Annotated in this window: 42 protein-coding genes; 30 read left to right on the top strand and 12 right to left on the bottom strand. The window is 67.2% G+C overall.

What is annotated here, in order from left to right; genetic code table 11:
• From VFP86_15275 to VFP86_15190, 18 genes are all read left to right on the top strand, one after another.
• Positions 1-346: carbohydrate ABC transporter permease (locus VFP86_15275; GenBank protein HET9000999.1), on the top strand; the 346-nt coding region annotated here is incomplete at its 5' end.
• 32 nt (positions 347-378) lie between these two features.
• Entirely contained in the window at positions 379-1257 is an 879-nt protein-coding gene (locus tag VFP86_15270; GenBank protein ID HET9000998.1) for a sugar ABC transporter permease, read from the top strand.
• Positions 1254-2072, top strand: a complete 819-nt coding sequence (locus tag VFP86_15265) for a carbohydrate ABC transporter permease (GenBank protein HET9000997.1) — start codon at positions 1254-1256, stop codon at positions 2070-2072. The genes VFP86_15270 and VFP86_15265 overlap by 4 nt, the downstream gene beginning before the upstream one ends.
• A 234-nt stretch (positions 2073-2306) precedes the next feature.
• Positions 2307-2750, top strand: a complete 444-nt coding sequence (locus tag VFP86_15260) for a hypothetical protein (protein HET9000996.1) — start codon at positions 2307-2309, stop codon at positions 2748-2750.
• A 229-nt stretch (positions 2751-2979) separates the two neighbouring features.
• Positions 2980-4269 carry a PP2C family protein-serine/threonine phosphatase gene (locus VFP86_15255; protein ID HET9000995.1) on the top strand — a complete coding sequence of 430 codons (1290 nt, stop codon included), beginning with the start codon at positions 2980-2982 and terminating at the stop codon, positions 4267-4269.
• Complete coding sequence (locus VFP86_15250; GenBank protein ID HET9000994.1) at positions 4266-4808, top strand: LLM class F420-dependent oxidoreductase; 543 nt, start codon at positions 4266-4268, stop codon at positions 4806-4808. The genes VFP86_15255 and VFP86_15250 overlap by 4 nt, the downstream gene beginning before the upstream one ends.
• Positions 4809-4818: 10 nt before the next feature.
• Positions 4819-5172: a hypothetical protein gene (locus VFP86_15245; protein HET9000993.1), complete on the top strand. Its 354-nt coding sequence runs from the start codon at positions 4819-4821 to the stop codon at positions 5170-5172.
• Between the two features lie 97 nt (positions 5173-5269).
• The gene (locus tag VFP86_15240) at positions 5270-5731 is read left to right on the top strand and encodes a MerR family transcriptional regulator (GenBank protein ID HET9000992.1); all 462 of its coding nucleotides are present in this window, start codon (positions 5270-5272) and stop codon (positions 5729-5731) included.
• Positions 5731-7128, top strand: a complete 1398-nt coding sequence (locus tag VFP86_15235) for an efflux RND transporter periplasmic adaptor subunit (protein HET9000991.1) — start codon at positions 5731-5733, stop codon at positions 7126-7128. The genes VFP86_15240 and VFP86_15235 overlap by 1 nt, the downstream gene beginning before the upstream one ends.
• Positions 7129-7137: 9 nt before the next feature.
• Positions 7138-10302, top strand: coding sequence for an efflux RND transporter permease subunit (locus VFP86_15230; GenBank protein HET9000990.1), 3165 nt, complete (start codon positions 7138-7140; stop codon positions 10300-10302).
• A complete protein-coding gene (locus tag VFP86_15225; protein HET9000989.1) occupies positions 10299-11108 on the top strand; it encodes an ABC transporter ATP-binding protein in 810 nt (269 codons plus the stop codon). Before VFP86_15230 ends, VFP86_15225 begins: the two co-directional genes overlap by 4 nt.
• Positions 11105-12358: an MFS transporter gene (locus VFP86_15220; GenBank protein HET9000988.1), complete on the top strand. Its 1254-nt coding sequence runs from the start codon at positions 11105-11107 to the stop codon at positions 12356-12358. The genes VFP86_15225 and VFP86_15220 overlap by 4 nt, the downstream gene beginning before the upstream one ends.
• A 13-nt stretch (positions 12359-12371) precedes the next feature.
• A complete protein-coding gene (locus VFP86_15215; GenBank protein ID HET9000987.1) occupies positions 12372-13070 on the top strand; it encodes a DUF2848 family protein in 699 nt (232 codons plus the stop codon).
• Between the two features lie 132 nt (positions 13071-13202).
• On the top strand, positions 13203-14543 hold the full coding sequence (locus VFP86_15210) for an extracellular solute-binding protein (protein HET9000986.1): 1341 nt from the start codon (positions 13203-13205) through the stop codon (positions 14541-14543).
• Between the two features lie 90 nt (positions 14544-14633).
• The gene (locus VFP86_15205) at positions 14634-15563 is read left to right on the top strand and encodes a sugar ABC transporter permease (protein HET9000985.1); all 930 of its coding nucleotides are present in this window, start codon (positions 14634-14636) and stop codon (positions 15561-15563) included.
• Positions 15560-16459, top strand: a complete 900-nt coding sequence (locus VFP86_15200; protein HET9000984.1) for a carbohydrate ABC transporter permease — start codon at positions 15560-15562, stop codon at positions 16457-16459. The genes VFP86_15205 and VFP86_15200 overlap by 4 nt, the downstream gene beginning before the upstream one ends.
• A gap of 10 nt (positions 16460-16469) precedes the next feature.
• Complete coding sequence (locus VFP86_15195) at positions 16470-17651, top strand: amidohydrolase family protein (protein ID HET9000983.1); 1182 nt, start codon at positions 16470-16472, stop codon at positions 17649-17651.
• A complete protein-coding gene (locus VFP86_15190; protein HET9000982.1) occupies positions 17648-18568 on the top strand; it encodes an NAD(P)-dependent oxidoreductase in 921 nt (306 codons plus the stop codon). Before VFP86_15195 ends, VFP86_15190 begins: the two co-directional genes overlap by 4 nt.
• Here the strand turns inward: VFP86_15190 and VFP86_15185 are convergent.
• The 5 genes from VFP86_15185 to VFP86_15165 all read right to left on the bottom strand — a co-directional run bounded on the left by VFP86_15185 (position 18474) and on the right by VFP86_15165 (position 23781).
• The gene (locus VFP86_15185; protein HET9000981.1) at positions 18474-19340 is read right to left on the bottom strand and encodes a carbohydrate ABC transporter permease; all 867 of its coding nucleotides are present in this window, start codon (positions 19338-19340) and stop codon (positions 18474-18476) included. The two genes, VFP86_15190 and VFP86_15185, sit on opposite strands and share 95 nt — an antisense overlap.
• Entirely contained in the window at positions 19337-20278 is a 942-nt protein-coding gene (locus VFP86_15180; protein HET9000980.1) for a sugar ABC transporter permease, read from the bottom strand. The genes VFP86_15185 and VFP86_15180 overlap by 4 nt, the downstream gene beginning before the upstream one ends.
• A gap of 42 nt (positions 20279-20320) precedes the next feature.
• Entirely contained in the window at positions 20321-21184 is an 864-nt protein-coding gene (locus tag VFP86_15175; protein ID HET9000979.1) for a carbohydrate ABC transporter permease, read from the bottom strand.
• Entirely contained in the window at positions 21181-22125 is a 945-nt protein-coding gene (locus VFP86_15170; GenBank protein ID HET9000978.1) for a sugar ABC transporter permease, read from the bottom strand. The genes VFP86_15175 and VFP86_15170 overlap by 4 nt, the downstream gene beginning before the upstream one ends.
• A gap of 120 nt (positions 22126-22245) precedes the next feature.
• Positions 22246-23781, bottom strand: coding sequence for an APC family permease (locus VFP86_15165; GenBank protein HET9000977.1), 1536 nt, complete (start codon positions 23779-23781; stop codon positions 22246-22248).
• Between the two features lie 318 nt (positions 23782-24099).
• Between VFP86_15165 and VFP86_15160 the strand changes: the two genes are divergently transcribed.
• The 5 genes from VFP86_15160 to VFP86_15140 all read left to right on the top strand — a co-directional run bounded on the left by VFP86_15160 (position 24100) and on the right by VFP86_15140 (position 28588).
• Positions 24100-24696, top strand: a complete 597-nt coding sequence (locus VFP86_15160; protein HET9000976.1) for a response regulator — start codon at positions 24100-24102, stop codon at positions 24694-24696.
• The gene (locus VFP86_15155) at positions 24693-25478 is read left to right on the top strand and encodes a protein phosphatase 2C domain-containing protein (protein ID HET9000975.1); all 786 of its coding nucleotides are present in this window, start codon (positions 24693-24695) and stop codon (positions 25476-25478) included. The genes VFP86_15160 and VFP86_15155 overlap by 4 nt, the downstream gene beginning before the upstream one ends.
• Before the next feature lie 21 nt (positions 25479-25499).
• Complete coding sequence (locus tag VFP86_15150) at positions 25500-26471, top strand: serine/threonine-protein kinase (GenBank protein HET9000974.1); 972 nt, start codon at positions 25500-25502, stop codon at positions 26469-26471.
• Positions 26472-26882: 411 nt separating this feature from the next.
• The gene (locus VFP86_15145) at positions 26883-28100 is read left to right on the top strand and encodes a CoA transferase (protein HET9000973.1); all 1218 of its coding nucleotides are present in this window, start codon (positions 26883-26885) and stop codon (positions 28098-28100) included.
• 41 nt (positions 28101-28141) lie between these two features.
• The gene (locus tag VFP86_15140) at positions 28142-28588 is read left to right on the top strand and encodes a hypothetical protein (protein ID HET9000972.1); all 447 of its coding nucleotides are present in this window, start codon (positions 28142-28144) and stop codon (positions 28586-28588) included.
• 7 nt (positions 28589-28595) lie between these two features.
• Here the strand turns inward: VFP86_15140 and VFP86_15135 are convergent, their stop codons facing one another.
• From VFP86_15135 to VFP86_15125, 3 genes are all read right to left on the bottom strand, one after another.
• Positions 28596-30146, bottom strand: coding sequence for an ABC transporter substrate-binding protein (locus VFP86_15135; protein HET9000971.1), 1551 nt, complete (start codon positions 30144-30146; stop codon positions 28596-28598).
• Between the two features lie 65 nt (positions 30147-30211).
• Positions 30212-31039 (bottom strand): ABC transporter permease, encoded by an 828-nt coding sequence (locus VFP86_15130; GenBank protein HET9000970.1) that lies wholly within the window; start codon positions 31037-31039, stop codon positions 30212-30214.
• Positions 31040-31064: 25 nt separating this feature from the next.
• On the bottom strand, positions 31065-32003 hold the full coding sequence (locus tag VFP86_15125; protein HET9000969.1) for an ABC transporter permease: 939 nt from the start codon (positions 32001-32003) through the stop codon (positions 31065-31067).
• Positions 32004-32142: 139 nt separating this feature from the next.
• Here VFP86_15125 and VFP86_15120 point away from each other — a divergent pair, with 139 nt between their 5' ends.
• From VFP86_15120 to VFP86_15110, 3 genes are all read left to right on the top strand, one after another.
• Positions 32143-33330 (top strand): acyl-CoA dehydrogenase family protein, encoded by a 1188-nt coding sequence (locus tag VFP86_15120; GenBank protein ID HET9000968.1) that lies wholly within the window; start codon positions 32143-32145, stop codon positions 33328-33330.
• Positions 33327-34643 carry an MFS transporter gene (locus tag VFP86_15115; protein ID HET9000967.1) on the top strand — a complete coding sequence of 439 codons (1317 nt, stop codon included), beginning with the start codon at positions 33327-33329 and terminating at the stop codon, positions 34641-34643. The genes VFP86_15120 and VFP86_15115 overlap by 4 nt, the downstream gene beginning before the upstream one ends.
• A 99-nt stretch (positions 34644-34742) precedes the next feature.
• Entirely contained in the window at positions 34743-35210 is a 468-nt protein-coding gene (locus tag VFP86_15110) for a hypothetical protein (protein HET9000966.1), read from the top strand.
• On the opposite strand, the gene VFP86_15105 is transcribed toward VFP86_15110, so the two are convergent.
• Both VFP86_15105 and VFP86_15100 read right to left on the bottom strand, forming a co-directional pair.
• Positions 35207-35635 (bottom strand): hypothetical protein, encoded by a 429-nt coding sequence (locus VFP86_15105; protein ID HET9000965.1) that lies wholly within the window; start codon positions 35633-35635, stop codon positions 35207-35209. The two genes, VFP86_15110 and VFP86_15105, sit on opposite strands and share 4 nt — an antisense overlap.
• 112 nt (positions 35636-35747) lie before the next feature.
• Positions 35748-36323, bottom strand: coding sequence for a YSC84-related protein (locus tag VFP86_15100; protein HET9000964.1), 576 nt, complete (start codon positions 36321-36323; stop codon positions 35748-35750).
• A gap of 245 nt (positions 36324-36568) precedes the next feature.
• On the opposite strand from VFP86_15100, the gene miaB reads away from it, so the two are divergent.
• Positions 36569-37903, top strand: coding sequence for a tRNA (N6-isopentenyl adenosine(37)-C2)-methylthiotransferase MiaB (gene miaB / locus VFP86_15095; GenBank protein HET9000963.1), 1335 nt, complete (start codon positions 36569-36571; stop codon positions 37901-37903).
• Positions 37904-37913: 10 nt separating this feature from the next.
• On the opposite strand, the gene mutL is transcribed toward miaB, so the two are convergent.
• Both mutL and mutS read right to left on the bottom strand, forming a co-directional pair.
• Positions 37914-39632, bottom strand: a complete 1719-nt coding sequence (gene mutL / locus VFP86_15090; GenBank protein HET9000962.1) for a DNA mismatch repair endonuclease MutL — start codon at positions 39630-39632, stop codon at positions 37914-37916.
• On the bottom strand, positions 39629-42343 hold the full coding sequence (gene mutS / locus VFP86_15085; GenBank protein ID HET9000961.1) for a DNA mismatch repair protein MutS: 2715 nt from the start codon (positions 42341-42343) through the stop codon (positions 39629-39631). Before mutS ends, mutL begins: the two co-directional genes overlap by 4 nt.
• Before the next feature lie 259 nt (positions 42344-42602).
• Between mutS and VFP86_15080 the strand changes: the two genes are divergently transcribed.
• The 3 genes from VFP86_15080 to VFP86_15070 form a co-directional block, all read left to right on the top strand.
• Positions 42603-43190, top strand: a complete 588-nt coding sequence (locus VFP86_15080) for a hypothetical protein (GenBank protein ID HET9000960.1) — start codon at positions 42603-42605, stop codon at positions 43188-43190.
• Positions 43191-43198: 8 nt separating this feature from the next.
• Positions 43199-44113 (top strand): tRNA (adenosine(37)-N6)-dimethylallyltransferase MiaA, encoded by a 915-nt coding sequence (miaA, locus tag VFP86_15075; GenBank protein HET9000959.1) that lies wholly within the window; start codon positions 43199-43201, stop codon positions 44111-44113.
• 81 nt (positions 44114-44194) lie between these two features.
• The coding region (locus VFP86_15070) for an RraA family protein (protein HET9000958.1) at positions 44195-44790 on the top strand (596 nt) is incomplete at its 3' end.

Raw genomic sequence — 44790 nt, 5'->3', positions numbered from 1 at the left:
CATCCCGCGCGAGCTCGAGGAGTCGGCGCTGGTGGACGGCGCGACCCGAGTTCAGACGATGGTGCGGATCGTCATTCCCCTGGCCCTCCCGGGGATCCTCTCCGCCGGCGTGTTCGCGTTCACTCTCTCCTGGAATGAGTTCCTCTACTCGTTGATTTTTATGAACGACACCATCGCCAAGACCATTTCCGTCGGGGTCACCAGCGAGCTGGTCCGCGGCGACGACTTCTTCTGGGGCGAGCTCATGGCGGCGTCGCTGCTCGGCTCGCTCCCGGTGGCGCTCCTCTACTCCTTCTTCGTCGATCGCTTCGTGGCCGGGTTGACAGCCGGTGCCGTGAAGGGCTGAGCGAGCCCCCTTCGGGGCGGGAATGATCGCCGGTGCTGGCAAGGGCTAGGCGACAGGGCTTCTACGTCCGGGCCGTCCTGCCGGCCCCCGCGCTCCTCATCGTGGCGGGGGCGATCGTCTTTCCGCTCGCACTCGAGGCCTGGTACAGCCTGAGCGACGCTCAGGTCGGTCAGCTTGGCCATTTCGTCGGGCTCGCCAACTACGCTTATCTCCTCCACCAGCCGACATACCACGACGCCCTGCTCAACACGTTCGTGTATACCGTGGCGAGCATCGTCATCAAGGCGATTCTGGGGATCGGGGTCGCCCTGGCCGTCGCGCGTCACTTTCCCGGGCGCCGCCTGGTCTACGCCTTGCTGTTCCTGCCCCTGGTCTTCCCCATGACCATGGGGACCATGGCCTGGTACTATCTCTTCAGCAACGTCCACGGCGCGCTCAACTACATCCTGATGCAGTCCAAGCTGCTTCCGAACGGGGTCAACTGGCTGGGCAGCTTCGGTCCCCTGCCGATGGCGAGCCTGATCACGGTGAACGTCTGGCACGAGACCGGTCTGTTCACCGTCCTCTTGCTGGCCGGCCTTCGCTCGATCGGGACCGAGGTGATCGACTCTGCTCGGGTGGACGGCACCACCAGCAGCCAGCGCTTCCTTCACATCGTCCTTCCCCTCCTGCAGCCCGCGCTTGTGTTGGGAGCGGCGATCTCCATCATGGGGTCGTTCGGCGATTTCGCCATCGTCCATGTCTTGACCAATGGCGGTCCCGCCAACCACACGCAGACGATCCCGCACATGGCCTTCATGGTCGCCCTCCGCGACGGCGACGTGGGGGTGGGCGGCGCCGTGGCCTTCTCGCTCCTGCCCGCTTACCTCCTCATGCTTGTCTATCTGCTGAGGACGGCGGTGCGGCCGTGAGCGCTCGCCGGGTGGCGGTGGGTGGATTCCTCGGGATCATGCTGGTCTTTTCGCTCGCCCCGCTCTACTGGATGCTGGTCGCCTCTTTGAAGGGCGGCAAATCCCAGCTGATCAGCGGCAATCCTTGGTGGCCGGGCGCTCAGTTTACCCTGGACAATTACGCGCAGGTGCTCCGGGATCCCGACTTCGGGCGGCTCATTCTCAACACGGCGATGGTAACCCTGGCGACGATCGCCATCAGCCTGGCCGCGAGCGTGCTCGCCGCCCTGGGCCTCGCCTACTACCGCTTGCGCTTCTCCAACGCGATCGCGCTCGCGCTGTTCGCCAGCTACCTCCTTCCCCAGGGAGTGCTCTTCATCCCACTGGCGGTGATGCTATCCCGGCTCCATCTGTATGGAGGCATGCCGGCGCTGATTGTTGTCTATCCGACGCTCGTCATCCCCTTTGGGACCTGGGTGCTCTGGGTCTACTTCCACCGGCTGCCCACGGATCTGTTCGACCATGCCCGGGCCGAGGGTGCAGGCGCGCTCCGCGTGCTGTGGGACGTGGTCCTGCCGCTCTCGTGGCCGGCCGTGGCCGCCGTGGCCCTGTTCGGCGTGGCCGTCGTCTTCAACGACTACCTCTACACGTTCACGCTCGTCTCGAACCACGCGAACATGACGCTCATGGCCGACGTGGGGAGCAACCTGCTCGACATCGACGATCCCGGCCCCACGTTCGCGGAAATCCTTCTCGGCGTGGGGCCGGTGGCTTTCATATGTGCCCTGTTCGCCGACGTCTACGGGAAAGGGCTGGGGGCGGGCGTCATCGAGTAGGCGGGCCGAGAACCCGCGCCCCTTTCGCCCCGCCGGTAGTTCCCTCCCCAGGCCCCGCCTTGTTCCAAAGAAGGATTGAAAGCCTCGCAGAGCAAAGCAGGCCCTGGGAGATCGGGATGCGGGGAACCGGGAGAACCACGCCGTATTCGCATCCGTTATTCCCTGGTGCGAGGGAGCTTGACGGGGCGTCGATCTTCCTCTCGGTGCCCACTCGGTCAAGGGGGGGGACAGGTCGTGCGTATCTCAGTACTAGCGGCTATCGTCGCCAGCATCGCCGTGGCCGTCGGTGTGTTCGGAGGGCTCAGCCCCCGGGTGCAGGGCGCGGAGTATACTGTCGGTGTGCACAAAGTGACTGACAAGGACTCCAACAGTGGGACGGTGCTGGCGAATAGCCAGGGATTGACCCTGTACTACTTCTCGGCGGATACCCCGACCCGGAGCAAGTGCACCGGTGAGTGCGCAAAGACCTGGCTGCCGCTCATTGGCAAGGCCCCCACGAAAGACCCCAGGATTCTCTTTGGCAGCGTCGGGGCCGTCCACACAGTCCATGGCATGCAGATCACGTTTAACGGACATTTGCTCTACACGTTTACCGGCGACAAAGCCCCGGGCGAGGCAAACGGCAACGGGCGGGCCGGGAAGTGGTTCGTTGCCACACCCGCACTGGGCAAGTGGTAACGAGGTGAAGCCGGCTCCACGATAAGAATGGACGATCATTTACCATCGTGATCGGCGAGAGCACGCTGATCGGGTAACTCCGTCTGTATCGCACGAGACGCACCGGCGGGGAGAAGGTCACACCTCCTCACCCCACCGGTGGGTTCAACCCGCCAGACTATTCCCACCTATCTTTGGCCGGCATGCTCGCGGCAGGAGGGAGGAGACGTTTCCGCCGAACGTCGCCCTCGTGACCACAATCCGGGAGACGACAAACATTGGGGAGACGCCGGAGGAAGGGCGGGCCGGATTTGCCGTGCTCTGCGACGCGCAGACCATCATTCGTCATGTCCTCTGCGACGATCTCGGGCTCTACGCACGGATCGAACTCAGGCCGTCTTTCGTGGCGCTCATCGATGGGGAAAGTACGGACAAGGCCCGGAGGTTTCTCGGCGCGATCAGCACCCACGGGGTCGCCTTCGACTGGTGGATGAACGTGATGGGGCCGGAGCGAGTGATGCGCATGCACTTCGCCGGCACCACGACGTCGAGCGGGATCCTCATCGTGGGCGCGCCATCCGGACCCGCGCTCGGCCTCCTCTGTGAGGAGCTGCTCGACTCTGGTGACGACGCGATCCGGGGGATACGATCGGACGTGCGGGCGCTCGTCCTGCAGGCCAAGTCCGCACCCACGGTGGACCCGGACCTCGACACCGAGGTGCGCCGTTTGCGTGAGGAGCTCGCAGAGGTCCGGCACGAGCTGGTTCGCCGCGACGCCGACCTGACCCCGGATCCGGACTTCGAGCAGAGGGCCGCGGAGGCTTTTGCTCTGGCCCTGCTGCCCCGCGATCTCCCGCAGCATGAACGCGTGGTGTTGAGTGCCGTGCATCTCCACGGTTCGGGCGAACGGAGAGAGGGGAGGACATGGTACGATGCGTTCCGTCTCCCAGAGGGGCGGGTGGCTTTGGCGGTGGGAGCCGTCCCCGGCCGTGGGTGGCGCGCGGCCGTCATGATGAGCCAGGTGCGCGCGGCCATTCGGACGCTGGTGTTTGAAGGGCACTCGCCGTTCTCGGTGCTCACGCGCACCAGCCGTGTTGTCCAGCTGTCTTCTGAGACGGCCGGAACCGCGACCGTGGTGTTCGGTCTGCTCGATCCGTCAACGCTGACCTTTGCCTACTCGATCGCCGGCCATCCGCCGCCAATGCTCGGGACGCCCGGCGGTCGCGTCGAGGTGCTTTCGGGAGGGGGATGGCCGCTGGGCGTGCGCAGCTCGGACCTCCGTCCGGCCCGCGTCGCATCGTTGCCGAACCCGTCCCTCCTGGTGCTCTACACTGCGGGCCTCGTCGCGTGCGACGAGGGGCGGCGCGAGGGCTCGGTCGACCTTCGGGCCGCGATCGAGACGGAACTGCGCCAAAGGTCTTCGAATCCCGCCGAGGCGATCTGTCGACGCGTACTCGGTGGCGTCCCTCCACGCGTGGATGCGTCGATGCTGGCTGTTTCCATCGGCCCCGGACATCGCGTCGAAGCGGTGGCCGGATGAGAGTCGGTGTCATCTTCCCCCAGACCGAAATCGGCGCAGATCCGCGTGTGGTGGCCGATTTCGCCCGAGCGGCTGAAGAAACCGGGTACCAGTATCTCGTCGCCTACGATCACGTCCTCGGGGTTGTCCCACGCGCCGAGGGATGGATTGGATATACGCATCGCGACATGTTCCACGAGCCGTTCGTGCTGTTTGGGTACCTGGCGGCCATCACCCACCGCCTCGAACTGGTCAGCGGCATCCTCGTGCTGCCCCAGCGGCAGACGGCGGTGGTCGCCAAACAGGCGGCTGAGGTGGATCTGCTGAGCGGCGGGCGCCTCAGGCTTGGCGTGGGCGTGGGGTGGAACGAGGCGGAGTTCGAGGCGGTGGGGGAGGATTTTCGTACGCGGGGAGCGCGCATCGAAGAGCAGGTGGCGGTGCTGCGGGCCCTGTGGACCCAGGACGTTGTGACGTTTCACGGACGCTGGCATCGGATCGTCCAGGCCGGAATAAACCCGCTGCCCGTGCAGCGCCCAATCCCCATCTGGATGGGGGGGTGAGAGCGATACGGTGCTGCGGCGGATCGCGCGCCTGGCCGATGGATGGATGGCCGGGGGGGCCCTTCGGACGCCGACCTCGCGGCTTCCCCAGGCTCCGGGCGGGTACGCAGCCATGGTTGGCCGTCTGCGGGATTACGCGCGTGACGCCGGGCGTGATCCGGCGACGGTGGGGCTCGAGCGCCGGATCAACTTCGCGGACGGCGCGCCGGAGTGGGCGAACGCGGCCGCCGCGTGGCGCGAGATCGGTGGGAGTCACCTCAGCGTCAACACGATGCGGGCCGGCCTCGATTCCCCGCGGGCCCATCTCGAAGCGATCCGCCGCGTCCACCAGGTGCTGGTCGATGCGGGGGTATCGGGTGCGTGACCTTACGTGCCCGGAAGGATGTTGACATCCACGTAAGGTGCTTCTAAAATCGAAGTACTCGGCCCGGGCCTGGGCCGGATGCGGAGCGAGGAACCATATGTCCACGCTGTACCAGATCGGGGAAGTCTGCCACCGTACCGGGCTCACCCAGCGGGCGCTCCACTATTACGATGAGATTGGGCTGCTGGTACCCAGCGAGCGGCTGAACGGAGGCCAGCGGCTCTACTCGGCCGCCGACCTCGAGCGGATCGAGCGGATTAAGAACCTGAAGCAGCTGCTCGGCCTGTCCCTGAGCGAGATCAAGCGGATGCTGGACGCCGATGAGGCGCGTGCCCACTACCTGGCGGCGGCGGAGACGACGTCGGATCCCGCCCGCCGCAGCAAGGCCGTCGAGAGTGCGCTACGGGTGACCGAGGATCAGCTACAGTCGGTCCGCCAAAAGGTGACGCAACTGGGGCGGCTGCAGCGGCAACTCGAGCGCCAGGTTCGCGACCTCCGGCGCCTGTCCGCGCACCCGAGCCCGCCGCGGGTCCCCGAGGGGATCGGGGGGCATTCATAATGCCGAAATCGTGGGTGTGGATCCCCGCGGTGGTGGTGGCGCTGGGCTTTGGATTGCTGCTCGGCCGGTTCACCGCCCCGGCTCCGGTCGGGAAACCGGCCAGCGCCGATCCTCCATCGACGGGCACGTCCAAGGGCCGCGCGGTGCCGCCTCCGCTGGTGGGTGTGGCCCATCCGAAGCGCGTCACGATTCCGGTCACGCTTTCGCTGACGGCGAACATCGCCTCGCTCAGGAGCGCCGTCCTCTATTCAAAGACCGCGGGCTATCTCGAAGTGGTGACCGTTCGGCCGGGTGACCCCGTGCGCGCCGGCCAGGTCGTCGCCATCGTCGACCACGCTCAACTCGACGCCCAGGTCGCTCAGGCGGAAGCCACGGCGCTGGCCGCGCAGAACGGTATCCTCACGGCCAAGGTTGCGGTCGCCACCGCCCACGCGCAATTGCTCAACGCGATCGCCGGGCGGCAAAATGCGGTAGCCCAGATGGCGAATGCCCAAGCCGGAGTCGCGAAGGCGGCCGCGCAGTTGAAGGATGCTGAGGCGACCCACCAACGGATGGCCACACTGGTGAAGCAGGGGGCGGCCGCACAGCAGACCCTCGACGACATGACCGCGCAGGTGCAATCTGCGCTCGCGACCCTGGACGCCTCGGCGGCGCAGGTGAATGTGGCGGAGGCCCAGATCGCCCAGGCCGACGCCCAGATTGCCGCCGCGCGGCAGCAGGAAGCCTCGGCACAGACGCAGGTCCAGACCCAGCGGTCCCAGGCGGCCAGCCAGCAAGCCGCCCTGCACAATGCCCGGCTGAGCGTGGCCAACGCGACGATCACCGCGCCCTTTAGTGGCATCGTCGTGAGCCGGAGCCTCGACGCGGGAGCGTACGTGACGCCGGGGACATCGACGCCGATCGTGACGATCGCCGACCTCGATCAAACCGATGTGACCGTGAACGTCACCGAGGTGCAAATCGCCGCGATTCAGCGGGGCGCCCCGGTGTCGATCACCGTCGACGCCTATCCCGGCCGGACATTTGAAGGAAAGGTCACGAGGATCGCCGGCGGGGCCGACCAGGCGACCCGGACCGTTCAGGTCGAGATCGACATCGCCAACCCCGGACATCTGCTCCGTCCCGGGATGTACGCCACCGCCCGCTTGTCGGTGGGGGCGGATAAGGACGTCCTGGTCGTGCCGCTCGGCGCGCTCGTCTCTGTCGGCGACCAGCACTTTGTGTGGGTGGTCAAGGACGGCAAAGTGAACCGGCATCCGGTGACCATAGGCAGGGCCACGGGAGAGGTCGTGGAGATAACCGCCGGGCTCACGGAGGATGATCAGATCATCGCCCGGGGCATCGATCTCGTCCGCGAAGGCCAGCCGGTCCGACCGGTTCCGGTGGGGGGGCTCTAGAAGCCACCAATGTTTCTGACGCGCGGCGCGACACGGAACCCGGTTTTCATCCTGATGGTGAGCATCGCCGTGGTGGTGCTGAGCCAGATCGCACTCGCCCGCCTGCCCACGGACCTGTTCCCGAAGATCACGATCCCGGTCATGACGGTGATCACGAACTACTCCGGGGCCAGCCCAGAAGCGGTCGAACGCACCGTCACCTACCCGCTCGAGCAAGCCGTGACCCGAGTGGCCGGGGTGCAGCAGGTCCTCTCGACCACGCGTCAGGGCCTCAGCGACATCGACGTATACTTCAACTGGGGGACGGACCTCAACAACTCCGAGGTCGAGCTGATCCAGAATGTCCAGCGGGTTATGCGAACTCTGCCGGTGGGGGTCAGCCAGCCCTTCGTATCCAAGTTCGACATCTCCAACATCCCGGTCGTGCAGGTGGTCGTGGGCGGGGGAGGGCTCGACGCCCGGCAGTTGTACGATCTCGGCTACAACGTCATTGAGCCACAACTCGAACGGCTGCCGGGGGTCTCCCAGGCCAACGTCAACGGGGGCTTGATCCGGCAGTTCAGCGTCGCCGTGGATCCCAACAAGCTGAACGCGGCGGGCCTGACGCTGCCGGATGTGCAGAACGCGATCGTCAAGTACAACGCGCTCATTCCCTCTGGCAGCCTCCGCAACAACCGCATCGACTATCAGCTGAACGTGCCCTCACTGCTCCAGAGCGTCCCGGCGATTCGAGACGTCGTCGTGACCACACGCGCCGGCGTGCCGGTGCACATTCGGGACATCGCGCAGGTGGCGGACGCCGCGGCCGACCAGACCCAGATCGTCCGCGTCGACGGCAAGCCCGGTGTGGTCCTGTTTGTCAACCGCCAGCCGGACGCCAACACGATTCAGACGGTCAACGCGATTCGGGCCGCCCTGCCCCGTCTCACGGGCATGCCGCCCGGCGTGACGCTGTCGCTGGGCTTCGATCAATCCCGGTACATTCGGGCCGCGATCAACACCCTCGGACACGAGGCGATCATCGGGGCGCTGCTCACGTTCGCCGTTGTCCTCGTGTTTCTGCGGAGCTTCTGGAGCCTGTTCATCGTCGGCCTCGGCATCCCGCTCTCGGTGTCGAGCGCGCTGTTGCTGCTCTATTTTACCGGCCAAACCCTGAACGTCTTCACGCTCGGCGGGCTCACGCTGGCGATGGGCCGGTTGGTGGACGACGCGATCGTGGTGCGGGAGAACATCACCCGCCACCTTGCGGTTCCCGGACGCAACGTGCTCGACGCGGTGATCACGGCCACGCAGGAGGTCGGGCTCCCCGTCTTGGCCTCCACCGCGTCGACGATCGCGGTGTTCTTCCCCGTGGTGTTTCTGAGCGGGATCGCCCAGCGGCTCTTTGTGCCCATGGCGCTCACCATCATCTTCGCGCTGGGCGCGTCCTACGTGGTGTCCATGACGATCGACCCGGTGCTGAGCACCAAACTGCTGCGCGCGGGCATCGCGAACATCGAGGGCAACGGAGTCGTGGCCCGGTTCAACCGCTGGAGCGAGGGGTTGATGGACGCCCTCGATGACGGGTATCAGCGCGCCCTCGGCTGGACGCTCCGGCATCGCGCGGTGGTCCTGACCGCGATCGGCGGGGTCCTGATCATCTCCCTCTTCGCCGCCCGGGGGATCGGGACGGAGTTTTTCCCGGTGACCGACGAGAGCCAGTTCCAGATCAACGTCGAGGCTCCCCAAGGGACGTCCGTGCAGTTGACCGCCGGTCTCGCCGAGCAGGTGGCGGGGGTCATCCGCCAGACCATCCCCTCTCGCGACATCGTCACCATTTACACGAACTCCGGGTTTCCCTCGAAGGGCGGCGGATTCGGCGGGAACGCCGGCACGAACCAGGCGAGCGTCCAGGTCCGGTTGGTGCCGCCGACGCAGCGCCACCGGTCCACAGACGACCTCGCGAGCTCCGTTCGCCGAGCGATTCAAGGCAAGTTCCCGGGCGTTCAATTGTTCGTGCGGACCGGCGGGCTCCAGAATCGGGTCGTCAACTTCGGGTCGGCGGCTCCGATCGACATTCAGCTCCTGGGGTATGATCAGCAGGTGGGCGCGCAGTTCGCCCAGGAGATCGCCGGGATCGTCTCCGCCACGCCCGGCAGCGCCGACGTCCAGATCACGCCGCGAGGCCAGTACCCCGCCTTCACCGTCGCACTGAACAGTGAGAAGGCCGCCACGCTCGGCTTGTCCTCGACCACCGTCGCCAACGCGATCGATATGGCGATCTCCGGAAACGTGGGCACGGCCAGCCAGTTCATCGACCCGGTCTCGGGGAACGAGTACGACATCGTCGTCCGGCTGATGGACCAATACCGGACCCACACCGAGGATCTGGGCAACATTCCGCTGGCGAGCCTGGCCGACCCGGGGCCGGGAACCGCCCCAGCGGCAGGTCCCATGGTCCCGATTCGGGTGCGCGACGTCGCCAAGATCTCGCTGGGCAGCCAGCCCCTCCAGATCGCCCGGAAGAACGAGCAGCGGGTGATCGATATCACGGCAAACGTCGTCGACCGGCCCCTCGGCGGGGTCTCGCAGGAAATCGCCACCCGGCTGGACCGGCTGGCGTTTCCACAGGGGTTTACGTACCACATGGCCGGGCAGACCGAGCAGCAGCAGAACGCCTTCGGCAGCCTCGGGTTCGCGATGGGGCTCGCCCTCATGCTGGTCTACATGATCATGGCGTCGCAGTTCCAGTCGCTCGTGGACCCGTTCGTGATCATGTTCACCGTGCCGCTCGGCATCATCGGCGTCATCTGGATGCTCCTCCTGACGCACACGACCCTGTCGATCATCTCCTTTATGGGCGTGATCACGATGGTCGGCGTTGTCGTGTCGAACGGCATCCTGCTCGTGGACTACTCGAACAAACTCCAGGACCGGGGCCTGGGTGTTCGCGAGGCGGTGCTCAAGGCGGGCCGGATCCGGCTGCGGCCCATCCTCATGACCGCGCTGGCGACGATCCTCGCCATGATCCCGATGGCGGTGGGGCTCGGCGAGGGCGCCGAGACCAATATGCCGCTCGCGCGCGCGGTGATCGGCGGATTGACCGTCTCGACGGGCCTGACCCTGCTCTTGATCCCGACCCTCTACGTCATCTTCGAGGAGCGGTTCCCGCGCCGATCCCATAAGACATCATGACGAACCCGACCGTGACGCCGCGGGGGGAGCTGCGGATCGAGGGGCTCTCGGTCGTCATTCCCAAGACGAGCGGCGACATCCGGGTGCTGGAAGACGTATCCCTGCACGTCCCGGCCGGTGCGGCGGTGGCCCTGGTCGGCGGGTCCGGGGCGGGCAAGTCGATGACGGCCTCAGCCGTCCTAAAGCTCTTTCCTGTGCCCTCGCGCATCACCGCCGGTAGGATCCTGTTGAACGGGACCGACCTCGTCCCGCTGTCCGAGCGCGCGATGCAGGCGTACCGGGGCCGCCGCATCGCAATCATCTTCCAGGAACCCACCTCCGCCCTCGATCCGGTGATGTCCGTGGGCGACCAGGTCATGGAGGGGATCGTGGCCCACCTCGGCCGCCGGGGGGCGCGCGAGCGGGCCGCCGAGGCCCTCAAGCTCGTGGGGCTGGATCCATCGCTGCTCAAGCGCTATCCGCACGAACTCTCGGGGGGCCAGCGGCAGCGGGTCCTCATCGCCGCCGCGATCGGTCCGGGGCCGGAATTGCTAATCGCCGACGAGCCCACGGCCGCCCTCGACGTGACCGTGCAGGCGCAGATCCTGGACCTCCTGGCCCGGTTGAAGCGGGATCTCGGGATGTCGCTGTTCCTGATTACGCATGATCTCGGCGTCGTCGCGCAGACCTGCGACCTGGTGCATGTGATGCGCGCGGGCCGGATCGTGGAATCGGCCGAGACACGGCAGCTCTTTGCGGCGCCCCAGCACCCCTACACTCGGACACTGGTCACCGGCGCGCAGCGGCTGGGACTCTGGGCGGAGTGACCCGATTTCCGGCGGATCGTGGCCGCCTGGCGGTGCTCGCGCCGCTGCGGCATCGCAACCTCCGCCTCTTCTTCACGGGCCAGGGGATCTCGTTGATCGGCAGCTGGATGCAGACCGTGGGGCAGGCGTGGCTCGTCCTGACGATCACCCACTCGCCCTTCCTTCTGGGCGTCATCAACGCGCTCCAATGGTTCCCGGTGCTGCTGTTCTCGCTCCCCGCGGGGGTCATCGTGGATCGCGTGCCCAAGCGCACGCTGATCATGTGCACCCAGGCACTGTTCCTCCTGCTGGCGCTGGCGCTCGGACTGCTCACCACCACCGGCCACGTCCGGTACTGGCACGTCGCGGTATTGGCCGCGCTCCTCGGAACGGTGAACGCCTTCGACGTCCCGGCGCGGCAGGCGTTCGTCGTGGAGATGGTGGGTGGGACGGAAGATCTCACGGGCGCCATCGCGCTCAACTCCTCGGTGTTCAACGGCGCGCGGCTGATCGGGCCGGGGCTCGCCGGCTTGACGATCGCCGCGTGGGGGGTCGGGGTGGCATTTCTGGCGAACGCCGCCAGCTTCCTCGCCGTCCTCGCCGCGCTCGCCGCGATGCGGGTCGTCGTGCCGGCGGTCCGGGTCGTGCCCGGAACCGGATTGCTGATGCATATCGCTGAAGGAGTAGGCTTCGTCCGGTCGACGCCGGCGATCCTGAGAGTGCTGCTGACACTGGGCGTGCTGAGCCTGTTTGCGATGAACTTCAACGTGTTCGTTCCGGTGCTCGCCCGCACCCAGCTCCACCTCGGCCCGAGTGGGTTCGGGTTCCTCATGGCCGCGCAGGGCTCCGGGGCGCTGATCGGTTCGTTGCTCGTGGCCGGCACGAGCGCGCGCGGCCCGCGACCTGCGTACCTCCTCTGGGGCGCCCTGCTGCTCTGCGGGGGGTTGATCGCGCTCAGCCAGGTGGGCCGCCCCGGCGTGGCCGCCCCCGAGCTGTTTTTCGCGGGGATGGGGATGGTGCTATTTACCGCCACGGCAAACAGCACGGTCCAACTGGAGACGCCCGATGCGCTGAGGGGGCGCGTCATGAGCCTCTACGCCCTGGTCTTTAACGGCCTAGCCCCGTTTGGAGCGCTGATGATGGGCGGGATTATCGGGGGATGGGGCCTTCCCGTCGGTCTGCTCGTGGCTGGTGGGGTGGGTCTCGGGGGAACGTGGGTGGCGCGCAGCGTGCTGGGGCGGTTCCCGGCCCCAGCGGTGGTGCTCGGATGAGGCTGGGAGGCTGATGCCTCTCGAGCTCGAGATGTCCGGTGCCGGCGGGGTGTGGCGGTGGACGCCTAGCATCGGGTCGGTGTTGAACGCCGGATGGGCGGGGCGCGACCTCGAGGCGGTGGCCGCGCACGTGGAGGAGATGCGCGGGCTTGGCGTGCCGGCGCCCGACACGGTCCCCATCGTCTTCCCCGTGGCTCAGGCGATGCTGACGCAGGGGGATAGGATCGAGATCTACTCCCCGCAGAGTTCCGGCGAGGTGGAGTACGTGCTGGTCGCGACCCAGCACCGCGTCGCGCTGACCGTTGGGAGCGACCACACGGACCGGAAGGTGGAGGCTACCTCCATCGCGCTCAGCAAGCAGATCTGTCCCAACGTAATGGCCCGTACGGCCTGGGCGTACGCGGACGTCGCCGGCCACGTGGACGATCTGGTGCTCCGGGCCTGGGTCCGCTCGGGCGGGGTCTGGCAGCGGTACCAGGAAGGGCCGATCGGTGCGCTGCTGGCCCCCTCGTATTGGCTGGATCGGCTGGCGGGCAGGCTCACCGAGCGCGCCGCCGTGGTGCTGTTTTCGGGAACCATCCCCACGCTCGCCGGCGCCCTCACCTACGGCGACGGTTTCCGGATGAGCCTCGAAGACGCCAGGTTGGGCCGATCCATTGTACACGAGTACGACGCGTCGCTTGTAGAGAACCCGCTGGCCCAAACGCCGTGATAGAATCGGGGTCCCCCGCCGTGGGAGGGACGGGAACGACCGACATCGTATCTACGTACATTCTCGCGAGGGGCTGCGCTAGCCACCGGAGAACTGTGGCTCCCATTTGGGAGCCGGGGGAGGGATTCGCGAATGGACCGCGCTCTCGAAGTACGCCCACGCAAGAAGCTCAACCGGCGTCAATTCCTCACGGCAGCAGGGACCGGGGTCGCCGCGGCGGCGCTCGGGCGGGTGGCGCCGTGGGACGTCGGAGTGGCCCCCGCGCAGATCAAGGGCACGGCGCTGCGGATCTTGACGTGGAGCCACTTCGTGCCCGCGTACGACAAAGCCTTCGATCAGTATGCCGTCCAGTGGGGAAAGGACAACGGGGTCGAGGTCCGTGTCGACCACATCAGCATCGACGACCTCCCGGCCCGCATCGCCTCCGAGCTCGCCGCGGGCGCGGGGCACGATATCTTCCAGATGAACGGGCAGATCCAGACGACCTTGTACTACAAGCACATGGTGGACGTCTCGGACATCTGCGAGAAGCTCGGCAAGGCCGGCGGCGGCTGGCTCCCGATGGCACCCAACCTCTCCGTGGTCAACGGGCATTGGTACGGGGTGCCAGAGTTCTATATTCCGATCCCGGTGATGTGGCGGGGGGACCTGTGGAAGGAATACAATCTGCCGTCTCCAAGCACCTGGGACAACATGCGTACCGCCGCGCGGATCGGGAAGTCCAAAGGCCATCCGACCGGGTTTGCCATCTCCCACTGCAACGACGCCAACCACAACTGGCGGGCGGTGTTCTATGCGTTCGGGGTGCATGAGACCGACCCGTCCGGCAAGGAAGTCGCCTGGGACTCAAAGGCCCTCCGCGACGCGATGCAGTTCAGCAAGGCCCTGTGGTCGGAGGGCATGACCTCGGAGGTGTTCTCCTGGGACAACGTCTCCGACAACCGGTATCTAGACTCCGGGGTGGCCCTCTACATCCACGACGCGCTCTCGTCTCTCTTTTCGGTCGAGGACAGCAACCCCACGTTGTTCAACTCGATCAACGCCGCCGTCCCCGGCTCGGAGCCGAAGGGGCCGGCGCGGAGCGCGGCCGTCGTCGACGTCACGGTCCTCTCCGTCTGGAACTTCTCGAAGAACCAGGCGGGGGCGAAGGCATTCCTCGAGCAGTATGGCGGCGACGTCAAGTTCTCGCTGGAGGCCAGCAAGGGCTATAACATGCCGTACCTGAAGTCGTGGTACAAGAAGCCGATGCCGGGCATCGAGAAGCATCTGCCCAAGCTCGATCTGATGCAGGACTGGGACAAGGTGGGGCTGGTCTTCGGGTATCCGGGCCCCGCGGCGGCGCCTGCGGCGGAAGTCCTCGCGACATTTGTCCTTCCCGACATGCTGGCGAGATATTGTCACGGGGACAGCCTGGAGGGCTCGATCAAGTGGGGGTTGGGTCAGATCAAGGGCATCTACGCCAAGTACAAGTAAACCGAGACGCAACGGCCCGCCGGTCTCGCCGCGGGATCGTGTGGCAGACCGGCGGACAAGCCCCTACGAGAGGGTAAAGCGGACGCCGGGGTGGCGAACGTCGAATTGACGGCCGGGTCTCGAGTGTACGTGAGGCGGGGCGGGTTCAACCGCGAACGCCTCACGTTTGGCTATACCATGCTGGCGCCCGCCATCATTTACATGGTCGTCCTCGTTGGGGTGCCGTTCTTCTTCTCCCTCTACCTCAGCCTCAGCGACGCGTCCGTGGGGAACCAGGTCGCCCGGTTCGTGGGGTTCCAGAACTTCATTGCGATCTTTCAAGACCCCACGTTCCGTCAAGCCCTACGCAACACGGTGATGTTCACGGTCATCGCCGGGATCGCGAAAGCCCTCCTCGGGGGAATTCTGGGCGTCCTCCTGACACAGGAGGTCCGGGGGAGACGGCTGATTCGGTCGCTCGTCGTCCTTCCCTGGACGCTGCCCGTCGTCATCACCGCTCTCGCCTGGAAGTGGGCGTTCGACCCGCAGTTCAGCACGATCAACTGGGTCGCGAACCACCTCCACCTCATGAGCGGGTGGCCGAACTGGCTTGGGGAGCCCGGGTTGGCGATGTCGGCGGTGATTTCGGTCAACGTCTGGCGCGGAGTTCCGTTTGGCGCGATCGTCTTGATGGCCGGGCTGTCCTCGGTCCCCATGGAACTCCTCGACTCCGCAAAAGTGGACGGGGCGAACTTCTTCCTACGGTGGCATTACATCGTCGTGCCGATCATTGCCCCCATCCTCTTCGTCGGCCTGCTCTTCGATACGGTCTTCACGCTCTCGGACCTCAGCATCATCTACCTGCTGACGATGGGGGGGCCGATGAACTCCACGGAGATCCTTCCCACGCGCGCGTTCGAGATCGGCATCCAAGCGGGTGCGTTGGGCCGCGGCGCGGCCATCTCCCTGGTGCTGTTCCCGATCCTGCTCCCCATCGTGTTTTTCCTGCTGCGGACGCTCCGGAGGCGTGAGGCGCTGTGAGCGGCGTCGAGACCCTGCGCCGCGAACCGTCCATAGTCGCCGCCGCCGTGCGGCGCACGCAGGCGCGGGAGCTCCGCAAGCATGTGCTGGTCTATGCGGGGTTGCTGCCGTTCATCATCATCGCGGTGTTCCCCATCATTTGGATGACCGTGACCGCGTTCAAGACGGACGCCGACCTGGTCAACCCCCTTGCCTCACCGTTCTGGTTTATTCAAAAGCCGACGTTTCATCATTTCACCTACCTGTTTCACGATACCCAATACGGACACTGGTTCTACAACACGATTGTGATCGCGTTCTGGGTGTCGGTGATCACGTTGCTGACCGCGATCCCGGCCGGCTACGCGCTGGCGCGGCTCCGCCTCCCCGGCGCGGAGAACATGGGGATCGCGATCTTCCTCGGGTACTTGATCCCCTCGATCCTCCTGTTTATTCCGCTCTCTCGTATCCTCGGGTTGACCCATCTCCTCGACAGCAAATGGGGGCTCGTGCTCGTCTACCCGACGTTTACGATCCCGTTCTGCACCTGGCTCCTGAGCGGATTCTTCAAGACGGTGCCGCCCGAGATCGAGGAAGCCGCCAGGGTGGACGGCTGCAGCCGCTTCGCGGCCCTCGTCCGGACCGTGATTCCCGTGAGCTGGGCGGGGATCCTCACCGCGGTGATCTTCACGTTTACCTTGACGATGCAGGATTTCCTGTACGCGCTCGTGTTCGTGTCGGTGGGCGATCAAAAACCCGTCCCCCTGGGGGTCGCCACCGACCTGATCCGGGGGGATGTGTACTTTTGGGGATCGCTCATGGCGGGTGCCCTGCTGATCGGGGTGCCGGTGGCCGTGCTCTACAGTCTATTCCTGGACCAGTTCATCTCAGGAATCACGAGCGCTGCGGTGAAGTGATCGGCGTCCGGTGATCCGGATCGAGGCGGACCGGCTGATCGACGGGGCGGGAGACCAACCGCACCGTCCCGGGCGCGTGGATATCGAGGGCGACCGCGTCACCGGGGTCGACGGCCGCCTGGGACCGTCGCCTGACCCGCTCGTCCTGTCTCTTCCCGGCTGCAGCCTGCTCCCCGGCCTGTGGGATTTTCACTCGCACCTCGGCCTGGACACACGCCGAGGCCAGCTCTCCGCGCAGGTCCGGGTGCCGGCGGGCGAGTACGTGGCGAACGGGGTGAGCCGGATCCTCGAAGATCTCCGGGCCGGCGTGACGGGCGTCCGGATGTGCGGGGATCTCCATGGAATCGATCTCGCGGTCCGGCGCGCCGTCGAGGAAGGAGCGATCGTCGGTCCCCGGTTGGTCGCCGCGGGGCGCGCCATTCGATCGCCTCGATGTTCCGGCGGGGCGGTCGCCTCCGTGCTGACCGACGACCCCGAGGAGATCGAGCGGGCCGCGCGCGACAACCTCGAGGCCGGCGTTGACTTCGTCAAGCTCTTCGTCTCCGATGGCGTGGGCAACCCTTCGGTCGACCCGACGACATGCTATTACGGGGAGGCTCACGTCGCCCCCGCCGTCAGACAGGCGCACGAAGCCGGCCGCCCTGTCGCGGCCCACCTTCTCGGCGGACCCGGGGTCGCCGCCGCCATCGGCGGCGGACTGGACGTCATCGAACACGGATGGTTTCTGACCGACGCGGACCTCGACCTGGTCCAGCGCTACGGGACGCTGATCACGCTCACCACCGGCGTGCTCTGCGGACCGCGGGCGCACGCCTTCGAGCGTAACCCCGAGACCGACGCACGGCTCCGGCGGCTGGCCGACCGTGCGCTGGAGACGACGCGAAAGGTGATCGCGCGGCGGATGCGATACGTCGTCGGCACGGACGCGCTCCATGGGTGCCTCGCGGACGAGCTGGCCTGGCTCGTGAGGCTCGGGGAGTCTCCCATGCGCGCGATCCAGGCGGCAACGGCGTGGCCGGCGGCGGCCCTCGGCCTGGCCTCCTCGCTCGGCACGGTCGAAGTGGGCAAGGTCGCCGACGTGATCGCGGTGGAGGGGGATCCGGTCGAAGACATCGCCGCGCTGCGCCGGGTGCGCCTGGTCGTGAGTCGTGGCCGGATCGTCTATCTCGAGCCGCAGGGAGCGCCCGCATGAAGACGGTCGGCGTGATCGGGCTCGGCGAGATGGGCTTGCCCATGGCCGCGAACCTCGCGGCCCGCGGATTTGAGGTGACGGGGTACGACATCCGCGCGGCCGCGGTCGAGGCCCTGGAGACCGTGGGGGGCCGGCGAGTCGGATCCGTCGGCGCCGCGTCGCGCGGTCAGGATGCGATCGTGGTCATGGTGCGGACTCCCGCCCAGGCGGAGCAGGTCGTGTTGGGCCCGGGCGGCGTGCTTGAGGAAGCGCGGGCGGACGTGATCGTGATTGTGATGAGCACGATCGGGGTCGCGTCGATGCGGCGGCTCGGCGCCGCCGCGCGGGAACGTGGCCTCGCGTTCCTCGACGCCCCCGTCAGCGGCGGGCGGGCCCGCGCCGAGGCAGGCACCCTCACCATCATCGTCGGCGGCTCGATCCAGGACCTCGCGACGGCGCGGCCCGTGCTGGGCGCGATGGGGTCGCAGATCGAGCACGTCGGCGATGTCGGCGCCGGGACCGCCGTGAAAATGGCGAACCAGGTGCTCTTGACCACGAGCCTGCTGGCGGCGCGCGAGGTCGCGGACCTCGCCGCCGCGCAGGGTGTTCCGGCCGAGCGGCTGTGGGAGGTGCTGCGGACGTGCACCGGGACGACGTGGGTCGTCGAGAACTGGCCCACGGTCGCCGCCTGGCTCCGCGATTACCGCCCCGGATCCTCCCTCGACATCCTCGTGAAGGATACCGCTCTCGCGCTCGCTCTCGCGCGGGACCTCGGCCTCCCTGCCCGCCTCGTCCCCTTGAGCGCGCGGATGATCCAAGAGCTCACCCGCAGCCTCGGCGGCGTCAGGCGCCTTCGATCATCGCCGCCGTCAACCCGCGCACGTACGAGCCGGCGAAGAGCGCGGCGATCAGGAGGACGGGGAGCCCGCCGAGGCTGATCCCGGAGACCACGGAGAGGTCTTCGAGGCTCACGTCCATCGTCGCCATCCCGGCCGCGATCGTCTGATGCCACTGGTTGGGGAGGAACACACCGGCAAACATGAAGTCGCTGCTGATCACCCCGAGGGCAAAGAGCCCGGCGGCGACGACCACGGGCCAGCTCATCGGGAGGACGATGCGCAAGAACGCGGTGAACCGGCCGGCTCCCTCGATGTACGCGGATTCCTCGATGTCCGGGCTGAGCTTCTGGAAGTAGACGGAGAACAGCCACGCGCAGAAGGGGATCGCCAGCATCGGATACGTCAGCACCAACGCCAGGAGATTGTCGTCGAGGTGGAGGTGGAACACCACCTTATAGAGCGGGAGAAACAGGATCGTCTGGGGGATGAGGAACGTCGCCAACAGCACCCGGCGCCACCCTCGCCACGCCGGCGGGCGTAGGCGGCCGAGGGCGTACCCGGCCATCAGGCTGCTGAGCAGGATGACCGCGAGCGCTGCGCTGAAGACGATCGCGGTGTTCCTGGACCAGACCAGGAACGGGACCGTGCGCGTGACGATTCTGGCGTGGGTCATCCACTCGTGTTCTTCAAAGAGATTTTGGTACCACTCCAAAGAAGGATGGCGGACATAGAAGGGGCTGCCGAAGACATCTTCGTCGACGGTCTTGAGCGACTCGACCGTGACCATGTAGATGGGAAAGATGCTGTATGCGGCCAGAAGGACGAGCAGGACGCCCTGGACGAGCCGGCGAAAGCGCCGGGTCGTCCTCACGCGACGTCCTCCTCGAGCGGCTCGAATACGCGGTAACAGATGAAGAGGATGAGGGTCAGCACGGGCATGAGGATGAGCGACAGCGCCGCCGCCCGCCCCCACTGTCCCCCGAACAGCGCGAGGTGGAACGCCTGCGTCCAGACGATCGGATACACGTTGCGGAACCCGGATATATAATAGACGTTCCCCAGATCGACGGCCGCCCCGGTCAATGAGAGGAACGTCGCCAGCGCCAGGAACGGCCGCAGCAGCGGCACCGTAACCATCCAGAACTTCCGCCAGGCGTTCTTGACTTCGGTGGTGGCATAGTCGAAGAGATCTTCTGGGATCCCGTTGAGCGCGGCAAGCAGGAAGATCCCGACGAACGACCCGCCGCGCCAGACGTTGAACGCGATCAGGCTGATGAACCCCCAGGTTCCCTCCCCCAGCCGGCTGTCGAAGAACAGGTGCAGATCCCCCATGAAGACAGAATACGAGGAGTGGAGGGGGGGGATCAGGAACCAGTACCAGCCGACCGCGCCGAGGCCGCCTGGGTACGCCCACGGCAGGAATGTGGCGACGAACACGAGCGGCCTCCCCGGAAACGGACGTGCGAGCAGGAGCGCGATGCCCACGCCCACCGCCATCTTGAGGATGGCCGTGATCGCGAGGTACCCGAGCGTGTTGGCGGACGCCCGCCAGAACTCCGCGTCGCGAAGGAATCCCGCGTAGTTGCCGAGCCATACAAGCTTGGTGCTCGTGTCCAGGACCGACGAGTTGGTCAGGCTGATCTCGACCAGCCAGCCGAGAGGATACGCGAGAACGCCGAGGACGAGCAACACCGCAGGGGCGAGCAACAGGTACGCGACGACGACGTCGTGTCGCCGGCGCGCCAACTCTCCCCTCCCAAACACCTGCCCGTTCTTCGCGCCGGAGGGCGCCGCGACCATCTGGGCCATACGCGGACCCCTTCCACGGGGCCCGCGGGATTCCCTACGCGCTCAGGCGCCTTCAACCATCGCGGCGGTCAGCCCGCGCACGTAGGCCCCGGCCGAGAGGGCGGCGATCGGCACGACCGTCCCCGCCGCCAGATTGACGGCCGCCACCACCGAGAGATTGTCCATGCTCGGCCCCATGGTGCCGAGACCGGCCGCGAGGGTCTGGTGGAACTGGTTCGGCAGGAACACCGCGGCGAAGATCGAGTCGCTGCTGATCACCCCCAAGGCGAAGACGCCCGCCGCGACCACGGTCGGCCAGCTCATGGGCAGGATGATCCGGAGGAATGCCGTCGTGCGGCTGGCTCCTTCGATGTAAGCAGACTCTTCGACCTCGGGATCGAGCCGCTGGTAGTAGGCAGAGAGGAGCCAGACGCAGAACGGCACGGCGAGCATCGGGTAGATGAGGATCAGGGCGAGCAAGTTGTCGTCCAGATTGAGGCGAAAGACGAGGGTGTACAGGGGGAGAAACAAAAGCGACTGGGGGATCAGGTAGGTCGCGAACAAGGCCCGCCGCCAGGTGCGCCACCCCGGGGGGCGGAGGCGCCCCAGGGCGTAGGCCCCCATCACGCTCGTGACGAGCGTGATGGCGAGCGCGCCGGCAAACACAATCGCCGTATTGGCGAGCCAGACGAGGAACGGGACGCTCTGAACGGCGATCTCGCCGCGCAGCCACACGACCGGGTCGAACAGGCCGAGATACCACTTCAGCGTGGGATGGAGCACGATCAAGGGATTTCCGGTGACGTCCTCGTGGACGGACTTCAGCGATTCAATCGCGATCATGTAGATGGGGAACACGCTCCCGGCGGCGATGAGCGCGAGCCCGCACGCCCGGAGGCACGGGTGGAGCCAGCGGGGCGCCGTCATGGCTGCCCCTCCTCGAGGGGGTCAAACAGCCGGTAGCAGGCAAAGAGGAGGAGCGCCAGCACGGGGACCAGCATGAGCGCGAGCGCGGAGGCCTTTCCCCACTGCCCGGCAATGAGCGCGTAGCGGAAGGAGTCGGTCCAGACGATCGGGTACACGTTGCGCCCGCCCGTCAGGAGCCAGGCGTTCCCCAGGTCGGCGACGGCGGTGGTGAGGGAGAGGAGCGTGGCCAGGGCCAAGAACGGTCGGAGGAGGGGCAGGGTCACCAATCGGAAGCACCGCCACGTGGTCCGAACCTCGAGGGCGGCGTAATCGAAGAGTTCTCGCGGGAGCCCGTTGAGCCCGGCGAGCAGGAAGATCCCAGTGAACGCCGCGCCGCGCCAACTATTGACGAGGACGAGGGTGAGGAACCCCCACGTGCCGTTGCCCAGCCACCGATCGAAGTAGACGCTGAGGTTCCCCATGAGGACGCTGTAGGCGGTGTGCACCGGAGGGCTCATGAACCGATCCCAACCGATCATCGCGGCGCCGGCGGGATAGGCCCAGGGCAGGAACACGGCCAGGAGCACGATCGGCCGGACCCGGAAGGGGCGCCACAACGCCAGGGCCACGGCGGTCCCGAGCGCGAGCTTGAGCGCGGCCGTGAGGGCAAGAAACCCGATCGTGTTGCGGGCCGCAACCCAGAACTCCGGATCGTTGAGAAAGACCAGGTAATTGTACAAGCCGACGTAGCTTGCCGAGACGCGCTGCACGGAGCTGTTGGTCAGGCTGGCCCACACCTCCCAGCCGATCGGGTAGGCGAGGAGGCCCATGACGAACAGCAGGGCCGGGGCGAGCAGGAGGTAGGCCACGACGATCTCGCGCCGCCGTCGGATCACGGCCCGAGGCGAGCCGAGCGGGCGCGTCGTGCCCGGCCGCGGTCCCGCGAGAACGCGCTGGGCCATCGAGGATCTTTCCGGAGTGCGCATGAGAAATCCTGGGGGCGAGGGTAGGGCCCGGACCGAAGATCGACGCTTCGGGGGGAGATGCAGCCCCGCCTGCACCTCCCCCCGAGGTCGTTCGTATCACGCGGTGCCGATTTGTTTCTCGACCCAGATCTCCCGGCTCCGCCCACGGGTGTTCGAGACGAAGTAGAAGAGCCCGGCGGCGAACCACACCCCCGTCGAGATGAGCGAGATCAGCGCGGCGGTGCGCGTGTCGCCGCCGCCCAGGATCCCCAAGTAGATCACCGCCAGCAGCATCGCCAGGTTGGCGAACGCTCCGAGAAGCGGGACCAGCACGTGCTTCACGGTATGAGCCTGGGGCGCCCGGCGGAACGCGACGAAAGCCACCACGTTGGTCAGCCCGTAGAGCAGGAACGTGCCGATGTTCGACAGGAACGTGATGGCGGTAAGGTTCATGACGGAAAGCACCCCGAACCCGCCGATGACCGCGGAGACGGCCGCCATGATCCACACACCAAAGTGTGGGGTGGCGAAGCGGCCGTGCAGGAGACCGAGGATGGCCGGTACTTCTTCGTCCCGTCCCATCGCGTAGGTCAGGCGGACGCCCGTGTTCATGCACGCGAGGGTGGTCCCGAAGACGGCGATCGCAACCGTCAGCGCGATGATGAGCAGGAGGGGGAACCCGATGCCGCCCAGCATCGTATCGCCCAGGTTCCTCACCATATCACCGATCGGGGCCTGCGAGAAGCCGGCCGCGTCAAACCCCGCGAGTACCTTGCCCTTGGCGTCCTTCAAGGTGTAGGCTGTGTTGACCCAGGCGCTTGCCGCAAAGTACTCGAAGAGGTAGGCGATCAGGCCCTGGATGATCAATGAGAGGATCACGCCGCGGCTCACAAAACTGGGGTGGAGGGCCTCGGCGGTCAGCGCCGTGGCCGACTCGAAGCCGACCAGCAGCAGGATCGCGATCGTCGATTGGAAGAGAACGTGGCTCAGGTTGTGCGGGAGCACGACGCTCGACAGCGTCGGGTGGAGGAACGTCACGTGCTGCGGGTTGCCGAACCGGTAGCTGAGCGCCAGGACCGAGATCAGCACGAGTGCCGCGATCTGGATGACATTGATCATCAGGCTGGCCAGGGTGGATCCGGAGATCCCCCGGTAGGCCACGTAGGCCGTGGCGAAGGAGAACACCACCGCGATGGCGACCTGGGCGACCGGCGGGAGAGTCACGTTGAAGAGACCCAGGACGTACACGATCATGGTCGCCATCATCGCCACCATCACGCCCGGGTAGACCCAGTAGTAGAGGTGCGAGATCCATCCGACGACGTACTTGGCGAGGCGGGCCCAGCGGTGAAACGTGCTTTCCTCCTTGTCGAGGAACGCCTTCTCCGCGAAGTAATATGAGGATCCCGTTCCGGCATCCGGGTACAGGTTGCTCAGCATCGAGTACGAGATCGCGGTCAGGAAGGCGAGGACGAGCGCAAGCGCGAGTCCCGGCCAGATGTCCATCGCGGTGGACGCACCGGCGGCGTCGACCTGGGACGCTTGGACCTGGTAGGTGATCCACAAGAAGGCTCCCGGCGCGATGAGCGCCATGGCGTTGACGGTCACGCCGGTGAGCGTCAGGCTCTTACGAAACCCGGTGGTGTTCGACATGCACGACGCCTCCTCGATTCGTCTATTCCGTAGAATGCGAATCCACTGCGCCGGGGCAGTCGGGGCGTCGCGGCCGTCGGCCAAATACAGAAACGCCGACCCCATATCAAAGGATCGGCGTCCAGGCCTCATGCACGTCCGGGTGCTTGCCATGATAGTAGCGACTCTCCGGTTCACTGTCAACCCGGCCTTGAATCGATTCGTGGGGGCATGGTAGCATGGCCATGGGCCGAGACGCCCCCGCCGGATAGGGCGGGGGCGCTTTCGTTTTTGGAGTGACACTCGCGGGCCACTCGGCGCCGCGGCGGGGGCTGACGAATGACTGAGCGGGGAGCCGGGGATGTTTTGTTGGTCGACGACGAGGCGCTGATCCGGATGGGGATGCGGGCGATGCTGCAAGATCTCGGCTATCGGGTCGTCGGCGAGGCCGCCGATGGCGAGGACGCGGTCGAGAAAGTCGCCGCCCTCGATCCGGACGTCGTCATCATGGACATCAAGATGCCCGGGATGGATGGGCTCGAGGCGACCCGCCGGATCATGGCCGAGCACCCGGTGCCGATCATCGTGCTGACCGCCTACAACCAGCGCAGCTTGGTGGAGGAGGCCGCCGACGCCGGCGTGCTGGCGTACTTGATGAAGCCGGTGCGGGAGTCGGACATCGGTCCCGCGATCGAGGTGGCGCGCGCCCGGTTTGCCGAGCTCATATGGCTCCGACGCGCCTCTGCGGATCGCCCCGCGAGGGCTGATCGTGGCACGGTGAACCAGGTCGAGGCGGCCACCCAACTCTTGCGCGATCGATACCGGCTCACGGAAGCGGAGGCGACGTCGCGCCTGCGCCGCCTCGCTCAGAGCTCCCGCAGGTCGATCGTCGAGATCGCTGAGGCGATCATCGCGCTGGAGGGCAAGACGGGGTGAAGCAGGTCCCGCGCGCGCCTGTTCGTCCCACCGAGTCGCTGAGCCTGGAAGTCGGCAGCGCGACTGATCCCGGGCGGGTCCGGCCGAAGAACGAGGACTATGTTCGCTATGAAGTCCCTACAGATCCGCTCCTGCACGCCAGCCGCGGGAGCCTGTTCATCGTCGCCGATGGCGTCGGGGGAGCGGGCGGGGGAGCCGTGGCGAGCGCGGAAGCCGCGCACACGGTCGCTCAGGAATATTACCTCAACCTGCGAGGAGATCCCGGGCGGATCCTCCGCCGGGCGATCGAACAGGCCAACCTTCACGTCTATCACCTTCGCGAGGGGCATCCCGCGCTCTCCGGGATGCAGACCACGCTGACGTCGCTCGTCGTCCGCGGCGGACGGTACTGGCTCGGACACGTCGGGGATTCCAAAGCCTTCCTGGTCCGCGGCGGCGCGGTTCGGCAGCTGACCCGAGACCACACAATCGTCCAGGAGATGCGGCGCCTCGGCCTCGTGGACGCCCCGGGTGCCGATCGCCACCCGCATCGCCACCTGTTGACGAGAACGATCGGCGGGGACATTTTGGTTGCGGTCGATCTCAGGAGCGGCCCGGCGCAGCGCGGCGATTGCTTCATCCTCGCGACCGACGGTGTGCTCGAACACCTGACCCCAGAGGACGTCCGCGCCACCTTCACGAACTTTCCCCCCGACGCAGCGGCGGCGGCCTGCGTTCGAGAAGCCAACCGGCGGGGTGGGTTTGACAATCTGACCGTGCTGGCGATCCGCATCACCGGCTGACCGCCTCACACGAGCCTCCCGATGCCGGGCCCTGGCGATCAGGTCGGTCATTTCGTCGTCGAGCGGCCGCTGGGACATGGCGGCGAAGCCGCCGTGTTCCAGGGGCGAGACCTGCGCAGCGGGGCCGCCGTTGTGCTCAAGTTCCTCGACCCCGCACAACTCGGCGAGGTTGCGGCATACGAGCGATTCCGCCGGGAGGTGGCCATCGGTCGTATCCTGGACCATCCCGGGGTGCCCCGGCTGATCGAAGCGTGCGAAGATGCGCGCCCCCCTTATCTCGTTCTGGATTACACGGAGGGGCGGCCCCTCCGGGACTTCGTGAGTGAGTCGCACCCGCTCCCGGTGCCGCAGGCGATTGAGATCGTCACCAACCTCGCAGAAGTGGTTGCCTATTGCCATCAACACCACGTGTACCACCGCGACCTGAAGCCCGAAAACATTCTTGTCAGGGTCGACGTTCGTGTGACGATCATCGATTTCGGGATCGCGCTGCTCGACGGCGCGCCGCGGGTGACGTGGCGCGGGTTCTCCGGGCTGGTGGGGACGCCGGAGTACATGGCCCCCGAGCAGATCCGCGGAGAGCGGGGTGGCCCCGAGACCGACGTCTACGCGCTCGGCTTGATCTTCTATGAACTAGTGTCGGGACGGCCGCCGTTCCGCAGCGCAAATCCCCTCAGCACGATGTACCAGCACCTCAACATGGACGCGGAACCGCTGGCGACGCTGCGGCCTGAGGTGCCCCCGGCGATCGCGGCGATCATCGCGACGGCGATGCGCCGGCGAAAACAGGAGCGGTTTCCGCACGCGGGAGCCTTCCTTGACGCGCTCCGGCATCCGGACGCAGCCGACATGACGGTGCTCTCGCGGCCCGATCCTCCCTTGGGTGCCCCGCCGGGCGAGAATCTGCTTCGGCACCCCCTCGTCGTTCTCGGGTTGGTCGCGCTCGGGACGGCGGTCGCAGTCCTCATCGCGGAAGTGCTGCTCCGTCACTAATGTTCCGGTGTTGACACGGTCGTGGCGAGGGGTACAATGGAAAGTGACGAACATCGGCACACATGACGACTGCTATCCTCAAGGGAGGAGGCGGGTGATGAGGCGTCGCGTCCGTCTGTCGAAGCGTAATACTGATCCACAGGGGGAGACTCCCCCGAAGCAGTAACGGGGCAGCGGGACTCTCGGCCCGCTACCTCATATGAAACCCTCGACCTCCCGCCGATCAGGGAGATGCGTCTCCCGCGAGGTGGAGCAGCGCTCCACGGGGGCTGAGTCGAGGTAGCGAAGACGATGGAGGCCGGCGGCACCGCCCGGTGCCGCCGGCCGGTATTTTTTCCGGGAGATGAACACCAGCCGTGACGTCGAATGATGGGGCTTGTGCCCGCGATGTCTGGAACCGAGGAGAGGTGTGTGAGCGACGAGCCGGCTGTGCGCAGCCATGGGGCGGGGCCGTTGGAGGGCATCCGCGTCCTCGATCTGACGCGATTTATGGCGGGTCCGTTCGGCACGGCGATGCTGGCCGACTACGGGGCCGATGTCATCAAGGTCGAGCCGCCGGGCGAGGGTGATGGGGCGCGGGCTTGGGGACCCCCGTTCGCGGGGGGGGAGAGCATCTACTTTCTGAGCGTCAACCGGAACAAGCGCAGCGTGACGCTGAACCTTCGCCACCCCGACGGGGTCGCGCTCCTCTTGAAGCTGGCGGATCGGGCGGATGTGTTGGTCGAAAACTTCACCCCCGGGACGATGAGCCGGCTGGGAATCGGCGAGGAGGTGCTCCGCCGGCGGAATCCGCGCCTCATCTACTGCGCGATCTCCGGGTTCGGGCAGACCGGACCCTACCGGGATCGGTCTGCGTTCGACCTCATCCTGCAGGGGATGGGCGGCGTGATGGGGACGACGGGCGAGGAGGGGGGCGCCCCAGTGCGGGTGGGCATCCCGATCGCCGACATCGCCGGCGGCATGTACGCGGCCTATGCGATCACCCTCGCGCTGCTTGCCCGCGGCCGCACAGGCGCAGGCCAGGTCCTCGACGTCTCCATGATGGACGCGCAGATCTCCTGGCTTTCGTACTACGTCGGGATCTACCTGACATCCGGAGAGATTCCTCCCCGGCGAGGCTCTGCGCACGCGACCGTCGTGCCGTACCAGGCGTTTGCCTGCGCCGACGGGCGCTACATCACCCTCGGCACGGGCAACGACCGGCTCTTCCGCCGGTTCTGCGAGGTTGCCGGTGTCGCGCTCGCCGACGATCCACGCTTCCGGACGAACCCCGACCGGATCCGCAGCCGGGCCGAGTTGATCCCGGTGCTCGAAACCCTGCTCCAGACGCGCCCGGCCTCGGCGTGGCTCGAGGCGTTGCAGGCCGCCGGTGTACCGTGCGGGCCGATCTACACGGTCGACGAAATCGTCGAGGACCCGCAGGTCCACGCGCGGGAGATGCTGGTGCAGGTCGACCATCCGTCGGCCGGACGCATCACTATTCCGGGGCTTCCCGTGAAGTGCTCAGGGACACCCGGGTCGATCCGTCGGCCTCCTCCGCGACTGGGGGAACACACGGCCGACGTGCTGACGGATCTGGGGGTGGGCTCCGACGAGATCACCCGGCTGCGATCTCTGGGAGTCATCTAGACCGAGACGTTGGCGTTTCTCACTGTTGGAGGTGAGGGGGCATGAGGGAGATGATGTATGCGCTGCAGTTCAAGGGTAAGGCGGCGCCTGTTCCAGGATCGCCCAACGTCGTCAAGGCGGCCACGACCGCCCCAAGCTGCACGATCACCTCGAATGTCGGGCCCCAGGGCGTGAGCGGATCCCTGCGCCCGACGGCTGAGGGACGGGCGTCGTTCGAGTCGACGGTGACCCGGACCGGGGAGTCGACGTTTCAAGAATCGGGGACCATCTCCTTCGGGTCGGGCCATCGGTTGCGCTTTACCACCGTCGGCCAGGGCTACCTCGGGCCCAGCCCGCAGGCGGGTACCATGCATGGATCGGTGATGTGGCGCGTGGACGGAGGGGAAGGTCAGTTCGACGGCGCGCGGGGCCTGATCACGTCGAACTTTACGTTCACGGAGGCGGCGGATGTCGTCGACAACCACTTCGGCGTCTTGTGGGTCAAATAGGGCGATCCTAACGGCCGGCCATCCACGTCCACCGCAGGCCCAAGTAGGACGTGTTGGGCCAGTGCCGGTATCCGAGGACGTTCTTACGCACCGCCTCGTATTGGGTCGAGTGGAAGAGGAACACCATCGGCACGGTCTCCTGGAGCCGCAGCTGCGCCTGCTCGTAGAGTTGCCGCCGCCGGGACTCGCTCGCGGTCTTCCGGGCGTCTTCGATGAATTTGTCGAACTGCGCGTCTGAGTAATTGTAGTAGTTCCCACCCGCGCCGGTGTGGAAGGGGTTATAGAGGAAGTCGTCCGGATCCGACTGCCCGGAGTTCCCCAAGATCGTGAGGGTGAACTTTTTCTGGAAGACCGTCGGGAGGTAGACGCTCCAGTCCGCGGCGGTGATGCGCAACTTGATCCCGATCTTGGCCAGCTGGGCTTGGACGACCTCCGCGGGGGCCCTGAGGAAATCGTAGGTGCTGGTGACGTAGAGATCCGCGTCGAATCCGTTCGCGAACCCGGCTTCGGCGAGGAGCCGCTTGGCCCGATCGACGTCCACCTTGTCGTACACGTTCTTGGTGAGCGCGTAGTAGTTCCCCGGCGGGATGGTTGTGCCGGTGGCCACGACTCCGCCGACTCCGAACAGGGCGGTGTCCACGATCTCCTTGCGGTTCACCGCCCACGCCATCGCCTGCCGGACCTTCGCGTTGTTGAAGGGGGGGACGGCGTTGTTGATATACAGGCCGCGGAAGTTGGCGGACAGGCCGCCGATCACCTCGACGTTCGGGTCCGCCTTGAGGCTTTGGATCTCAGAGGAGGGGACGTATTCGATCCAATCCGCCGTCCCCGTGCGAAGCGAGGTGGCACGGGCCACGGCGTCCGGGAAGAACATGAATTCGATCCGATCGACATATGGGAGACGATGCCCCGCGCCGTCCACCCCCCAGAAGTCGCCGCTCCGCACGATGACCAGACGCTGCTGCGGCGCATAGCCGACGAATCGGTAGGGGCCCGTTCCCACGGGGTGGGTGTTGAGATCCCCGTCCTGCTCGACGACTTCCTTCGGCACGACCGCGTTGGTCGACCACGCCAGCTTCGCCAAGAGGGGGCTGAACGGCTGCTTGAGCTTGATGGCGACCGATGCCGGACCTGAGGGGGTCATCGAGTCCACCAACTGAAAGTCGGTCGCGCGCGGAGACTTCGTGCGCGGGTCGCGAATGCGGTTGATCGAGTAGACGACGTCGTCCGGCGTCATCGTCCGGCCGTTGTGAAACTTGACGTTTCGACGCAGGGCGAAGGTCCAGGTGAGGCCATCCTCGGACGTCTTCCACGTCTCGGCGAGCCCCGGCGCAATCCTGCCCTCGGCGTTGATCATCACCAGCGTGTCGTACACGTTTTCCATCATGTTCCGCGTGGCGGTCGCGGTGGACAGGTGCGGGTCGAGCCCGACGGGATCGGTCTGCATGCCTGCGCGGAGCGTGCCGCCGTAACGCGGACTCGCAGGCTGGGCGAGTGACGGTTGGATCGTCAGCAGCACGACGAGACCCAACACCATTGCCCACCGGATGTGCTTCATGCCGTCTCCTCCTCGAGCCCACCGCCGCAGCGGGTCATCCCGTGCGATCCTACTACGTTCGAGACTCAGCCCGCGGTGCCCTGGTGCGGGTCCAGCGCGTCGCGGATCGCGTCGCCCAACAGATTGAACCCGAGGACGGTCGCCGTGATCGCCATCCCCGGGCCGATCGCGGGCCACGCGCTGAAGGTCATCACCGTCCGGCCCTCCGCGATCATCTGGCCCCAACTTGGGGCCGGCGGTTGGGTGCCCAGTCCCAGGAAGGAGAGTGCGGCCTCGGCCAGGATCGCAAACGCGAGGCGAAGCGTGCTCTCCACGATCACCGGCGCGGCGGCGTTGGGGAGAAGGTGGCGCCAGAGGATCAGCGCATCCCCCGCGCCCACGGCGCGGGCTGCCTCGACGTACTCCTCGTGCCGCACCATCAGCACCGCTCCTCGGGCGACGCGGGCCATCGGCGCCGAGTACACGATCGCGATCGCCAGTACCACGTTCCAGAATCCGCCGCCGAGGAACGCCAGCAGTCCGATCGCGAGCAGGATCGCCGGAAACGCGAGGACCACGTCGGAGATCCGCATCATGAGCGCATCGGGCCATCGTCCCCAGAACCCGGCGAGCGCGCCGACGGTGCCTCCGACCATGAGCGCCATCCCGACCGACAAGATCCCCACGGCGAGCGAGAGCCGTCCCCCGTACAGCACGCGGGCGAACGTATCCCGTCCGTACATGTCGGTGCCGAGGAGATGCGCGGCGCCGGGGCCCTGGAGGCGGAGCGCAGGCGCGATGCGGATCGGATCGTACCCGGCCAGGACGGGTGCGGCGATCGCCGCGAGCACGATCACGCCGAGGAGAGTTCCGCCGACCCGGGTTCCCGGATGGCGCAGGAGGCGCCGCCCCAACCACGAGCGCGGGGTCCGGACCCGGTTAGTCGTACCGGATGCGGGGATCGAGAAAGCCATAGGCCACGTCGACACAGACGTTGACCAACACGAACGCCAGCGCGATCGCCAGGACCGTCCCCTGGACCACGGGATAGTCGCGCAGGTTGATCCCTTCCAGGGCGTAGCGCCCGATCCCCGGGAGACTGAAGATCTGCTCGATGATCACGGCGCCGCCGAGCAGGGTCCCGAACTGCAGGCCGACGACCGTCACCACCGGGATGAGGGCGTTCCGGAGCGCGTGCCCGATCACCACGCGGCGCTCCCCCAGGCCTTTCGCGCGGGCGGTGCGCGTGAACGGGCGACCCAGCACCTCCAGCAAGCTCGATCTGACGATGCGGGCGATCGCCGCGGCGAGCGCGAGGCCGAGGGCCAGAGCCGGAAGCAGCATGTGCCTCACGTTCTCGCTCAGATCCTCCTGCGGCGCGAGATACCCGGTCGGAGGCAACCACCCCAGACGGAGCGAGAACGCGAGGATGAGCAGTACGGCCAGCCAGAACGACGGGATCGACAGGCCCAGCAGGACGAAGATATTGGCGAGGTAGTCGCCGGCCTGCCCTCGGTGGAGGGCCGCGGTCACCCCGACGGGTACGCCGATCGCCAGCGCAACGAGCAGGCCGCATCCCGCGAGCTCGATCGTGACGGGAAAGCGCCGCAGGAGCTCCGGACCGATCGCCACCCCCGTGCGGAGTGACCGTCCCAGGTTCCCGCGGGCGACGTTTCCGACATACTCCCCCAACTGCGCCGGGAGCGGCCGGTCGATCCCGAAGAGCGCTCGCAACTCCGCGACGCGCTGCGGCGAGATCGTCGCCTCGAGGCCGACCAACTGCGTCACCACGTCCCCGGGCACCAAGCGGATCAGGAGGAACACGGCGACGAGGACGCCGAGCGCCGTGGGAAGCGCCAGCAGCAACCGGCGGACCAGATACGAACCCAGAGGCCATCCTTCCCGGGCGCGCGTTCGGCCCGTGGGGTTCCGCGGGATCGCTCCTTCTCCGATTCGAAAGGGGGGTCCTCCTGGCCATGCACAGGAGACCTCCGCGGTGTTTGCGAATGGTGCCTCCATGACGAACGGGACGGCACGACTTGATTACTTTGGGTTGGATCCGCTGCTCGCCGACGAGGACCGCCTGACACGCGACACCGTGGCGAGGTTGGTCGACCGGGAGGTGATCCCGCAGATCGGCCGGGCCTGGCTCGCCGGCGAGTTCCCGCGGGAGCTGGTCGCGAAGCTGGGCGCGCTGCGGTTGTTTGGGGCCAACCTCCCCCAAGAATACGGGTGCGCGGGCATGAGCAACATCGCCTACGGGCTCATCATGCAGGAGCTCGAGCGTGGGGATAGCGGGGTGCGCTCGTTCGCCTCGGTGCAGGGCGCACTCGTCATGTACCCCATCTATGCATACGGGAGCGAGGCGCAGCGGCAGAAGTGGCTGCCGGCGATGGCGGCGGGCGAGAAGATCGGCTGCTTCGGGCTGACCGAGCCGAACGCCGGAAGCGATCCGGCGGCGATGCAGACGCGCGCCCGCCGCGCCCCCGGCGGCTGGATCCTCGACGGCACCAAGATGTGGATCACCAACGGGTCCATCGCCGACGTCGCCCTCGTGTGGGCCAAGGCCGACGATGGCCAGATTCGCGGGTTCCTCGTCGATCCGAAGATCCCGGGGTTCTCCGCGCACGACATCCATACGAAAGCGTCGATGCGCGCCTCCGTGACGAGCGAGCTCGTGCTCGAGAACGTGCGCGTGCGTGAGGAGGACGTGCTTCCCGGCGGCGCGGGGCTCGGAAAGCCGCTGTCGTGCTTGACGCAGGCGCGCTACGGGATCGCCTGGGGGGCCGTGGGTGCCGCGATCGCCTGCTACGAGGAGGCGCTTGGGTACGCTCGCGAGCGGATGGCGTTCGGGCGCCCGATCGCCGCGACCCAGATCATTCAGGAACGACTCGTCAACATGCTGTCCGGGATCACGACGGCGCAACTGCTGGCGTATCAGCTGGGACGGCTCAAGGACGCGGGGACGATGCGGTACACGCACGTCAGCCTGGCCAAGCGCAACAACGTCCGCATGGCGTTGCGCGTGGCGCGGGACGCGCGGACCATCCTCGGGGCCTATGGGATCACGCTTGAATACCACGCCATGCGCCACGCCGCCAATCTCGAATCCGTCGATACGTATGAGGGCACGTACGACGTCCACACGCTGATCCTCGGGCGGGACATTACGGGGTTCGACGCCTTCGGCGCACCCCAGGCTTGAGGCGGGCAGCGAACACCCTTCACGGGCGGGTCACCCTGCTTGCCGGGCTGGCCTTTGGGAGTAACGGGCTCAATCTCGGGGTGATCAGCTTCGCGCTGCTGGGGTTGAGGACGTCCTGGGGGCTGACGCCGGGTCAGGCCGGCGTGCTCATCATGGCGACCGGCGCGGGTCAGCTCACCGGCGGGGTCCTGATCGGCTATGTCTCCGACTGGGTTGGGCGCCGGGTCGGCTTTGCGGCGACCGTCGCGCTGAGCTCCCTGGCCATCGGGGCGGCGGCGTTCGCGCCGTCCCTTGCCGTGCTCGTCGTCCTCCTCTTCTTCGCCGGCGTGGGATTCGGGGGTGTAGCGCCGGTGGCCACGAGCCTGGTGGGGGAGTTCGCCCCGCGGGCCTCGAGGGGCGCGTTGTTGGGATGGACTCAGGTTATCTGGGTCCTGGGCTGGATCGTTGCCGCGCTCGGCAGCGTCTTCCTGGCCCACGGCGCGGGCTGGCGGGAAGTGTTCCTGGTGGGTCTCCTTCCGATCGTGCTCTCGGTCGTTGCCCTGTGGCTCGTGCCTGAGTCCCCCAGGTACCTCCTCGCCCACGGAAGGCGTGCGGAGGCGGAGGCCCTGGCGCAGACGCTGGCCGATCAGTTCGGCGCGTACCCGGAACTCCCCGCGCAGGAGCAGGCCGGCCGGGTCTCGGTTGGGGTGCACCTCGCTGAATTGTGGAGCCCGCGGTTTAGACAGCGGACTGTCGTGATCTGGGTGGTCTGGTTCGTGATGATCAGCGCCTACAACGGTCCCGTGGTGTGGCTGCCGGCGATATTGTCGGCCGGGGGATTCCCGTACCCGGCGCAGGCGGCGCTGTTCGTCTCCATCGTGATGGCCATTCCGGTGGTCGCCGCCACCTTGCTCATCGACCGCGTGGGGCGGAAGCCTGTCATCGTGACGGGGCTCGCCCTCGGCACCGTGGGGGCCGTGGGAGTGGGGGCCGCCTCCGATGAAGCCGGCCTCGTGATCGCGGCGATCGCACTCGCCGGCGGGGTGCTGGCCGCATGGCCGGTCATCCTGAGTTACGCCGCCGAGCTGTATCCGACTCGGATCCGAGCGACGGCGATCGGATGGGCCTCCGCGGCCGGGCGCATCGGAGGCATCGTGTCGCCTGCGCTGCTGGGCGTGCTCATGAGTTCCTGGACCAGTGGACGGGCCGTGGCGCTGAGCGTGTTCGCATGCGCCCTCGTGATCGCCGTGCTCGTCATCGTGTTCTTTGGGGAGGAGACGGCGGGTCGATCGCTCGAAGAGGTCGCGGAGGCGGTCCGGCTGCCCGCGAACTGAAGGGCGTGCCCCTGCGTAGGTAGAGCCGTGTGTACGCCGGTGTGCTGACGGAAGGGTTCGTGAGGGCCGGAGCGCCTGTCGAATTGGTGAGGGGTGACGATGCGTAGACACCTGGTCGGAGCGCTTGTGTCGGTATTCCTCGCGGGATCGCTGGTCGGCGGCCTGGCGGCGCAGGCCGTGGCCCAGAACGTCATCGTCCAGGCCATCAAGCTCTTCGGTATCGGATACGTCGTGAAGACCTATGGGTCCCAGATCAACGATGCCATCAACACCCTGATGCTCAACAACAAGGCGGCGAACAAGGACAAGACCAAAGTGGTCCCGATTCTCAGTGTCGGCGTGGGGATTGTCTCGGGCAACCCGGGGTCGTATATCGGGGCTGCGCAAGTTCAGGGGCCCGCCGCGGCGGTCAACAAAGTGCAGGCGGTGGCGCAGATCGAGGGATCGTTCCTGAGCGCGGTGCGGCTGAAGGGATTAGTGCCCGTGGACAGCCTCAACCCCCTCGCCGGGAACCTCCACCGTGTCTACGGCGTGGGGGTGACGGCGATCGTCGACTTCCAGCTCTAGACGACTGTGCGCGCCCGCTTGACCGGGACCCCGCACATCTGGCAGTAATGCTGCTCGGCTTCGACGATTCGAGCACCGCACTTCCAGCAGTGCGAGATCAGCGGCGCGTGGCACATCGGGCAGCGTGACGGGAAGGCGGCGGTCATGACCGCTCGTACCGCCCCAGTGCACTCGGGGTTCGAGCAGATGGCGAGCACCGGCTCCCGGGGCTCGGACCTCGGGAGAATCCGTTTCAGCGGCACCCCGCAGTGCGCGCAGTACGACGAAAACGGGTCCGCCAGCGGTTGCTCGCACTTCCAGCACCGGTCAAGCATCGCGGCGCCGCAGGTGGGGCAATCATGGGGTAGCTCGTTCGACACCGGGGCGGCCGCGTGGCGCGTGCAGTCAGGGTTGGAGCAGATGGCGATCACGGCGGTTGGCATCATTCCCCCCTCCTCTCCGTGAGGAGGCCCGGCTATTTGTCGGTCTTCCTTCGTGACGCCTGCGGAATTTCCTCCGCCCCGCCCACCATCTCCGACCGACCGAACACCGCCTTGGTTATCTCTGTAACTTCGAGATCTTGGCTCCCTGCAGGCTGAGGTTGTACATGAGCCCCGATTGCGCGAACACGAAGCCGACGATCGGCTGATTGACCGTCGCGGAGTCGATGGAGGCTTGAGCCCCCAGGTTGAGGACCGTGACCGATCCGTCGGCCCCGACATTCCAGGCCTTGTCCGCCACGGCCTTTTCCCGAAAGTCCCGCAGCGCCTGATCCTGTAGGAAGACAATGATGATGGACTTGCGTTGGGCCCCAAGCTGGAACCCGATCGAGCCGGCGGCGAAGCTGTAGTAGGCTTGGCTCGTGCCCCCAGTGCGCAGCACGCCTTCGCCATACTGCCCCCCGATCCCGATGCCCGCTTGAATGACCTCTGGAAACACGATGTAGCCCTTCGCGTCGCGCAGGAACGCGTCGGCGCCCTTGACCTGGCTCTTGAACTGGTCGAGCGTCTTATCCGCGGCCGCGTCGATCGCCTGGGCGGTCGCGGCATGCGACATGCCGGGCAGCATGAGGTTCCCCAACAGACAGAGGCACACTGCCCACACGATTTTCCCACCGACTCTCGGTGCCCGCATTGTGTTCCCCCTCCTTTTCTTGGTCACGCGTTCCAGTCGCGTTCCGGTCGCTAAACACATCGACCCTTACGAGATCGGTCGGGTCATCCCCCCGGCCATATTGTACCCATGCCTGGGCCGGCTCACTCGGTGGAGCACGTCCCCCTCTGCACTATAACACGAGCGCGGTCTGCGCTGGCCGCCGTCTGCTGGACTCCGCCGGTCGAGGACGGTACACTCTAAGGCGGTGACGGGGGGAATCGGAGATGGGATCGCCACAGCGATTTCACATCATCACCCAGGGCTGCCAGATGAACGTCCGGGACTCCGAGGCGATGGCTGCGCTGCTCGCGGGGATGGGATATCAGCCGGCGGAGCACCCCGAGGACGCCGATATCATCCTGCTCAATACGTGTACGGTTCGTGAGGGGGCGGACGAGAAAGCCTACGGGCGGCTGGGCGAGCTCCGGGCGATCAAGCGGCAACGCCCCGGATTGATTCTCGGCATCGCGGGGTGCCTCGTCCAGAAACAGCGGGAGCGGGTGCGGGAGCGCGCCCCGTACCTTGACCTCGTCTTCGGCGTCCACAACATTCATCGTCTTCCCGAGTTGATCCGTCAGGTCCGGGATGGATGCATGCCGGTGTACGAGGTGTGGGACCGTTCGGAACGGGATCACCCACTGCCCGTCCTGCCGGCGCTCCGGGGGAGCGCCGTCCGAGGGTTCGTCAATATCATCCACGGGTGCAACAAGTTCTGCACGTTCTGCATCGTCCCGTACGTGCGGGGGCGCGAGCGGAGCGTTCCCCCCGAGGCCGTGGTCGCCGAGGTCGAGGGCCTGGCCGCCCAGGGGTACCGGGAGGTCACCCTGCTCGGCCAGAACGTGGACAGTTACGGGCACGACCTCACCCCGCGTCGCAGTCTCGCCGACCTGCTGCACTTAGTCCACGGCGTGGACGGGATCGAGCGGATTCGGTTCACGACCAGCCATCCCCGAGATATGACCCCCACACTCATCCGGACGGTGGCGGCGCTCCCGAAGGTGTGCGAACACATTCACTTGCCCGTGCAGGCCGGCGATGACCGCGTGCTCCGGCGAATGCATCGTGCGTACACGACCGCGCAGTACCGGACGACGATCGACGCCATCCGGGCGGCGATGCCGCACGCGAGCGTGACCACCGACGTGATCGTCGGGTTTCCCGGTGAGAGCGACGAGGAGTTCGATGGCACGGTCAGGCTGGTCAACGAGGTGCGGTTCGACGCCGTCAACACCGCCGTGTATTCCCCGCGGGAGGGGACCCCCGCCGCAGGGTACCCTGACCAGGTACCCGACGAGATCAAGCGCCGGCGCCTCCACGCCCTGAATCACCTCGTGTCGCGAATCGCCTCCGAGGTCAACCAGCCGCTGGTCGGGACGCGCCAGGAGGTGCTGGTGGAGAGCCTAGGCACGCGCGGCGGCGTCGTTGGACGCACGCGGACGAACAAGGTCGTCACCGTCGACGGGGACCCCGACCTCATCGGCCGCGCGGTACCGGTGGAGATCACCGCAGCCGGGTCCTGGGTGCTCCACGGCCGGATCGGAGCGGGTGTGGCGGTCTGATGCGGTTCGTCTAGTCTCGCCGATAGAACCATCGTTCAAGGTCGCGTTCCCGAACCCGAATCATCGTCGGGCGTCCGTGAAAGCACGAGAATGGATCCTCGGCGTGCGCGAGCGCGTCGAGCAGATCCGCCATCATCGCGGGGTGCAGCGGGTCGCCCGCCCGGACCGCGGTGTGGCAGGCGGTGGCGATCGCGAGGCGTTCTTCGAGTGAGCGGCCGGCGTGGGGGCCGCCGTCGCCGCCGAGGTCACGCAGGCACGCGCGGAACAGGGTGTCCGGAGCCCGCCCCACGGCGATCGCCGGCACGGCCGTCAGGCGAACCAGTCCAGGGCCGAACGGCTCCGCCTCGAACCCGATCGCGCGGATGGCCGGCCCCGCTTCGTCGAGCAACGTCCTCTCGGCGGGTGTCAGAGAGAGGACCGGGGGCGTGACCAGTCCCTGGGCGCGCGCGCCGTCACGGGTCCGGGCGGCCAGGAGCCGCTCGTAGAGGACGCGTTCGTGCGCGGCGTGTTGATCGATGAGGATCAAGTCGCCCCCGGATTCGCCGACGATATAGGTGTGCGCCAGCTGGCCGATCACCCGGATCGAAGGCCACCGGGCCGTCTGTGCCCCATCGCCTTCGGGTGCGCCGCGAAACGCGGCACGGGCTTCGACGGGATCGATCTCCCCGGTGTAGACGTCGGTGCGCTGCGCGGTGAGGACGTGGGGTCCCGCGCCGGGGATGACATGCACGAGCGGGACCCGGTGAAGCGCGCGCCGGACCTCACGCACGACGTCCTCGAAGAGCGTCCGCTCGTCTGCGAACCGGACCTCGGTTTTCCGCGGGTGGATGTTGGCATCGACATCCTGGGGTGGGAGCCGCACGGAGAGAACGGCCGCGGGGTGTCGATCACTAGGGATGAGCGTGTGATACGCCTGCGCGAGGGCGCGGGCGAGGAGCGGGCTGCGAACCGGACGGCGGTTGACGAGAAACCACTGGTGCGTGCGCCGGGGTTGCGCGACCTGGGGGGTGCCCAGAACCCCTTCGAGGGTCCCCACGGGGATCGTCGCCTCGAGATCGAGGGTGTGCCCGGCCACCGACGATCCGAGGACCCGCCTGGCCCGGTCGCCAAACCGCTCGGGAGGGTACCATAGGACCTCCCGCCCATCGTTGCTGAGACGGAACGCCACATCGGGCGCCGCCAGGGCCAACGCTTCCACCGTCTCGGCGATCACGGCGGCTTCACGGGCGGGTGACTTGAGAAACTTGCGCCGGGCCGGCGTATTGAAGAAGAGATCCCCGACCGTCACCGTGCTGCCCGGCGGTCCGCTCGCCGGCCCGAGGGTGGGCTCCGCGCCTCCCACGAGCCTGATGCGCATCGCGTCTCCTCCGCGCAGCCGCGTCACCATCTCGATGCGCGCGACCGCGGCGATGCTGGGGAGGGCTTCGCCACGGAACCCGTACGTGTCGATTCGGTGCAGATCTTCTGCGACGCGGATCTTGCTGGTGGCGAACCGCTGGAACGCCAGGGGCAGATCGCGGGCGGGGATCCCCTCACCGTCATCGCTGACACGGATGATCCGGTGGCCCGCCCCCTCGATCTCCACCGTGATCTGCCGCGCGCCGGAATCGAGGCTGTTCTCGATCAACTCCTTAACGACCGAGGCGGGCCGCTCGACGACCTCTCCGGCCGCGATGCGCTCGGCCGCGGTGGGGGGGAGGACCCGAATATCCCGCCCGGGTGCGCTCACGGCCGTGGCGCCGCGCCCGGAGGCTTGGGGAAGGGGATCACCGTGCCGGGCGAGCGGCTCCCCGCGGGCGGATCGGTGGACGGGGCCGCATCCCGCCGGGAGCCGGCGTCGCCCTGCTCCGCAAGCGCGCGGAGCCCCGACAAGAAGTTCAGGGCATCGAGGGGGGTCATTCTCGAGAGGTCTGCCCGCAGCAGCGCGTCCTCGACGGGAGAAGGGAGGGGGAGCGGTAATTGCTGGCTCCGTGAAGGCCCCCGCCTGCGCGGCGATCGCTGGCCTGCCTGGCTCGCCGCGGTCCCCTCGAGCCCCTTGATGACCTCGCGCGCCCGTTGCACGACCGATTCGGGCACTCCGGCGAGGCGGGCGACGTGGATCCCATACGAGGACTCCGCCGCGCCGTCCGCCACCCGATGAAGGAACACGATGTCCTGGCCTTGTTCCTGCACGAGGACCTGAACGTTTGCGCAGCGCGCCAGTTGCGACGCCAGCTCAGTGAGTTCGTGGTAGTGGGTGGCGAAGAGCGTGCGCGCGCCCACCCGGTCGTGCAGATCTTCGACCACCGCCCACGCGAGGCTCATCCCGTCGTACGTGCTCGTCCCCCGGCCCACCTCGTCGAGGATCACGAGGCTCCGGGGCGTCGCCTGTGTGAGGATGCGCGCAACCTCGATCATCTCGTTCAGGAACGTGCTCCGGCCCGCCGCAAGGTCGTCCGTCGCCCCCACCCGGGTGAAGATGCGGTCCACGAGGCCCACCTCGGCCTCCGCCGCGGGAACGAAACTGCCGGTTTGGGCCAGGATCGCGATCAACGCCGCCTGCCGGATGTAGGTGCTCTTGCCGCCGAAGTTGGGTCCCGTGACGATCAGGATGTCACGTTCACCGGCGCCGAGCGTGAGGTCATTCGGGACGAACCGCGGAGCGCCGATTGCCTGCTCCACGATCGGATGGCGGCCCTCGACGATGCGCAGGGTCCGCGCCTCGGTGAGCCGCGGGCGCACGTACCGGTAGCGGACCGCGGCCTCCGCGAGTGCGGCGAATACGTCGAGCTCCGCCACCGCGCTCGCTGCGGCCAAGAGCGGCGCGATGCGGGCGCGAACGGCATCCCGCAGCTGGCAGAACACCGTGTATTCCCGGGCCGCGATGCGATCCTGTGCGGTCAGGATCAGCGCCTCGCGGTCCTTCAGCTCGGCCGTGATGTATCGCTCGGCGTTGACCAGCGTGGCCTTGCGAACGTAGTCGTGGGGCACGAGATGCTCATTGGCTTTGCTGACTTCGATATAATAGCCGATCACTTGATTGTAGCCGACCTTGAGACTGCGGATTCCCGTGCGCGCCCGCTCGGCGGCTTCGAGCCCGGCGATCCATTCCCGCGCGGCCCGGCTCCCTTCGCGAAGGGTGTCGACCTCCGGATCGAACCCGGGCCGGATCAGCCCGCCCTCCTTGGGCGACGGCGAAGGCGCATCGACCAGCCCTTGCTGAAGTAGCTCCGCCAGGTCGGGCGGGATCGCAAGCTGGGGGGCGAGCGCCGAGATCGCGGCGGCGGTCAAGCCCAGCAGGGACGGCGCGATCGCGGGCAACGCCTCGAGGGCGGTGCGCAGGGCGGCGAGATCTCTGGGGGTCCCCGCTTCGTGGCTCAAGCGGCCGGAGAGGCGCTCGATGTCCCCGAGTGGTCTCAGGGTGGCGCGGAGGCGCTCTCGCGCGGCTGCCCCCGATACGAACGCTTCGACCGCATCGAGCCGGGCGGTGATCCGGGACAGATCGAGCAGGGGCTGCTGGAGCCAGCGGCGGAGCAGACGCGCGCCCATGGGCGTGTCCGTCAGGTCGAGCACGTCGAGCAGCGTGGCCCGCTGTCTCGCGTCGTGCGACCCCGACCACAATCCCAACGCGCGTTCTGTCGCGGTGTCGAGCAGCATCCCCGCCCCTCGGGGAATCAGGCGCACCGTGCGAAGATGCGGCAGCGGTCCTTTTTGCGTGTCTTTGAGGTACTGGACGAGGGCTCCGGCGGCCCCGGTCGCGAGAGGCGCTTCCGACAACCCGAACGCGTCCAGCGATGCGACCCCGAGGTGTCGGCGCAGCGCCGCGGCCGCCGCCGTTGGATCGAAATGGCGGGCATCGTACGCCGTCGCCGTCGCGTCGGCCAACAGCGCGGAGGGGGCGGAGTCATCGGGGATGAGCAGTTCACGAGGATGCCAGAGGGCGAGCGTGGCCTGGAGGTCGGTCGGGCTGTCGCCTTCCGTCGCGAAGAACTCTCCCGTCGACAGGTCGGCAAGCGCCACGCCCCATCCATCCTCGCTCGACGCCACGGCCCCGAGGAAATTGTTCTCGCGGGCGCTGAGCAGGTCATCTTCGATCACCGTCCCCGGCGTCACGACGCGCACGACCTCGCGCCGGACGAGGGTCTTGGTCGCGTGCGGATCTTCGACCTGATCGCAGATCGCCACCCGATGCCCGCGGTCGATCAGGCGGCGCAGGTAGGGGGGGAGCGCGTGGTGGGGGATGCCGCACATCGGGATCCGCTGGCCCTTCGCGACCGGCCGGCTCGTGAGTGTCAACTGCAACTCCCGCGCTACCACGTGCGCATCGTCGAAGAACGCCTCGAAAAAGTCTCCGAGCCGAAAGAGGAGAATCGCGTTGGGATGCTGATCTCTGAGCGCCCGATACTGACGCATCATGGGAGTGAGTTCATCCATGGCCGCAGTCTTTCTTCGTCGTCCCACGGCAGGGTCCCCCTGACCCCCGCCGAACTCAAGGAGCATGACGCGTAGCCGCCGGCGGCGTCGCCGTCGATCTGCGAGTGCACCTGCAGCAGCGGCCCCCGTCCACACGGGCCCCGCCCACGCGGCCCCCGCCCATCCGGCCCCTGCGACTCCCTCAGCTGGTTAGGCATCCCCGCCGGCCGCGTCGCCGCCGCGCGGGTCTTCGCCCGCCCCCGACTCGGGCGAACAGATCTGGGAGCGCACCCATCTGGAGCAGACGATGTTCGCCCTGGCACGCGAGCATGCGGAGGCGGCGGCACGGTGTGCGCGGAGCGCCCCGCCAAACCGCGAGGGTGAGCAGACCCACAGCCTCGTCTCGATCCTGATGTCCTTCCTCGCGCTCGAGGCGTTCATCAACATGGTCGGCGGAGACCGGCTCGGGAGCCGGTACCGTCATTACGATCGCATGTCGCCTGAGGGGAAATGGATGGAGGTCACGCGCCTCGTCAGCAAAACGGGGAAGACGTTCAAGGATGAGGGAGAGGAACTGCGGGCGCTGTCCACCCTCCGAAGTTGGCGGAACATGCTCACCCATTACAAAGGCGAATACGAAGAGGTGCAGGGGACGAACCGGGGTGGGGAGACCAGGGTCGAAGCACTGCTGTCCGCCGAAAACGCGGCGCGGGCGGTCGAGATCGCCCGCACCCTCTATCGGGCGTTCTACGAAATGGATCGCCGATCCCCTCCCCGTCAGTTTATCTGGCTCGACGCCCGGCCGCACCGCCCTCCGGCCGTCGGGGTCACCCCCCCTATAGCCGCTGCGAGGGGGGCCCCGGCGAAGGCCGCCGGACCGCGCCGACGCCGCTAGCGCGGGCCATGGGAAGCCCGCCTCTCATCGTCATCGCGGGTCCGACCGCGGTAGGAAAGACGTCGGTGGCGGTCGCGCTCGCCGAGCAGTGCTCCGCCGAGATCGTGGCGGCGGACTCGCGGACCCTCTACCGCGGCATGGACATCGGGACCGCGAAACCGAGCGCGGAAGATCGCGAGCGGGTCCCTCATCACTTGCTGGACATCGCTCGGCCCGACGAGGTCGTCACGCTGGCTCTCTACCAGCGCCGCGCCCTTGCGGCGATCGACGCGGTCCGAGCCCGAGGCCACCTGCCGCTTCTCGTCGGAGGAACCGGTCTCTATATCCGCGCCGTCGTGGACGGGCTTCGGATCCCACCCGCTCCGCCCGATTGGACGCTTCGCGCCGCGCTGGAGGCCGAGGAGCGCGCCGGCGGCCCAGGAACGCTGCACCGACGTTTGGATCAGATCGATCCTGCGGCGGCCTCCCGCATTCATCCCCACAATGTCAGACGGACCATCCGGGCGCTCGAGGTGCACGGCAGGACCGGGGTCCCGATCTCGGCCCTCCAAGAGCGGTCCGCGGCGTGCGATGCCGTCATGGTGGCGCTCACCGTAGACCGCGCCAAGCTCTACGAGCGCATTCACCTCCGCATCGACCAGATGCTGGCAGCCGGCTTGGTCAATGAGGTGCGGGCGTTGGGTGCCGCGGGATACCCCAAGACGCTACCCGCGCTCCAGGGGTTGGGGTACAAGGAGATCGTGCCCCATCTCGAGGGGGTCCTTTCCCTGGCTGAGAGCCGGGCGCTCCTCGAACGCAACACGCGGCGCTACGCCAAGCGGCAGTTGACGTGGTTCCGGGCGGACAGCCGGTACCGGTGGCTCGACGTGGGGGACGATCCGCCGGAGGTGGTCGCCGCGCGAATCCGTGATCTGTGCGGCTAGTGACTCGAGACGCAGCGGCTGGTTGAAGCGATCGACGGCTGCGCCCTATTGTGCCGTGTTGTCATGAATGGAGGGCTGTCTTTGCCACAGGCGGAGGACGGGATTCTGCTTGGCGAATTGACCACCGCGCATCTTGCGGATGCATGCCTGCGTCTCGGCGTGCCCGTGCGCTGTGCTCCACATGCGATGCGTCCCGCGGCCCCCGGGATGAGGGCAAGCGGCCGGGCGCGCCCGGTGCGGCACGTTGGAAGTGTCGACGTCTTTCTTGAGGCGATCGAGGAAGCGGAAACGGGAGACATTCTGGTCGTCGACAACGATGGCCGCCTCGATGAGGCGTGTGTCGGCGATCTCATCACGCTGGAGGCCAAGAGCGCCGGCCTTGCCGGGATCGTCATCTGGGGACTTCATCGCGACAGCCGGGAGATTTCGGAGATTGGCCTGCCGCTTTTCAGTCTCGGCGTGATTTCGACCGGCCCGCAGCGTCTCGACCAGAGGCCCGCAGACGTGTTCGACGCGGCGAGAGTTGGATCGCATCTGGTGACGTCGAGCGACCTCGTCATTGCTGATGCCGATGGGGTGCTCTTTCTCCCGCGAGAGCGCCTTCTAGAGATTGTCGCTTCCGCGGCAACCATCCGAGAGACGGAGCGGCGCCAGGCGCGTGGGATGGCCGGTGGTCG

The sequence above is a fragment of the bacterium genome, from assembly GCA_035703895.1.
Classification (GTDB): Bacteria; Sysuimicrobiota; Sysuimicrobiia; order Sysuimicrobiales; family Segetimicrobiaceae; genus Segetimicrobium.
Note: the sequence above shows the minus strand (reverse complement) of the source record. Positions and strands in the feature narration are given on the sequence as shown.

Excerpts from the sequence above, each read along its gene's own strand:
- VFP86_15150 (HET9000974.1), top strand. The coding sequence starts at position 25,500 with ATGCCGGGCCCTGGCGATCAGGTCGGTCATTTCGTCGTCGAGCGGCCG.
- VFP86_15100 (HET9000964.1), bottom strand. The coding sequence starts at position 36,323 with ATGCGGGCACCGAGAGTCGGTGGGAAAATCGTGTGGGCAGTGTGCCTC.
- VFP86_15080 (HET9000960.1), top strand. The coding sequence starts at position 42,603 with ATGTTCGCCCTGGCACGCGAGCATGCGGAGGCGGCGGCACGGTGTGCG.
- VFP86_15110 (HET9000966.1), top strand. The coding sequence starts at position 34,743 with ATGCGTAGACACCTGGTCGGAGCGCTTGTGTCGGTATTCCTCGCGGGA.
- VFP86_15235 (HET9000991.1), top strand. The coding sequence starts at position 5,731 with ATGCCGAAATCGTGGGTGTGGATCCCCGCGGTGGTGGTGGCGCTGGGC.
- VFP86_15170 (HET9000978.1), bottom strand. The coding sequence starts at position 22,125 with ATGGCCCAGCGCGTTCTCGCGGGACCGCGGCCGGGCACGACGCGCCCG.
- VFP86_15135 (HET9000971.1), bottom strand. The coding sequence starts at position 30,146 with ATGAAGCACATCCGGTGGGCAATGGTGTTGGGTCTCGTCGTGCTGCTG.
- VFP86_15230 (HET9000990.1), top strand. The coding sequence starts at position 7,138 with ATGTTTCTGACGCGCGGCGCGACACGGAACCCGGTTTTCATCCTGATG.
- VFP86_15105 (HET9000965.1), bottom strand. The coding sequence starts at position 35,635 with ATGATGCCAACCGCCGTGATCGCCATCTGCTCCAACCCTGACTGCACG.
- VFP86_15215 (HET9000987.1), top strand. The coding sequence starts at position 12,372 with ATGCCTCTCGAGCTCGAGATGTCCGGTGCCGGCGGGGTGTGGCGGTGG.
- miaA (HET9000959.1), top strand. The coding sequence starts at position 43,199 with ATGGGAAGCCCGCCTCTCATCGTCATCGCGGGTCCGACCGCGGTAGGA.
- VFP86_15210 (HET9000986.1), top strand. The coding sequence starts at position 13,203 with ATGGACCGCGCTCTCGAAGTACGCCCACGCAAGAAGCTCAACCGGCGT.
- VFP86_15180 (HET9000980.1), bottom strand. The coding sequence starts at position 20,278 with ATGGCCCAGATGGTCGCGGCGCCCTCCGGCGCGAAGAACGGGCAGGTG.
- VFP86_15165 (HET9000977.1), bottom strand. The coding sequence starts at position 23,781 with ATGTCGAACACCACCGGGTTTCGTAAGAGCCTGACGCTCACCGGCGTG.
- VFP86_15120 (HET9000968.1), top strand. The coding sequence starts at position 32,143 with ATGACGAACGGGACGGCACGACTTGATTACTTTGGGTTGGATCCGCTG.
- VFP86_15190 (HET9000982.1), top strand. The coding sequence starts at position 17,648 with ATGAAGACGGTCGGCGTGATCGGGCTCGGCGAGATGGGCTTGCCCATG.
- VFP86_15240 (HET9000992.1), top strand. The coding sequence starts at position 5,270 with ATGTCCACGCTGTACCAGATCGGGGAAGTCTGCCACCGTACCGGGCTC.
- VFP86_15225 (HET9000989.1), top strand. The coding sequence starts at position 10,299 with ATGACGAACCCGACCGTGACGCCGCGGGGGGAGCTGCGGATCGAGGGG.
- miaB (HET9000963.1), top strand. The coding sequence starts at position 36,569 with ATGGGATCGCCACAGCGATTTCACATCATCACCCAGGGCTGCCAGATG.
- VFP86_15175 (HET9000979.1), bottom strand. The coding sequence starts at position 21,184 with ATGACGGCGCCCCGCTGGCTCCACCCGTGCCTCCGGGCGTGCGGGCTC.
- VFP86_15140 (HET9000972.1), top strand. The coding sequence starts at position 28,142 with ATGAGGGAGATGATGTATGCGCTGCAGTTCAAGGGTAAGGCGGCGCCT.
- VFP86_15160 (HET9000976.1), top strand. The coding sequence starts at position 24,100 with ATGACTGAGCGGGGAGCCGGGGATGTTTTGTTGGTCGACGACGAGGCG.
- VFP86_15250 (HET9000994.1), top strand. The coding sequence starts at position 4,266 with ATGAGAGTCGGTGTCATCTTCCCCCAGACCGAAATCGGCGCAGATCCG.